Consider the following 52640-nt stretch of genomic DNA (forward strand, 5'->3'; position numbering starts at 1 on the left):
GAAGGCTTGGCGGCTGTTCACGACTCTAATGGACCGGAACAGTCGATGTTCCGGCCAAATACTGTCGTGAACAGGTTAATAGTGTCGTGAACAGGCCATTAGAGTCGTGAACACTGCTCGGCCTGTCCGGCGGCTGTGGCCAGAGGTTGGCCCTCCGGGTCGTCAGCGTTTGGCTCCGGGGCGCGGAGGGCGGCTGAAGGAGGGGAAGCCGTCATCACGGGCGCGCCCTCGGGCGGCGCTGGACGGCCCTTAGCTGTCCTTCGTCGTTCTACACAGCTGCCCGATGGCCAGCCTCCGATCCATGCGCTTCCCATCCATGGAGCGGCCACTCGCGGCCACCGGGAACCGGACTTCAGCGCCCGCGCACGGAGAACGACGAACGGCACCACAACGTCTCAATGTCACCGCCGCGAAGCGCGAGTCCCGGCGCAGAGCAATCCCAGAGACGCAACAAGCGCCAGGCACGCCAAGACACCCAGAGCCCTCCTGTCTTCGCCGGGTCTGGGTTGTGAGTTGACGCAACGCAGGGATGGGGTCGATGCACCGGCACGGGGTCCAGGCAAACCGTCGGCATGGGCTGCAGCGTCACATTGTTTCCGTAATGTCGCCTCTTCCATCACCAGCGCGGCCGACTGTGCAGTGGCGCGGTCCATGCAAAGGCAAATTGCGAGCGCTACGACTAGAACGATCGCCGTGCCCCTCCGGCTCGAGCATGCCGGCGGCATCTGAGCAATGGGCGTCTGACTCCACCCGGCGACCAACCGACACGCCCGCACGCCTGCCATCGCAGGGCGATAGATGGGAACGTCACCCGGGGACTTCATGCCAGGCGTGTTCAGTCTTGCCGCTCGTCAGCCTCGACGCGTGCGCAGCCGAGCTTGGTACTGGGATCGACTCACTTGCCGCTCAACGCCGACACGCATCTGCCCGTCTGCCGGACCAGTCTCGTACAGAACGACTGATGCGTCCTGCACTCGCTTGTCGAACTCGAACAAGAAGTCCAGCAATTCAATGACGCGTGTCTCGAGCAGGGGCGTCGGCGCGCTGTTCGGCCACTGGCGCACGATCCAGTCGCAGATCGACGCGTGATCCAGGCAATCGGCCGTTTCGACCGGCACGTCCGGTGTCAGCCCATTGATCACCAGGCAGACCTTGACCGGCCGCAGTTGTCGAGCCTTTCCGGGCGGGCCGACCGCCAGCTTCGTTTCCACACCCTCCAGGCGCAGGGTCCACTTCGCGCGCAATGCCATCACGCGCTCATTCCGCGCATGCGCATGCTGCGCCGGCGCAATCCCTCGAGCGTGAGCAGCATGGCCACCGAGATGAGGGTCAGCACCACCGCCGCCGCGAGAATGGTCGGGCTGAGCTGTTCGCGCAGCCCCGTCCACATCTGCCGCGGGATGGTGCGCTGCTCGACGCTGCCAAGGAACAGCACCACGACGACCTCGTCGAACGAAGTGGCGAACGCGAACAAGGCGCCCGAGAACACGCCCGGCCAGATGATCGGCAGCGTGACGCGGCGAAATGCCGTGACCGGCGACGCGCCGAGCGAACGCGCGGCGCGGAACAGCCCACGGTCGAAGCCGGCGAGCGTCGCGCCGACGGTAATGACGACGAAGGGCGTGCCGAGTGCGGCGTGCGCGAGGATCAGCCCGCCCAGGCTGTTGGCGATGCCCAGAAGCGAGTAGAAGAAGTACGCGCCGACCGCGACGATCACCACCGGCACGATCATCGGTGAGACAAGCACAGCCGTGATCAGCGCGCGACCCGGCAGCTTGGGGTGCGTCAGCCCGATCGACGCCAGCGTGCCGAGCGCGGTCGCGATCGCGGTCGCGGCCGAGCCGATCACGAAGCTGTTCTTCACCGCGACCTGCCACATCTCGTCGGTGAAGAACTCGTGGAACCAGTGCAGACTGAAGCGACGGATCGGATAGGTGAAGTACGCGTCGGCGTTGAACGCGAGCGGCATCACGACCAGCACCGGCGCCATCAGGAAGAGGAGCGCGGCGACGCACCAGGCGTCGAGCAGCCAGCGGCCGATGCGGCCGGCCGGCCCGACGTACGGCGGCAGCGACGAAACCTTAACCGAGGCGGACATTGCCCACTCCCACGATGCGTTCGTAGACGACGTACAGCACCAGCACGCCGGCCAGCAGTAGGCCGCCGAGCGCCGACGCGAGCCCCCAGTTCAGGCTGCGCGTCAGATGGTCGGCAATGAAGTAACTCATCATTTGATCCGCCGCTCCACCGAGCAGCGCCGGCGTGATGTAGTAGCCCAGCGCGAGGATGAAGACCAGCAGCACGCCCGCGCCGACGCCGGGCATCGACTGCGGCACGTAGACGCGCAGGAACGCCGTCGCCGGGGACGCGCCGAGCGAGCGCGCCGCGCGCACGTAGGCGGGCGGGATCTGCTTCATCACTGAATACAGCGGCAGGATCATGAAAGGCAGCAGGATGTGCGTCATGCCGGCGACGACGCCGAAGCGGTTGAACATCAGCTCGAGCGGTTCGCGGATCAACCCCAACGCCTGCAGAGCCGAGTTGACGACGCCCTCCTTCTGCAGCAGCACGATCCACGCGGTCGTGCGCACGAGCAGCGAGGTCCAGAAAGGCAGCAGCACCAGCACCATCAGCAGGTTGCCGGTCTTGGCCGGCTTGGCCGCGAGCCAGTACGCGAGCGGGTAGCCGATCGCGAGGCACGCGAGCGTCACCAGCACGCTGAGCCAGATCGTGCGGCCGAACACGTCGAGGTACAGCCGGTCGCCCTCGGGCAGGCGCTCGAAGCGATCCTGCGCGTCGCGCCTCAGGTCGAGCGCGGCCAGGTAATAGCCCGCGGTCGGCGTCCTCGCGGTCTGGCGCAGCACGGTCCAGATCCCGGGCTCGTCCCACGCCGGGTCGATCTGCACGAATCGTTGCTTCCACGAGCCGGGTTCGCCCGCGTCGGCGCCGGCCATGCCGCGCACCGTCTTCATGAACAGCGTGCGCAGACCGCTTTGCTCGAAGTTCAGCCGGCTGGCGACGCGGCTCGCGGTCTGCGCCTCGGCCGCCGCCTTCATGTCCTCGGCGAGGGCAGCGAACGCCGGCTCGTCCGGCACCTGCGCCTGCGCCGGGAGCCGATCGAGCAGCCGCGCGGTGCGCGGCAGCACGTCCGAGACCAGCGGGTCGTGGATGCTGTTGACGAGCATCATCCCGATCGGCACCAGGAAGCTCAGCAGGATGAACAGCAGCAGCGGCGCGATCAGCGCGTACGCGCGCAGGCGTGCCCGGCGTTCGGCGCGGCGCAGCCGCTGCTTCAGAGGACTGCGACCGTCGGCGGCGTCGGCGCCGACCGCGCGCGCGAGGCCGGCGGGCGCCGCGAAGGTGACCAGATGTGGGTCCGACATGGTGTTCTCCGGCCGACACGCGTTGGACAAGGCGGCCGCACCGGAAGCTTCGCGGCTGCCGGCGCGGCCGGGGTTCACTTCGCGAGCCAGGCCGCGAAGCGCTGGTTCATCTCGTCACCGTGATCGGCCCACCAGGCGGCATCGGTCTGCAAGTGGCGGCCGTGCTGGCTCGTTCCCGGCAGCCAGGGCTTGACCGAGTCGGCGACCAGCTTCAGCGAGGACTTGCGCATCGGCGCGTAGGGGATGTAGCCGGTCTCGTCGGCGAGCGGCTTGCTCGAGGTGGCGAAGCGCACGAACTCCATCGCCGGTGCGACGTTCTTAGAACCCTTGACCACCGCGAACAGGTTCGGCACCACGACTTGGCCGTCCCAGACGAGCGCGAAGTCGCGCTTGTCCTTGGTGTTCGCGTCGTAGATGCGGCCGTGGTAGACGGTGGTCAGCGCGACCTCGCCGGCGGCGAGCAACTGCGGCGGCTGTGCGCCGGCCGTCCACCAGACGATCTGCGGCTTGATCGTGTCGAGCTTCTTGAATGCCCGGTCGACCCCGGCCGGCGTCGAAAGTACCTTGTAGACGTCCTGCGGCGCGACCCCGTCGGCCATCAGCGCCCACTCGAGGTTGACCGGCGCCTCCTTCTTCATCCCGCGCTTGCCGGGGAACTTCTTCAGGTCGAAGAAGTCGTCGAGCGTCTTGGGTGCGTTGCTCGGGTACTTGGCCTTGTCGTAGGCCACGACGTTGGCGTAGGTGATCGTGCCGACCGCGCACGGCGTGATCGCTCCCGGGACGAAGTCCGATTTCGCCGGCGTGCCGTCCTCGCCCGGCGGCAGCTTGACCGGGTCGATCTTCTCGAACAGACCCTCGTCGCAGCCGCGCAGCGCCTCGGCGAGTTCGACGTCGATCACGTCCCACTTGACGTTGCCGGTCTTGACCTGCGCGCGGACCTCGGCGAGCCCGCCGTTGTAGTCCTCACTCAGCACCTTGACGCCGCTCTTGGCGGCGAACGGCTTGTACATCACCTCCTGCAGGCTCTTGCCGTAGGCGCCGCCGTACGAAGTGATCGTGATCGTCGATTGCGCCTGCACCGCGGTGCCGAAGGCGGCGAGCAATGCCGCGGCGAGCAGTGTGCGAGGGATGCGAGTCTTCATGCGGGTCTCCTGGGGTGGTCGGGCGCCCGGGTCCGGTGCGCCCTGGTGGTGGCGGGGTAGGGAAATCAGGCCGGCGCGCGCAGCGCGTGGCAATCCTGGGCGCGCCAGCCGAGGCGGATCGCGTCGCCTTCTGCGACCGCGCGCTCGCGCGCCGCGTTCGGCAGCTTCATGACGATCGGCTGGTCGCCGAACGCAAGCACGCGCAGCCGCAGGTGGTCGCCGAGGTAGGTGACGTCCTGCACCTGCGCGTCGGCGAGCACGTCGCAGGCGCCCGGGGCGGGATTGAGGAGAACGCGTTCGGGGCGCAGCGACAGCAGCGTCGCTGCGCCGGTGTCGCCAGCCTCGACCGCCTGCGCGCGCACCTGCGAGCCGTCGGCCAGGCGTACGTCGCACCACTGGCCGTCGCGCCGCTGCACCGTGCCGGCGAGCTTGTTGTTCTCGCCGATGAACCCGGCGACGAAGGCGTTGGCCGGGTGCTCGTACAGGCGCCCCGGCGTATCGAGCTGCTGAATCACGCCGGCGTCGAAGACCGCGATGCGGTCGGACATCGTCAGTGCTTCGCCCTGGTCGTGCGTGACGTAGACCACCGTGAGGCCGTGGCGGTGGTGCAGCTGCTTGATCTCGTACTGCATCTGCTCGCGCAGCTGCTTGTCCAGCGCCGACAGGGGTTCGTCCATCAGCACGAGCTTGGGCTCGAAGACGAGCGCGCGCGCGACCGCGACGCGCTGCTGCTGGCCGCCCGACAGCTGTGCGGGGCGCCGCTCGCCGAAGCCCTTGAGGCCCACCATTCCGAGCGCACGTTCGACGCGCGCCGCGATGTCGGCCTTGCGCGTGCGCCGAACGGTCAGCGGGAACGCGACGTTCTCCGCGACGCTCATGTGCGGGAACAGCGCATAGCTCTGGAACACCATGCCGATGTTGCGCGCCTCCGGCGCCAGCCGATTGATCGGCTTGCCGTCGAGGAAGATCTCCCCGTGAGTGGCGGTCTCGAAGCCGGCGAGCATCATCAGCGTGGTCGTCTTGCCCGAGCCCGACGGCCCGAGCATCGTCAGGAACTCGCCCTTGGCGATGTCGAGGTTCAGGTCGCGGACGACGAGATGCTCGCCGTCATAGGTCTTCTGAACGCCCTTGAGCTGGACGATCGGCTGGCTCATGTGCTGTCTCCCGGCCCGCATGTGCGCGGGCGTGTCGTCGAGGTGTCTATTCGTCCTGCAGTTCGCCCCACGCCGTTTCGCGGCTGGCGAGCATCGCAGCCAGCGCCACGCCGGCGGCGGCGACGAGGAGCCAGGCCGGGGCCAGCTTGCTGCCCGTCGCCTGGATCAGCCAGGTCGCGATCAGCGGCGCGGTGCCGCCGAACAGCGCGTTGGCCGAGTTGAAGGTCAGCGCGAAGCCGCTGTAGCGCACCTTGGTCGGAAAGATCTCCGACAGGAAGCACGGCAGCGTGCCGTCGTTCATCGTCAGGAGCGCGCCGAAGGCGATCTGGATTGCGACGATGCCGAGAAAGCCCGCGCCCGCGAGGCCCCGGAACAGCGGCACCGTCAGCAGCACGAACAGCACCGACGCGGCGATCAGCATCGTCCTGCGGCCCAGGCGGTCGGACAGCTTGCCCATCAGGAAGATCAGCCCGATGTACGCCGCCAGCGAGATCGTCGTCGCGAGGAACGACTCCGACTCGCCCATGCCCATCTCGGTCGAGAGGTAGGTCGGCATGTAGCTGAGGATGATGTAGAACGCGACTGCGTTGAGGCAGGTGACGCCGAATGCGATCACGATCGCGCGCCGATGCGTGCCGAGCAGTTCGCGGATCGGCGCCTTCGCGACGTGGTGCGCGCTCTCGAGCTGCTGGAACTTCGGGGTGTCTTCCAGCCGAACGCGGATGTAGCGGCCGATCAGCCCGAAGGGCGCGGCAAGCAGGAACGGCAGCCGCCAGCCCCACGAATGGAGCTGCTCGGGGGTCAGCAGTGCGTGCATCGCGGCGACCAGAAGCGAGCCGAACAGCAGGCCCGCGGCCGTGCTCGCCGGAACGATGCTGGTGTAGAAGCCGCGCCGCCCCGCGGGCGCGTATTCGGCGAGGAAGGCCGACGCACCCGCGTACTCGCCCGAGGCGGAGAAGCCCTGCACGATGCGCACCAGCAGCAGCAACGCCGGTGACCAGAGCCCGACCTGCTCGTAGCTCGGCAGCAGTGCGATCAGGAAGGTCGCCGCCGACATGATGAGGATCGACAGCGAAAGCGCAGTGCGCCGACCGATGCGGTCGCCGAGATGTCCCCAGATGACGCCGCCGATCGGACGCACGATGAACGAGACCGCGAACACGCCGTAGGCGGCGATCAGCCCCGCCGCCGGCGAACTGCGCGGGAAGAAGACGACCGCGATCACGGTCGCGAGGTAGCCGTACGACGCGTAGTCGAACCATTCGACGAAGTTGCCGATGAAGCTCGCGGCTGCGGCCTTGCGCAGCATGCCGGCGGCTGGTGCGCCCGCTCGCGCCGACGATTCGATCGACCGTGTTACGGGCCCAGGGGCGGCGGCGGACCGAGGTCTGCTCGTGTTCATGCTCATGCGGTGTCTCCGTCCGCAATCGGCAGGACGAGGGCCCGTCGCGGGCCCTCGGGCTTAGGGTCGGCTCTCAGGCCTTGATGATGTTGTGCTCGGGCCCGTACGGGAAACCGGTCAGGTTCCGGTTGCCGTCCTGGGTGATCACCAGGATGTCGTGCTCGCGGTAACCGCCTGCGCCGGGCTGGCCTTCGGGCAACATGATCATCGGCTCCATCGACACGACCATGTCGGGTTCGAGCACGGTGTCGATGTCCTCGCGCAGCTCCAGGCCCGCCTCGCGGCCGTAGTAGTGGCTCAGCACGCCGAACGAGTGGCCGTAGCCGAACGTGCGGTACTGAAGCACGTTGTATTCGGCAAAGATCTTGTTCAGCTCGCGCGCAATGTCGCTGCACCGTGCACCAGGCTTGAGCAGCTTCTTGCCCTCGTCGTGCACCTTGCAGTTGATCTCCCACAGCTTCAGATGCGCATCGCTGGCATGGTCGAGAAACAGCGTGCGCTCGAGCGCGGTGTAGTAGCCCGAGATCATCGAGAAGCAGTTCAGGCTCAGGATGTCGCCCTTGCGCACCTTGCGCGTGGTCACCGGGTTGTGCGCGCCGTCGGTGTTGATGCCGCTCTGGAACCAGGTCCAGGTGTCCATCAGTTCGGTGTGCGGGTAGCGCCTGGCGATCTCGCGCACCATCGCCTGGGTCGAGGCCAAGGCGACTTCGTGTTCGGGCACGCCTTCCTTGACCGCGGCCACCAGCGCCGCGCCGCCGATATCGCAAACCTGCGCGCCGTTGGCGATGAAGTCGATCTCCGCGGCGCTCTTGACCATGCGCATCTTCATGCAGGCGGCGGCGATGTCGACGAATTCGACGTTGGGCAATGCCTGCTCGAGCGCCTTGAGCCGCTCGATCGGCAGGTGGTCGAACTCGATGCCGACGCGGCCCTTGTTCGGGATGCATTCGGCCACGGCCTTGAAGTAGTTGCCGCGCTGCCAGTCGGTGTAGGTCAGCGCGTCGTCGGCCACGCCCTTGCGCCAGGGCTGGGCACCGTCGATGTTGGCCGCGATGACGGTGGTCTTGTCGTGCGTGACGGCCAGGCCGTAGAAGCGGCCGAACGAGCAGTACAGGAAGTCGCTGTAGTAGTTGATGTTGTGGTACGAGGTGAACAGCACCGCGTCGATCCCGGCCGCCGCCATGTGGCTGCGCAACTTCGCAATGCGGCCGGCGTACTCGGCCGGGGCGAACGAGTTCCGGACCTTCTCGCCGTTGCGCAGGCGGATCAGGGAGGGCATGTTGTCGATCATCGGTGGGCTCCAGCGTGAAATTCGATGGGGCGAATGATGATCAGTGCGGCATATCGGCGCCATTTGGCTTGCGACATGTAATGTCGCGTTTGCGGCAGCGCCAAGCGCGGGTTTCCCCGCGGTGTTCGGCCGTCGGGGGGCAAAACCTGAAGCTATCCCTTAAGGGTTAACACCGCACTTCGCCAGCGAGTGCGAGTGGCTATGCAGGCTGGCGCGCAGCGCGATCGGCTGCCGGCGTCTTGCCGAACGCTCGTCGATAGCGGGCGATGAAATGGCTCGGCGACGTGAACCCGACCGACTGCGCCACTTCGTCCAGGCCACGGCTGCTGCGCAACATGGCCAAGCGCGCCCGTTCCAGTCGAATCTCAAGATACTTCTGCGCCGGCGACATGCCGAGCTGCCGGAGGAAGAGTCGCTCGAGAGTGCGCCGCGAAATGCCCAGGTAACCGGCGATCTCGTCCGGCTTGAGAGGCTCTTCGACGTTGCTCTCCATCATCTCGAGCGCGTCGATCAGCGGCCCGGGGACATGGCCGAATTGCTGGCGCAGCGGAACGTGCTGCCGCTCGTCGGGACTGCGCTGCTGCGACACCAGCAGGTCGGAGACCTGCGCGGCCAGTTCCCGGCTGCCCGGCGGTCGGCTCAGCAGCAAGGTCATCAGGTCAAGCGGGCTGACGCCGCCACTGCAGGTGAACCGGTCGCGGTCGATCTCGACCAGGTGATTCGTGACGATCAACTGCGGGAAGTGTTCGAGCAGTGCGTCGCGATCTTCCCAGTGGATGGTGCAGCGGTAGCCGTCGAGCAGACCGGCGCGCGCCAGATAGAAACTCCCGGTGTCCACGCCGCCCAGGGCGACACCACGCGCTTCCTGTCGACGAAGCCAGTTCGACACTTCGCCGAAGCCGCGCTTGGGGATCGGGTTGGGCCCGATGACGAATACCGCATCGAGGGGCCCGCTGTCCGCGATCGGCAGGTCCGGGAGCACGCGGATGCCGTCGCTGGACGCAATCGGTTCGAGCGCCACACCGAGGGTGACGTACTCGTAGGCCTTGCGCCCGAGCACGCCGTTGGCCAGTCGCAGCGGATCGACCACTGCAGCGAGCGCGATGAGCGAGAAGTTGGGGACCAGGAGCAATCCATAACGCTGCAACTCGGCTGCAGGCCTCCGAAGATCCTTTGACCGATTCTTCTTCGCCATAGGGATTGGCCTCCGGAGTGACACGCGCGAGTACGGCCTTGCAACACAAGGCGGATGGTGAGGCCCGCAACCGTCGAGGGAAAACCCGGAAAGATCGCTGGCGCAAACAGAACATTGGCTGCCGCAAATGATAAAGCGCCGCCGTCACGTTGCAACGAAGATTCGGCCCGCATCGAAGCTTCCGAACGAGCCAGGAACCACGTCATGTTCAGCTACAGCCAGCAGACGCTCAAGAACGTCGATCCCGATTTGTGGACGGTGATCCAGCAGGAGCACCAGCGCCAGGAGCAGCATATCGAGCTGATCGCCAGCGAGAACTACACCTCGCCCGCGGTGATGGCGGCGCAGGGCTCACAACTCACCAACAAGTATGCCGAGGGCTATCCCGGCCGCCGCTACTACGGTGGTTGCGAGTACGTGGACCTGGCCGAGCAGATGGCGCTGGATCGCGTGAGGAAGCTCTTCGGTGCCGACGTCCACGGCTGGGCCGCTAACGTCCAGCCGCACTCCGGAGCGCAGGCCAACGAGGCGGTGTTCATGGCCTTCATGAAGCCGGGCGACACCTTCATGGGTATGAACCTGGCGGAGGGCGGCCACCTCTCGCACGGCATGGCGCTGAACATGAGCGGCAAGTGGTTCAACGTCGTTCCCTACGGGCTGAACGCGCAGGAGGAGATCGACTACGACGCGCTGGAACGCAAGGCGCACGAGTGCAAGCCCAGGATCATCATCGCCGGCGCATCGGCCTATGCGCTGCGCATCGACTTCGAGCGCTTCGCGAAGGTGGCCAGGGACGTCGGCGCCCTGCTGATGGTGGACATGGCGCACTACGCAGGGCTGATCGCCGCGGGTGAATACCCGAACCCGATCCCGCACGCCGACATCGTCACCAGCACCACGCACAAGAGCCTGCGCGGGCCGCGCGGCGGCATCATCCTGATGCGCCCGGAGCACGAGAAGGCCATCAACAGCGCGATCTTCCCCGGCCTGCAGGGAGGCCCGCTGATGCACGTGATCGCGGCCAAGGCGGTGGCGTTCGGGGAGGCGCTGACGCCCGAGTTCAAGACCTATCAGCAGCAGGTCGTGAAGAACGCCGCCGCGCTGGCCGAGACGCTGGTGCAGCGCGGCCTGCGCATCGTCAGCGGCCGTACCGAAAGCCACGTGATGCTGGTCGATCTGCGCGCCAAGCACATGACCGGCAAGGCCGCCGAGGCGCTGCTGGGCCGTGCCCACATCACCGTCAACAAGAACGCGATCCCCAACGATCCGGAGAAGCCGATGGTCACCAGCGGCGTGCGCCTGGGCTCGCCGGCGATGACGACGCGCGGGTTCAAGGAGGCCGAGGCGAGGCAGGTCGGCAACCTGATCGCCGACCTGCTGGACAAGCCCGAGGACGAGGCCAATGTCGCCGCTGTGCGCGCCAAGGTGGCCGCGATGACGCGCGACTTTCCCGTCTACGGCTGAAGGCCGCAGGACCTCGCCGCCGGGAAGCACGACATGGCCGTCAGCACCTTCGACCTCTTCAAGATCGGCATCGGGCCGAGCAGTTCGCACACGGTGGGCCCGATGCGTGCGGCCCGGATGTTCACACAGGGCCTCGCGCGCGAGGGCTTGCTGGCCGCCACCGCGCGCATACGCTGCGAGCTCTATGGCTCGCTCGGCGCCACCGGCAAGGGTCACGGCAGCGACAAGGCCGTGCTGCTGGGGTTGCTGGGGCACGAGCCGGACACGGTCGACATCGAGGCCATTCCCGGCCTGTTGGAGGCCGTGCGCAGCAGCCAGAGCCTTCAGCTGCCGGGCGGCGTGGCGATCGGCTTCGACGAGAAGATTGACCTCGTCTTCAAGCGCCGCGAGACCCTGCCTTTCCATGCCAACGGGATGCGCTTCACCGCGTTAGACGCCGACGGCGGCGACGTGCAATCGCGAACGTACTACTCGGTCGGCGGTGGGTTCGTGGTCAGCGACGAGTTGGCCGCCGACGGCAGCAAGCAGCGGGCCATCGTCCCGGACTTCACCGCACTGCCGCATCCGTTCCAGAGCGGCGCCGAACTGCTGGAGCTGACACGCGTGCAGCGTTGCTCGATCGCCGAGATCATGCGGCGCAACGAGCGCCACTGGCGCAGCGACGCCGAGATCGACGCCGGCCTGCACCGCATCTGGCGCGTGATGCAGGACTGCGTCGCCCGCGGCTGCCGTACCGATGGCACCTTGCCCGGCGGCTTCAAGGTCAGGCGCCGCGCAGCGCAGTTGATGCACGACCTGACGGCGCAGCCCGAGGCCGCGCTGCGCGATCCGCTTCAGGTGATGGACTGGGTGAACCTCTATGCCTTGGCCGTCAACGAAGAGAACGCCGCCGGCGGTCGCGTCGTCACGGCGCCGACCAACGGCGCCGCCGGCATCGTGCCCGCGGTGCTGCACTACTACACGCGCTTCGTGCCGGGTGCCAGCGACAAGGCCGTCGTCGACTTTCTGCTCACGGCCGCCGCGATCGGCATCCTCTACAAGAAGAACGCGTCGATCTCGGGCGCCGAAGTCGGCTGCCAGGGCGAAGTGGGCGTGGCCTGTTCGATGGCCGCCGGCGCGCTGTGCGCGGTGATGGGCGGCACGCCCGAGCAGGTCGAGAACGCGGCCGAGATTGGGATGGAGCACCACCTGGGGCTGACCTGCGACCCTGTCGGCGGCCTGGTGCAGATCCCCTGCATCGAGCGCAACGCGATCGCCTCGGTCAAGGCGATCAACGCCGCGCGCATGGCGCTGCGCGGCGACGGCACGCATCACGTCAGTCTCGACAAAGTCATCAAGACCATGCGCGAGACCGGCGCCGACATGCAGACCAAGTACAAGGAAACGGCCCGCGGCGGGCTGGCGGTGAACATCGTCGAGTGCTGATGCAAAGGACGACAGGAGACTGACATGCAGAAATTCTCGATCTGGTCGCTGCTGCGCAATTCGATGTCCTACCACGAGGGCTGGCAGAAGCAGTGGCGCTCGCCGGAACCCAAGCGCGAGTACGACGTGGTAGTGGTCGGAGCCGGCGGTCACGGCCTGGCCACGGCCTATTACCTGGCCAAGGAGCACGGCGTGCGCAACGTTGCGGTGGTCGAGCGCGGCTACCTCGGCGGCGGCAACACAGCGCGCAACACCACCATCGTGCGCTCCAACTACCTGTGGGACGAATCGACGGCGCTGTACGAGAAGTCGATGAAGCTGTGGGAGGGGTTGTCGCAGGACCTCAACTACAACGTGATGTTCAGCCAGCGCGGCGTGATGAACCTCGGCCACAGCCTGCAGGAGATGCGCGACATCGAGCGCCGCGTCACCGCGAACCGCCTCAACGGCGTCGACGGCGAAGTCATCTCGCCGGCGCAGATCAAGGAGATGATTCCCTTCATCAACCTGAACACGCGCTACCCGGTGCTCGGCGCGTCGCTGCAGCGGCGCGGCGGCGTGGCGCGCCACGACGCAGTGGCGTGGGGCTTCGCCCGCGGCGCCGACGCGCACGGCGTGGACATCATCCAGAACTGCGAGGTCACCGGGATCCGCCGCGACGGCGGCGCAGTGGTCGGCGTCGAGACGGCCAAGGGCTTCATCAAGGCGAAGAAGGTCGCGATCGTGGCCGCAGGCCACTCCAGCGTGATCGCCGGCATGGCCGGCATCCGCCTGCCGATCGAAAGCCGGCCGCTGCAGGCGCTGGTCTCCGAGCCGCTGAAGCCGATCTTCCCGAACGTGGTGATGAGCAACGCCATCCATGCCTATATCAGCCAGTCCGACAAGGGTGACCTGGTGATCGGTGCCGGCGTCGACCAGTACGCGGGCTACGGCCAGCGCGGCAGCTACCACACGATCGAGCACACGCTGCAGGCCATCGTCGAGATGTTTCCGCTGTTCTCGCGCGTGCGCATGAACCGGCAGTGGGGCGGCATCGTCGACATCGCGCCCGACGCCTGTCCGATCATCGGCCTCACGCCGGTCAAGGGCCTCTACATCAACTGCGGCTGGGGCACGGGCGGCTTCAAGGCCACGCCGGGCTCGGGCTGGGTCATGGCGCACACCGTGGCGCAGGACCGGCCGCATGCGCTCAACGAAGCGCTCTGCCTGGACCGCTTCTACAACGGCCACCTGATCGACGAACACGGCGCGGCCGGCGTCGCTCATTGAGGAGAAGACCATGCTGCAGATCAACTGCCCCTGGTGCGGCACGCGCGCCGAATCCGAATTCACCTGCGGCGGCGAGGGCGGCATCGTCCGGCCCGTGGCCTCCGAGACCCTGACCGACGCGCAGTGGGGCGACTATGTGTTCATGCGCAAGAACCCCAAGGGCGTGCATCACGAGCAGTGGCGCCACTCGAGCGGTTGCGGCCGCTGGTTCAACGCGCTGCGCGACACCGTGAGCTACCGCTTCGAGGCGGTATGGAAGATCGGCGAGCCGCCGCCGCCCGAGGCGGCCGGCCACGTGCGCGGCGGAGGTGTGGCATGAGCGCCCGCCTGCCGACGGGTGGTCGGATCGACCGCAACCGCGTCGTCAACTTCAGCTTCAACGGCCGCGCATTCAAGGGCCTGCAAGGCGACACGCTGGCCTCGGCGCTGCTGGCCAACGGCGTGTCGCTGGTGGCGCGAAGCTGGAAGTACCACCGCCCGCGCGGCGTTCTTTCGGCCGGCGTCGAGGAACCCAACGCCCTGGTGCAGTTGTACGACGGCGCGCGCACGGTGCCCAATGCGCGCATGACCGAGGTCAGTCTGGTCGAGGGTCTGAGCGCACGCTCGATCCACGCCAGCCCGAGCGTCGAGTTCGACGTGAAGGCCGTCAACGGCTGGTTCTCGCGTTTGATTCCGGCCGGCTTCTACTACAAGACTTTCATGGCCTCGCAGGCCGCCTGGCACTTCTTCGAGAAGCACATCCGGGCCTCGAGCGGCCTGGGCGAGTCACCGACCGAAGGCGACCCCGACCGTTACGACAAGCGCTTCTCCCATTGCGACGTGCTGGTCGTCGGCGCAGGCCTGGCTGGCCTGTGCGCCGCGCTCGCCGCCGGCAAGGCCGGGGCACGCGTCATCCTGTGCGACGAGCAGGCCGAGCCCGGCGGCTGGTTGCTCGGCAGCGACGAGGCGGTCGACGGCCTGAGCGCCGCGACCTGGGTCGAGCGTTCGCTCGCGGCCCTGGCCGCGATGCCCGAAGTCACCGTCCTCTCCCGCACCACCGCGTTCGGCTACCAGGATCACGATCTCCTGACGCTGATCGAGCGGCGCGGCGACCACCTCGCGGCCGACAAGGCGCCGGTGTTCCGCGAACGGCTGTGGAAGGTGCGCGCCAAACAGGTGGTGCTGGCCACCGGTGCGCACGAGCGGCCGCTGGTCTACGCCAACAACGATCTGCCCGGCACGATGTTGGCCAGCGCAGTGTCGACCTACGTACGTCGTTATGCGGTGCTGCCCGGGCGAAATGCCGTGGTCTTCACGAACAACGACGCCGGCTACGACGCCGCGCTGGCGCTCCATGGCGCCGGTGCCGCGGTCCAGGTGGTTGACGCGCGCGCTACGCCCCGCGGTTCGCTGAGCGAGAAGGCCAGGGGCGCGGGCATCGGCATCCTGGCCGGCCATGTGGTCACCGAGGCGCGCGGCGGCAAGCGCGTCAAGGGCGTGATCGTGCAAGGCATCGATGCGCAGAACCGGCTCACCGGCGCAGCGCGGATGCTGGCCTGCGATCTGGTGGCGCTTTCGGGCGGCTTCAGCCCCGTCATTCACCTGCATTGCCAGGCCGGCAGCAAGGCGGTGTGGGACGAAGCGCGAGCCGCGTTCGTGCCCGGCAAGCCCGCGCAGTCGGAGCGCTCGGCCGGTTCGTGCTGCGGCGCGCAGACCCTGCAGGAGTGCGCGCGCGATGGCCTCGCCGCAGGCACCGCAGCCGCGCAGGCGGCCGGTTTCGAGCCGGCCGCCATCGCCGCGCCGACGGTGGCCGGGTGCGACCCGGGAGACGTGCGCGCGCTGTGGCTCGTGCCGCATGCACGCAGCGCCAGTCGCGCGCCCAAGCAGTTCGTCGATCTGCAGAACGATGTCGCCGCGTCGGACATCCATCTCGCGATCCGCGAGGGTTTCGAGTCGATCGAGCACGTCAAACGCTACACCGCCATGGGCTTCGGCACCGACCAGGGCAAGACCGGCAACATCAACGGCATGGGCATCGCCGCCCAGGCGCTCGGCAAGACGATTCCGCAGGTTGGCACAACCACCTTCCGCCCGAACTACACGCCAGTCAGCTTCGGCGCGGTCGCCGGCCTCGAACTGGGCGACGCGTTCGATCCGGTGCGCACCACGGCCATGCACGCCTGGCACGTGCAGCAGGGCGCCCTGTTCGAGGACGTGGGGCAGTGGAAGCGTCCGTGGTACTACCCCAAGGCCGGGGAAGACCTGCACGCGGCCGTCAAGCGCGAGGTGCTGTCGGCCCGCAGCGGCGTCGGCACGCTCGACGCGTCGACGCTCGGCAAGATCGACATCCAGGGACCGGATGCATCGACGCTGCTGAACTGGGTCTACAGCAACGCCTGGTCGAAGCTCGAAGTCGGCAAGTGCCGCTACGGACTGATGCTCGACGAGAACGGCATGGTCTTCGACGACGGCGTGACCGTGCGCCTGGGCGAGAACCATTACCTGATGCATACGACCACCGGCGGCGCGGCACGCGTGCTGGCCTGGATGGAGCGCTGGCTGCAGACCGAGTGGCCGCACCTGAAGGTCTACCTAACGACCGTGACCGACCAGTGGGCCACGACCGCGGTGGTCGGCCCGAAGAGCCGCACGCTGCTGCGCAAGATCTGCAGCGACATCGACTTCGACGATGCAGCGTTCCCGTTCATGTCGTACCGCGAGGGCACGGTCGCCGGCGTCAAGGCCCGCGTCATGCGCATCAGCTTCTCGGGCGAGCGCAGCTACGAGGTCAACGTGCCGGCAGCCGACGGCCTGAAGGTGTGGGAAGCCATCCACGCCGCAGGCGCCGAGTTCGACATCACGCCCTACGGCACCGAGACGATGCACGTGCTGCGCGCCGAAAAGGGCTACATCATCGTCGGCCAGGACACCGACGGCTCGGTGACGCCGGTCGACCTCGGCATGGGGGCGATGGTCACCAAGACCAAGGATTGCCTGGGCAAGCGATCGCTCGCGCGCAGCGATACCGCCAAACCCGAACGCAAGCAGTTCGTCGGGCTGCTCTCCGACGATCCGCAGTTTGTGCTGCCCGAGGGCGCACAGATCCTCGTCGGCGAACTGAAAGGCATTCCCGCGCCGATGGCAGGGCACGTGACCTCGAGCTACCTGAGCCCGACGCTCGGCCGCTCGATCGCCCTGGCACTCGTCAAAGGAGGCGCCAGCCGGATCGGCGAACGCGTGCATGTCGCGATGCGCGACGGCCGCACCGTCACCGCCACCCTGGCCAATCCGGTCTTCTTCGACCCCAAAGCGGAGCGTCAAAATGCTTGAAACCCTGCAGCGCGCTGCACCGTCGGGAACCGGCCCGCGATCCGGCTCGGCGGTCCTCGATCGGGCCCTGCTGGCCGGCTGGCGCGAGGGACTGGCCGTCGTCAACCTGCGCGGCGACGCCGCCGACGCCGCATTCCGCGCTGCCGCGTCGCGCGCTCTCGGCTTGGCATTGCCGGTGCAACCCTGCACGAGCACGGCCAATGGCGTTAGCCGAGTGGTCTGGGCCGGTCCCGACGACTGGTTCGTGATCGGGCCCAAGGGCCAGGCCGAAGTCATCGAGTCGCAACTGCGCACCGCGCTGGGCGGCATGCATCATGCGATCACCGACGTGAGCAGCGGCTACACCGTCGTGCAGCTGGGCGGTGCCGCGGTGCGCGACGTTCTGGCACAGGGCTGCCCGCTCGATCTGCATCCGCGCGTCTTCAAGCCCGGCGCTTGCGCCGGCTCGCACTTCTTCAAGGCCTCGATCTGGTTGTGGCAGACCGACGAGGCGCCGACCTACGAGGCACTGGTGCGCCGCAGCTTCATGGGCTACTTCTGGCTCATGCTGGAGCGCAGCACGCAGGAGTGCGGCTTGGTCACGCGGCGCTTCGCGTGAACGCGTCCTGGACCGTCAGGGTCGAGCGGCTGGAGGTCCAGCTGTCGGTGGGCGTCCATGCCGACGAGGTCGCACCGCAACCGGTATGGGTCAGTCTGACTGCCACCGGGATGGCCTCGGCGTCGCCCGGTTCGCTCGATCAGTGCTTCGACTACGAACCGCTGTGCCGCTGGATGTCGGATGAATGGCCGTGCTCGCCTCACACGCCGCTGCTCGAGACGCGCATCAACCAGCTGCAGGCCTTTCTGTTCGGCATGGACGCGCGAGTGCAGACGGTATGGGTCGGCTTGTACAAGCAGCGCATGAGTCGCAATGCCGTGGCAGTTGGCATCGAGCGTCAGACGTCTCGGCACGAGTTCGATGCACAGCAGCGGGCTGCCGCGGCGGACTTGGTCAAACGCTTGCCCGAACCGTCCGTCGCTTGAAGGGAATCGTATGCAGCCAGCCAAGGCCGATCAACCAACGCCGGGCCACTATGCGCTGACCCTCGCTGCCGCAAGCGCGCGCGGACAGGTCGCCGCGGTCGCGGCGCTGCTGGAAGGGCACGGTGCCTACATCGAAGAGTTCGCGGTCTTCGACGACGTGCTGAGCAAGCGCTTCTATGTTCGAACCGTGTTCCGACTCGATGCGGCGGACGCAGGCACGCTGGCGGCGCTGCGCCAGCAGTACGCACAGGTCGTGGCCAGGTTCGAGGACGCACAAGGCGCGGTCCACGATCTGCAGCGCCCAACCCGCGTCCTGATCATGGTGTCCAAAGCCGACCACTGCCTGCGCGACCTGCTCGCGCAGTGGCGGAATCACGATCTGGCGATGGACATCGTCGCCGTCGTGTCCAACCACACCGACCTCGCGCCGCTGGTCACTGCCGAGGGTCTTCCCTTCCATCACCTGCCGGTGAGTGCAGACACCAAGCCGCAACAGGAGGCTGCGTTGCTGCGCTGCATCGAAGAACATGGCGCCGAACTCGTGGTTCTGGCTCGTTACATGCAGGTGCTGTCCGAGGATCTGTGTCGCCGGCTCGCGGGCCGCGTCATCAACATTCACCATTCGTTCCTGCCTGGATTCAAGGGGGCCAAGCCCTATGCGCAAGCGCACGCGCGAGGTGTCAAGCAGATCGGCGCCACGGCCCACTTCGCGACGGTCGAGTTGGACGAAGGGCCCATCATCGAGCAAGCGCTGGAGCGCGTGGATCATGCGTTCAGCCCCGAACAGCTGCTGAGCACCGGACGGCATGTCGAATGCCTGGTGCTTGGCCGGGCGTTGCGCTATGTGCTGGAGCATCGAGTGTTCATCAATGGGCTGCGCACGGTTGTCCTGAGGTGACAGTGCGATCGCGTCACTGCAGGAGCGATGCGCCACGCCGGCCCGGGCGGGTTGCGTCCGGCGACGGTGCATCGTTGGCGGGAGTTTGGCAACGACTGCAGGCGCTGGTTGATTGGGAGCGATCCGATCGCGCCGGCATGCGCGTTGACCTTTCGCCCGAACTCGACTTGCTGTCGCGCATCGGCGACCCGCACGAACAGTTCCGGTCGGTCCATGTCGCCGGCACGAAGGGCAAGGGATCGGTCTGCGCGCTGATCGAGGCAGGCCTACTCCATGCGGGCTGGCGTGCCGGTCGGTATGCCTCGCCGCACATCGAGCATGTGACCGAGCGCGTCAGCCACTTGGGGAGGCCGATTCCGGAGGCCTTGTTGGCGGCGGCACTGGTCCGCGCGCTCGACGCCCGGGATGCGGCATGCCGGGACGGTACTGCTGCGCGCGAGGCCACGTGGTTCGACGTCGTCACGGCCGCGGCTTTCTGGTCGTTTGCCGAGATCGAGCTTGAATGGGTCGTGATCGAAGTCGGCTTGGGCGGCCTGCTCGATTCCACCAACGTGGTGTTGCCGGAACTGGCCATCGTGACCAACGTGGAACTCGAACACACCGAGATCCTGGGCAAGACCGTCGAGGCGATCGCCGTACAGAAGGCAGGCATCATCAAGGCTGGCCGGCCGGTGTTGACGCCCATTCCCTCGTCGCATGCTGCCGGGCGCGTCGTCAGGCAGGCCGCCGAGGCACTTGCTGTTGATCTGACTTGCATCGACCTGAGTCGACGCCTCGGGCTGCAAGCAGCCAACCTCGCCCTTGCGCGCGCCGCACTCCGGCGGCTGGGCGAAGCGGGCGTCGCAAGCCCCGCGCGTGGCACCGTGCTGGGGGCCCGAGACCTTCCGCGTTCCGTGGCGCTGACGGCAAGACTCCCGGGCCGGATGGAGGCGTTCGAGATCGAGCAGTCCAAGGATGCCGTGGGCCGGCGTCGCAGGGGCAAGGTCAAGGTCGTGCTCGATGGTGCCCACGTAGGCTTCGCGATCGCGGCCGTCATCGAGGAGTTGAGGCGCGATCCCGCCTATGCGTCGGACGCGGTGGTCTTGTTGGCGCTGGGATCGGACAAGAACGCCGATGACTTCATCGGCAGGCTCGAGACCGTGGCGTCGCATGTGATCTGTACACAGCTGCCCGGCGACAGACGGTCGTGGCCGGCAGACGAACTTGCTCGCGTCTGCGGGCGCCACGGGCTGGTGTCCGAGAGCATCGGCGATCCAACCGGCGCGTTCCTGAGATGTCGCGAGTTGATCCAGGGGCACTCATGGATTCTCGTGACGGGTTCGCTGCACTTGGTTGGCGCCGTGCGGTCCCGTCTGCGCGATTGGATGCATCTGGAAACCACGATTCACTGCTTCCACTCACGACCGTCCACGGCAGCTGGCGCCGACTGAAAGCAGACCCAAGGTGGTTCCAAGTTCGATCGGCGCGGATATCCCCGATTGAACGCGGGGTGACCGGCCGCTTGTGGTCGAGCCCGGAAGCTCACTAGCAAGGGTCGCGCGTCGGCTCTGGCCGTAAGGCGACACTAGTACTGCTACTGCCAGCGCTGCTGCCTCCGGGTGTCAGTCCCGTTCCCCTCGATCGGCACGTCGCCAAGCCTCGAGAAACTCCACTACCTCGTGGGATGCAGTTGTCGCTGCAACTTCCTCAACGCGCTGGCGGAATGCACCAAGGTCGAGGACCTTCTCCGTACCGTTCATGCGAGCGTGTGTCGTTCGCTTGGCGACGGCGTCACCGAGGCCGGCAAAGCCCAATCCCCGCGACCATCCGTGGGAGGTGAATGCTCTTGCCAACTGCGTGACGCCCTCGTCGGTGGCCTGCAGCGCTGACGTCCAGGCTCGCGCCGCCGCCCCATGGTCGCCGGCGAGTTCGCTCCACGTGAAGAGGAGATAGCATAGGTCGCGGTGTCCGGCGAGAGTGCCATCCTCGGCTGCCATAACGATGCGTTCCAGCAGAAGAGTCCGAAGTCGGCCCGCATCGGCCTCCGTCGTCAGGCAGCTTTCAGGAGGCTCGGGCTGCTTGCCCTCGCGTGGGTAATAGTCCGCCCAAGCCGACGAGCTGAAATCTGCAAGCCACCCGACGGGAGCTGCCTGGCACGCTTGCACGAACACTTCGGAGCGCTCGGCCAGCGACATCCGATCGAGCGTCAGCGCTCGCAGCAACCAATGCAGGCGCAGTTCGTTGCTACCTATGCTGAACGCCCGAGCTGCATCCGCGTCGACATTGATCTCGTCGGAAACAGCGAACAACGCATCGAGTAGCGGCGGGACTGAGTCCTTAGCGATCCGGCCGGCGTGCGTGTTCAGTTCGGTCAAAAGAACGGCGGCCTTCGTTCCGCCGGACTTGCGCGTGACCGTTATCGCGTGACGCATCGTCGCCATCACGAAGTCACGATCTCCCGCTCGCTCGATCAGCTCTTCCAGCTCCGCCCGAGGCAACACCTCATCGCCAACCGCGAAACGGAAGTAGGAGTCAAAGTGCGCCATGGAGCAAACGCGTCGCTCCATTGCCCATTGCTTCGCGAATCCGTCGCCATAGGTCATGTTGGACCAGACGGACTCAAGCGCTGGAAACAACCGCATCAAGACACGACGCAGCCGATCCGCCTGCGCTCCTCCGTCTTCGCCGAAGAGCAAGTCTTCGAGACGCTTTGCAGCGGCCTCGCGTTCGCGCCCGTCACTCCTAGCACCGCGACACATCAGTTCCTTGTTTTGCCGAATGGCGCGATAGGTCGCAGGGTGAAGGAGACGCATCACCTCCAACGCCAGGAAGTCGGCGACGTCAACTTCACCGGTCACGGCGGGCCAAGTCACGGTGAGCGAATTGGCGAAGCGAGCAACATCACGAGGTGTTCTCATGGCCGGCGCGACGCCCTCGTGAAACATGTTCATGAACCGGACCATCTGCTCTTGGTCGGGTGTTCCGCAGATCGCTTCGATGAGGCCCAGCAGATGCTGCTGCACCTCCATCGAAGTGGGTTCCGGCAGCTCGAATGCTGCCTGGACGATCTTCTCAAGATAGTGCGGCCCCTCCGAAGGGTAGCGCTCGCTGACGATCTTTTCAGCCAACTGGCGGTCGTAGACCAACAGGTAGAGCACGTTCGGCAAGCGACCGACGGACTTGACCAGTCTGAAGATCAGCAGGGCTTCGTCAGGCGACAGGCGATCGATATCGTCGATGACGATGAGAAAGCGCTTCTTCTGTTCACCGAGGGCCTTGGACAGCTCTCCATGGAGTTTCTCCACGCTCTCGTCCTGCTGGATCAGGCCACCCAGCCACTCCATGGCCCCACCGGCCGCAGCGCCGATACCACCAGCTCCGGCCGCATCGGCCGCGCCGCCGAGGACCGATCCCGCGCGTAGCAACCGTGCGCCGAGTTTCGGGAGGTGCTTCTTGATCTTGTCGCCAAGGCTTGGGGAGAGTCCTGCATAGAGCTCGCGAAAGAAGGCGAGGGCCAGCGCGTCTTCTCCTCGGAACCACCAACAGGTGAAGTCGATGATCTGCAGATCGCCCGTCTTGATCGCGTCCGACAGGTGGTGTCGGATCAGGTTGACGGCGCTACTCTTACCGGATCCCCACGGTCCATTGAGTGCAATGACCGAGCCTGTCGGTGATTGCATTCTCTGAATGCTCGCAGCGAGCGCGCGAGCAAATGGATCAACTCCAAAGCGATCCTCGTTCGGGGCCGCGATGGGCTGATCATCGTGAGGAAGGGCGCTCATCAGTCCGATCTCCCGCAGTGCATGGCATTTTCTTGGCGCAAGCATCTCATAGAGATCCCCGCCACTTCAGTGGTAGCCCAGACCTGTCGGACCGCCGCGTGGTCACGCCGTAGGATCTCAGGATGAACCAGAAGGCGCTAGCGGAATTGCGAGCGAGCATCGGCGACGAGCTGCTCGGCAAGCTCCTGGGAAGATCAGCCACTTCGTTGCGCGCTTATGCGAGCGGACGCCGAGTCGTTCCGCCCAGCGTTGCCACGCGCGCCGCATGGCTAGAGCGGATTGCTGTCGACTTGGCCGGCGGATACGATTCCAGTGGCGCGCGCGCTTGGTTCGGGCGTGCGAGAGCTGAACTCGGGCACCGGTCGCCGCTGCAGGTGCTTGGCCGCGACTGGCAACCGTTAGACGAAGTAGCGGTGCAGGTGGAGAGACTCGCCGCCACTCTTCGCGGGCCGGTCTAGGTCATCGATCTTTGCGTTGAGCGTCGGGGTGGAACATCGAGTCGATGGCCCGTTCGAACTCTGGCGAACCGATCGGGTCGAGCATCAGGGGCGGGTCATCGTAGGTTCCATCGTCCGTAACCACCGGTCCAAACTCCACCGGGGGCTCCATCTCTGACCGGCGCGCGACGGCGCGGGCCGTGAAGACGTCCAGCAGCTTGCGTGCGGTGGAGGGGCTCGCCAAAAGACGCCGCACGAGGAGCGCCACCGACTGCGGCCCTCCGCGCAGGGACTGCTCTGCCTCCGCGCCCGCCACCTCGCGCAGCGCCTCTGCGAGAACTTCAGGATCGATTTCGTCATCGGGCGGATTCATGGATGCACTCTAGTCCGTTCGTCGCGGGCCGCAACCCCATCCGGCCGATCCGGTTGCGGGCCACCGTGCCGATTTGGTCACATCCCTATCGCGCCTTGCCCCAGACCTACGGCCTGGAACCCTGCACCTCAGCCTTGGGTTTGGCTGCATAAACCCTGATGGCGATCCGCACGAGAGAACTCTCCACCGCGTTCGACGGGTCCCGTGACACGAGAGTGGCGGGCAATATCGACGCCCACCAGGTGCCAGAGCCTGACTGCTCGCACGAGAACAACCCGAATGCGTCGAGGCGCTGGGCGTAACGAAAGCCCTCCGCGGAGAAGAGCCGGTCGATGCGGCGATTGGTCCAAGCGGCCTCTTCGGCCATCTCTGCACCGACATCCGAGGCCAGCACGTCGCGCAACTCCTCGAAGCCCGCAAAGGCGCCCTGGGCGGCGAAATGGCGCTTGACTCGTGCCTGCGCTTCCAGGAACACGGCAATCGGATTGCTGCGCAGCACGGTCAGCGGGTCGTCCGCGTAGCGCTCGAGAGTGCGCCACGATCCGCCCCGGGCCTCGCAGAAGCGCTTGAGTTCGACGGCAGGCCTGACCAGTTGAACGTAGTTCACGTCGGTGAAGTACGCGGGCCACGTCACCATCGACGCATCCGAGGCGAGCTCCGCCTTCCGAACCGAGCCCGAAGCAGCGGTGACGGGCCGGCGCTGCAAGCGATTGATGGCGTCGGCATAGCCCTTGACCGCCGTCTCGATGGCGTCCATCGCCCCGGTGCGCGCCTCGTCGAAGAAGCGCAGCCGCACGAACTCGAACGGCGCCAACGCGGCATATCTTGGCGCTTGCTCAGGAGTGAGCACACCGCCGCCCAAAGCCCCGGCAGCGGCGCAGCCCCCGAGGATCGCAAGCGCGGCACCCGCGGGCACCATCCAGCGCGCCGAAAGGATTCCCTCATTCATCGCCATCGCCTCCATGTGCGAATGAGTGTGTGTATGAATGAGTGTACTTTCTGGAAAGTCGCCGGGTGCGGCTCTCCTACCCCCAAGCCTTCGGTCAACGCGTTCGCGATCTGCGGCTTGCCGCTGGCATGACGCAGGAAGACCTGGCAGAGCGGTGCGGGCTGTTTCGCACCTACATGAGCCGCATCGAAACTGGGCAGGCCAACCCGACGCTGACCATGATCCATGCCCTTGCGGACAGCCTGGGCGTCCCGGTCCAGGCGCTGTTCGGTGCTGAAGTGCCGGCGGCGCGTGCACCGTCACCGAAGGCGCGCGCGAAGCCTTCGCGTGGTCGGGTCAGCCGATAGAACGCCGCGCGCTACGGCGGAGGCCCTCAGGCCCCGAGCTTCAGTTGTTTCAGGTACGGACGAAGCGCCCGCTCCAACCTGTCCATGGCTCGGCTCAGCGCATCGTGCAGCGCGGGCCACTGTTCTTCCGGCGAGCGGTAGCCGCCTGCCGTGTCGGTGTAGCGAATGCGGCAGGCCCGCTTGCCTTCCAGCCGCTGCCAGCTCAGCGGGCCGCCGAAGGCCTTCTCGATCTCGTCCTTGTGCGCGAACAGCTGGTCGAAGATCGACTCGTTCTCGGCTTCGGCATCCTTGCCGCGGTCGATGTACAGCTCCACCGCGCCATCATCCTGCGTCACCACGTAGTTCAGCTGCAGGCCGCGCACCCCGGAGCTGGTGCCGATCCAGCTGTAGTCGCTGGGCGTGATGTGCACATGCAGCTTGTTGTACTTCCTCGAGACCTCGATCAGCTGAGTCCACCAGCGGTTGCGGATGCCGTGGCGCTCTGCGATGTCCTTCTTGGTCTGGCCGATGCTGCTGGCCTCTTCCGAAGGACCGACGATCTTGGTGAACAGTGCTGCCGGCTGCGAGGTGCCGATGCGCACCGCCTCTACCTTGACCATGTAGAACTGCGCGCTGTTGCTCTCATTGAGCCAGGCGATCGCGGCCACATGCTCCGGCCGCGGCTCGGAAACGATCCAGATCGCCGCCTTGGCGCCCATTGCGCTCAGGTAGGTGATCAGTTTGCCAAGGTGGTCGTGGTTGCTCTTCTCGAGTTGGTTCTCGATGATGACCGTGCCGCCACCTTCGTCCTCGGCGACGAGGTCGATGCTGAACGCACCCGCGGCCTGCTCGCGATCGACGTTCACCAGCGTCAGGCCCAGCGCGTCGTTGAGCACCTCGATGTTGTCCTGCAGCCATTGCGTGAAGTCGTAGGCCTCGTGCTCCCAGACTTCGCGCAGCGGCACGCGTTCGAGCTTGCCGATGGGCGGCAGGGTGACGAGGTCGTTCATGCGGCGGTCTCCTTCACGGTCTTGCGGCGACCCGGCTTGCGCGCGAGCACTGCATCGGCCTCGGCCGTGCCACGCAGGCGGGCCAGCAGTGCGCTCGCGGGCTCGTCGTTCGGGTCCTGCGGCACCAGTTCGCCGCGGAAGGCCTTAGCCAGCAGTGCCGGCGTCAGGCGCTCGACTTGGGTACGGGCGGCCTGCCACTTGGCTTCGATGGCATCGGCCAATGCAAAGAGCGACTCGACGCGGCGCACGATTTCTGCCTGCTCATCTCTAGGTGGCACTGGAATGACGAAGTCCCTGCATTGGGACAAGGAGATGTTGACTTGGCCCGCGCTGCCCCGTGTTTCGTGGACTATCGACTGGATGTTCTTGCCGCTGCAAAGCACGCAGTAAAGCCAACCCGTGCTGACGCGGGGGCTGGGCCTAAACAGGGTGATTGCTTGGTTGATGTTCCAAGCCGAGAACTCGTCAGTGACCACTGCAACCTTGCCGAGCGGCGGGCCAACAATATTCATGAGTACATCGCCCGGGAGCGTCACCGACTTCGCCATCGTGCCGGAGTGAACGGCGTGAGCGATGAACTGAGGTCGAAAGGCGAAGTCGATCCTCTGATTCACGATGTTGTAGACCTTCAAGAAGGGCACACCTGAACTCGTGAAGCCTTCCTTTGGCGTTCCCCCGCTCTGGACCTTCGCACAGACATCAGCAGCGCGCTCGAATACCCAAGATTCAAGTCCGCTGCCTCGCCATTCCTCGGTCAGATCGCCGTCGACGGCTGCGTTGAGCACTGCCTGTCGAAAGCGCTTGAGGATGGCCGGAACGCGGCCCAGCCGGTCGCGGCAGGCGTCCACGCGGGCGAGCAGGGCATCGAGCTTGTTGGCAATGCGCTCCTGCTCTGCCCTCGGCGCGAGCGGAATCGGGATATCCCGCATCTTGGGTTGCGAGAGGTTTCGCATCGAGTGGCTCGTGCCGGTGGCCTCGGCCTCAATGTGTAGGCGCGCCGGCTCGGCGCGCAACGCATGCAGAAGGTAGCGCGCTTCGACGGCCTCACTTCGGTAGAGCACTCGGAGAATCTTGTCGGGCAGCATCAGGTTCGGATGATCAGCCTCGACCAGAACCGGCGCTCCGACCAGTTCCGTCGTATTCGCGCGCGAGATCAAGAGATCGCCATTTCTAACCCGTTCATGAGGCATCGGTTTGTCGTGCGGTAACAGCGCCTTGTTCTCCGTCGGAGCAAACTTGCCCCACGACACAGCACTGATCTTCAACACACCGAACTCAGAATCAGCCGCCGGCCGACCTTGAGCTTGAAGATTGCGACCCGCCTGGAATCCGTCAATGAGATCTCCAAGCGTCGTAGCTCCAGCGCACGTTCATACTCATTGGCCTCTCTGACTTTGATGTTCAGCTTCCTGCGCCGGCCCTCAAGCGACGCGATCTTGAAGAAGTTCTGCACTTCGTCGAGGTGCAGACACCCGAGGAAATGCGTGGCGGCAATCCGCCACTTCGCCCCGAGGTACAACGACAGGTACAAGACAACATTCCCGGCCATCACACACACAATCCTGCGACGTCTTCACGAATTGGACGTTACCGGTTTGAGCTTTTCGCTGTCCACGCTGGAGCACAACGCGCGTGTCGGGTCTGAGCGAGCCAAACCGTCGGACGCTCACTGGCAGAGCTTTCCCATACGGACGGACGAAGACAGGTTAACTTTCTTCGATTTGGCTATGCCGGCTGCGGATGGCTCGTGAGAACCGGATGTCTTCGACTCTATTTGCAGACTGATGCGATGGACCTGGAGCGGCCGTACAGGTGTTCACGACATTGAATGGCGCTGTAGTCGAATCGCCACGCCGCAAATCCGCATGAATGCTGATGCGCTGTTCACGACAGTAATTGGCCGGAACAGCCGCCGCCGCCGCCGCTGGCGCCGTCGTTGTCGACGCCCCGCCTGGTGCCGCCGCCATGGCGGCGATCGCCTTCAGCTCGTGGGTTCAGGTTCCAGCGCAGCCGGAAGCAGGACGCGATGCCGGCGGACGAGCGCGCAGAACGGGCACGGGCTGGGGCGGACCTCGTTGAGGCTGAGCAGGTACTGCGAGCCGCACTTCTCGCATGAACGCAGTTCAAGACGTGGCGTCTCGATGCCCCAAGCCCCGTCGAGCAAAGCGGCAACCTCGAAGCAGCGGTCGAACTTGACGAGATTGCCGAAGCCTCGACATGCAGTTCGCATCTTCGTGACGGCGGCGCACATGGCCTCGGCGCGTGGCACGCCGACCTGCTGCGCGTGGCGATACCAAAGCGCGAAGACGGCAAACTGAACGCGATCGGTCACGTGGGTGTTGACCGACCACAGGTGCAGCGCGAGAGGCCTGGTGAGGAATGCCGTCGTGACCGAAGTTCGGTTTGGCGCGGCGCGGAACATCGCGGCGCGTGGATCCTCCGACAAGACAGCGGCCACCTTCGGGCCGGCAGCCAGCGCTTCGAGCGTGCGCAAGAGCTTGGCGCGAGTGATGTCCTTGTCCACAGGCAGCGTCAACTCGACGGGTTCCGCGGCGTGAGCAAGTGGGGCGGCCGAAGCGTGCGAGCCAGCGCGGCCCGCCCAGTCGGCGCGACAGACCGGGCAGCCGTCCGGGCGATGGGTATGTGCCGAGCTCTCGGGCACCAGGTAGTCGCGGCCGCATGCCGGGCAGCGCGTCAGCGCAAGGGTGCGTGACGAGGAAGCCCAGATGCCGTCCAGGTTGGCAATGAGGAAGAAGGCCTCGTCGAAGGAAAAGGGCGTGGAGGGACAGGTCGAACGAAGGTGCCGGAAGGCGGCGATCAAGGCGTCGGCCGGCAGGAAGCCTTCGTCGGTCAGCGTTCGGTAGCGCGAGGCGAAGAGGCTGGCAGCGGCCTGGACCCGCGTCCCCGCGCGAAAGTAGAACTCCTCGCAGTAACTCGGGCGGCCTATGGGCGCAGGGTGCTCCTTGCTGTAGACGGAGCGCAGGATGTACGCGGGTGCAAGCCCGGTGAGATACGCGATGGTCCTTTGGCGAGCCCCCAGGCTCGCGCACTGGCGGGCCGTCTCGAGGGCGCGCAGCCTGGAAGGCCGGACCGACATGGCCATCAAGCAGTCACTTGCGACCGCGACGCGAAGCGGCAACCGCCGGCGCCACTGACGATGGCAGAGAGAGCAGGGTCGACAAGTCCGAGCGCGGCAGGAACAGGGCCTGGTCGCCCATACTCGAGACGAAGCTGATGATCTCGTCGGGCGCGCGACTGGTGATCGCCGAGAGTTCCTGCTTGCCCACCCCGAAGCTGCAGACGGCGCCGCCGAGGTCGAGCATCGCTGCCTCACGCAGCAGAAGCAAGAGATTCAGGTTGGCGCGCTGCGCGTGGCTGAGAGACACCTCGTTTGACATGGCTGCATCCCCGGTCTGCCGTCTTCTGGGCGGGTAGACGCGGGGCGGGTCAGCCGCCGCGTCAAGCCGCGACGGGTGTTCCGTGGCGGCTTGCGTGCAAGATTACCGACTGTTGGCGTGTAGTGTCAAGAAAAGTATATCCCCCATGAACACGGGAACGCACTAGACGCCACTAAACGTAAATACGTTGTTTCGCGTAACGAAACCATTTGGCAGGAGGTTGCCCTCAAGCCAGCCTATCGGCTGAACGGCAAATGGCAACCTGTCAGATCTTGCAGGGTGAGCGCATCCAACCCGCCAACGCGGGGCGGGTTTACCCTTGAACGCTCAGGCGTCGGTTGTGGAGCCGAAGCCGACCTGGAGGGCGTTGAGGATCGTCAACAGGCGCATCGGCTTTTCGAACACGAGCGCCTTGTAAGTTGCGCCCGCCAAGGCAAGTTCATCTTCCTTGGCCATGCCGGTGCTGATCTGCCCGGTGAGGATGATGAGAGGCCCGGTCGCTTGGCGACCGCGGATCTGCGCGAGCAAGTCGCTCGCGGTACTCGAACCGAGCAGCCAGTCCACGATGAAGCCGTCGAAGTGCTCCGCGTCCATCGCAGACATGAGCGCGTGGCCGGTGCTGAAGGCGTGCGCGTCGATGCCTTTCGCGGCAAGGAACTCGACGATGGACTGAGCCGAATCCATGTCGTCGTCGAGCACGGCAACCCGGCGTGGTGCGGGTCGCTCGAAGAGAAGCACCGACAGCTCGTAGCTGGGGCGCTCCGTGGCTTCGGCCGAAGGAACGACGGTCCACTGGTCCGTCAGTTTGTCGTGCAGTACGACGAGCGGACCGATGCGCCCAGGGATAGGCTCACCGACCGGCCAGACGGTGCATGGGAGGACTGCGCCAGCAACGGGAAAGGACGCTGCTCTGCCGGGCTGATGCAGGTAGGCCGCGACGATAGGTATCAGCGGCTCGTGGAAGTGATCCGCCAGCCGCTTGAGCTCTTCGATCGACCACGGAGCCTCGCCAAGCATTCGACGCCGCGCCTGCGCATAGGACATGCGCAAAGCGGTCTCGAGAACGCGGACCCGCTGCCTTTCACCAACGCCATGCCTGTCAAGCATCCCCTCGATGAACGCTGAAATCGCGCTCGGACGCTGGCCGCCGGAGTCTTCGGTTCTCGTAGTCTCCATGCTCACTGAAATGAACGAAGTTCGTCAGAAATTTGCGTGCGGCGTCACAAAGATCTGGCGTCGCGCGAGTATTTCATTCTTGTTGTGCTCACGCGATTCAACTCCCATCTGTAGAACTCTACCACCGTTGCGGGGGCAGAGGTGGGAGCTCGGAACAGGAATCGGTGCGGGCGCAACCGAGCAATTTCAGGCTGCAGAGTGCGCTCAACGTCGTGGCCCCCATACGACGAGCGCGTGAGTCTGTTCTGGCGCGCCCTGCGGCGCAAGTGGAACTTGCACCTCATCCCTACCTACACATCTCAGCGTTGCGAAGGCGCGGGTGCAACGAGCGACGCGGGCAAAAAAAGGGACGTCGGCACGAGGTCGACGTCCTTGAGGAAGGATAACGGCCCCGCACTGGGGCCGTTCGATTCAGGTCAGGCCGCTTCGGCGAGCTCGGTCCATTCCTTCGCGCTCTGCTCGAGCATCTTGCCGCCGATCGCTTCGAGCTCGGTGGAACGGTCGTACTCGCCGACCTCCTGCGCGTACCCGGTGATGGCGTTCACCAGGCCGAAGCCGGTGAGGTCGCCCTCGCTGATCAGCGAACGCAGCACGCCGGCGCGTTCGTGGTCGGCCAGGAGGTAGCGGACGGCCAGCTTCTCCACCGCCTTGACGGGGTCGCCGGTCAGCTTGATGCCCAGGGTCTTGCGCATGCGCTCGGCGATGAGCGAGAACGTGGCTTCCGAAATGGCGGACTGGACCACGTCGCGCACCTTGAGGAAGAACGCCGCGTCATCGGCCTGCAGCGTGTCCTCCTTGAAGATCGTGACCTCCTCGGTGGACGCATCGGTCAGGCGCCCGACGTGCGTCTTGCGCATCGCATGATCCGCGGCGATGAGGCCATTCTTGCACCTCAGGCGAAAGACCAGCGGGCTGACCGACAGCGAGCCCTGGCCCGTCTCCGAATTGGAGATGACGACGCCAGCGTGAACGATGTCCCCGACCTCGGGGTTCAGGTCGAACGTCACGCGATCGGTGACCACCTTCAAGTACATCCTGCTGTCGGTGACCTCGCAGGAATCGACGCGCGCACCCGGCAACTCGCGCAGCATCGGGTAGACGTGCGCCAGCAGGTCGTAGTTGTCGAGGCGGCGGTAGCGGTCCGAGAGGAACGCGCGCGCGCGACCGTCGAGAACGCGCACCATGCGCTGCTCGGGCTGGGCGTGGAGCCAGGTGTCGATGTTGCGGTCGAGCAGCGCGGGCTGATCGGCACGCATGCGCTCGAAGTAGGCGAACGGGATCTTCAGCCTGTCCGCGAGCTGCCGGCGGCAGTTCTCGGTCGTGTTGAAGGTCCGCACGCCTTCGGGCGTCTCGATGTTGAGGACCGAGGTGCCGTTGTCGCTGGTGACGTGGTGCATCAGCGGGGTGGGCACGATCATGTCCTGCTTCGTCGCGATCTGGCGCTCGAGTTCGGTGGCGAGATCGACGAGGGAACGGCCGTACTTCATGGGAAATCTCCAAATGAAATACGGGGACGCACTCACCCCTGCAGCGGGGAAAGCACGTCCCCGCGGGGTGGTTGCTCAGCGTCGCTGAGCTTGGATGCGGCACGAGCGCTGGGCGTCGTGCACTGGGATTGAAGGGCTACCTTTGCTGATGATCAGCGTGGCCTGGCAGCTGCCACATGGGAAACCTCTTTCGCTGGATCCGCTCGGGATCCACTGAAAGAGCGGGGTGGCATTGCTGCCACCCCTCAAAGCCTACGCCGCCCGCTTGTCTTTGGCAAGCGTCGCGAGCCAGATGTCGGCCCAGTCCGTGCCCGCTTGCTTGGGCACGAAGACCTCCACCGAGCGCCGCAGACCGGCCTTCCTCGCTTCACGCACGAGGCGCTGCGCGAGGATGTAGGCCGACGCCTGGCCGGAGTACTCGGCATTGGCGTCGTTGTCCGCGTAGATGCAGACGCGCTCGACGGTGTCGGGGATCCAGAGCTTCTCGAGATTGCCGCAGTTGATCGCGGCCCACGTCGGCTTGCCGGTGCGCAAGCGCACCGCCAGCCCCGTCTCGATGCCCTCGGTGATCGCGAGTTCGTCGGTCGCCTCGTCGAGTCGCACGGCCGCGCCGTTGATGCCAGCGGACAGCAGCTTCTTCGACTGGTCGCCCAGCGCCTTGCGGCCGTCCTTGAGGTACGTGCGGTGCAGGGTGACGGCATGGCCGTCGGGGCCTTGCACGCACGCGATCATCGCGGCGTAGCTGGCGATCAGCTTGGAGCGCTTCTGACCGGGCTGCTTCTCGTAGTAGCCCAGGGCCGGATGAAAGCGCAGCGTCTTCGGGTATGCGCTTTGGTTGATGCCGCGGTTGCGAAGGTAGCGATCGACCTCGTCGCCGATGGTGACCGCCTTGGCCTGCATCCACGTCTGATGGCACAGCTTCTTCATCCGCTCCGGCGAAGGGCCCGAAAGCCCCGGTGCCGGCGCGATGCGCGACGTGCCGATCATCTTCTCGATCTCGTCGAGCAGTTCGCTGAACCGCCCACCCCGCACGGCATGGGCCAGCTTGAGCCCACCCCCAGCACCGCACGAGCGGCAGTGGTAGTTGCCCTCGCCGAACTTGTCCGTGTACTGGAAGCGGTCGGTGCCGCCACAGCCGTCGATCGGACAGGGAAGGTTCTTGCCCTTGAGGATGTCTTCGTCGACGCCCAGGTTCCGAAGAATGGACGTCCAATGCCCGTGCGCGCGGGACTTCACATCCCTCACGCGCGCTTCAAAGTCATTGTTCATGATCTCGTCCGATGAGTCGGCACCCTCGGTGCACGACGCCCACCGTGATGGTGAACGCCATGCGCCTCGGGCGCCGTGGTTGTTGATTCAGCCGCAGCTGCCCACGTAGTTGCACTCGGGGCAGCGCTCGCAGCCGTCGACGCGCTGCAGCGCGCGCGCTCCGCAATCCGGGCACTGGCGGCCGCGGTTCACGAAGCTGGCGGCCGTCGGCCGATCGCGATGCGTTTCGGCGTGATCCGCCTCGACTTCGCTGCCCAGCTGCAGCTCAAGCTGGCGAGACAGCCTGGCGGACATCTCGCGCACGGGCACCTGGTCGCCTTCGGCATCCAGGAAGCCGCGCTTGGCCAGCATCTGCTGCAGCCAGTAGCCGATCGCAGCGACTTCGGAGTCGTGCCAGCGCTTGGCCAGATGGCCGTCGCCGCGTTCGACGACACCACACTGCACCGGGCCCTTGTCCCAGACCACCTCGCGCATGTTCTTCAGTGCCTTCTCGATCGAACCGCCGGAGCGGCCGACCATCGAGAGCATGCGCATGTTCGAGGCGATCCATTGCTGGCCCTCGTCGCGCTGCCCGGCGGGCATGAAGAACTCCACCGGCCTTTCGATGACGACCTGGTGGCCGTTGACGATGCCGACGACGCGCATGAAGTTGATGGTCAGGTAGACCGACTTCTTGCCTTCGCTCGTGTAGTACTCGACCTTCGAGGTCACTCCTTCGAGATCCCCCTCGGGCCGGCTGTCGAACTGCTTGCGCAGCGGATCCTCGTCCTGCGGCTGCGCCGGCGCCGGCGCCGGCGGCTGTTGGCCATCGACGCTGAGCACGGACCCCGTGACTGCGTTGGGCCGGAACGTCGCCAGCCCTTTGATGCCTGCTTTCCAGGCCCAGAGGTACAGGTCCTTGAAATGCTCGTACGGATAGTCCACCGGCACGTTGACCGTCTTGGAGATCGCGGTGTCGATGCAGGGCGCCACGGCCGCGACCATGGCGGCGTGATCCATGGCGCTCATCTCGAGCGCGGTGACGAAGGCCTGCGTCAGCGGTGCCTTCTCGCCCTTGAGGTGGCGATAGAGGCGCCAGGCGTGATCCTCGACAGCGTATTCCTTGGTGCTGCCGTCGGGCATGCGCTTCTTGCGCTTGTAGCTCCAGCTGAAGGCCGGCTCGATCCCGTTGCTCGCGTTGTCAGCGAACGCCAGGCTGATGGTGCCCGTGGGTGCGATCGACAGCAGGTGCGAGTTGCGGATGCCGTGCTGCGCGATCTGCTCGCGCAGATGCAGCGGCAGGCGCGATGCGAACGTGCCTTGCGACAGGTAGCGCTCGGCGTCGAACCGAGGGAAGGCCCCGCGCTCGCGCGCCAGATCCACCGACGCCTCGTAGGCGGCGTCGCGCATGACGTCGGCGATGCGCCGTGCCTGACCGCAACCCTCGGAGGAGTTGTAGCGCAGGCCCAGCATCACGAGCGCGTCGCCCAGGCCGGTAAAGCCCAAACCCACCCGCCGCTTGTCCATCGCCTGCTGACGCTGCTGCTCGAGAGGCCAGACAGTGCAGTCCAACACGTTGTCGAGCATGCGCACGGCGATCTTGGCTACCTTGGTGAACATCGCCTCGTCGAAGCGCGCCGTCAACTCGAACGGGTCGAGCACGAAGCGCGTGAGGTCGATGGAGCCCAGGCAGCAGCAGCCGTACGGCGGCAGCGATTGTTCGCTGCACGGATTGCATGCGTCGATCTTCTCGCAGTACGACAAGTTGTTGTCGCGGTTGATCGTGTCGATGAAGAGCACGCCGGGTTCGGCGTGGTCGTAGGTGGAACGCATGATCTGGTCCCACAGCTCGCGGGCCCGCACGCTGCGGTAGACCCACAGGCCATCCGACTGGCGCTGGTGGGCGCCTTCTTGGACCTGCGCGACGCCCGGCTCGGCGCGGTGGACGAGGTCGACGCCGTCGTCGACCACGACGGCCTGCATGAATGCATCCGTCACGGCGACCGAGATGTTGAAGTTCTTCAGGCCACCGGAGTCCTTCGCGTGGATGAACTCCTCGATGTCCGGGTGGTCGCAGCGCAGGACGCCCATTTGGGCACCGCGGCGCGCTCCGGCGCTCTCGACGGTCTCGCACGAGCGGTCGAAGATCTGCATGTAGCTCACCGGGCCCGACGCATGGCTGCGCGTGCTGCCGACCCACGCACCGCGGGGGCGGATGCGCGAGAAGTCGTAGCCGACGCCACCGCCGCGACGCATGGTCTCGGCCGCTTCGGTCAGCGCGGTGTAGATGCCGGGAAAGCCTTCCTCGACCTGCGCGATGGAGTCGCCCACCGGCTGCACGAAGCAGTTGATGAGCGTCGCCGAGAGGTTGGTCCCCGCGGCGGACTGGATGCGACCGGCCGGAAGGAAGCCTTGCTGGAGAGCCCAGAAAAAGGCATCGCGGTGCTGGTCACGGTCGATGGTTTCGACGGCCGCGAGCGCGCTTGCGACGCGCGCGTTGACGTCGTTGATCGACTGCTCGTCGCCCTTGCAGTACTTCTCGCGCAGGACGTCGATGCTGATCTCTTGCGGCGCCATGGCCGCGGTGGCAAAGGGAAAGTCACTGAGGTTCATGTGAACTCCTCGGGAACGTGTTACCCACGCGGCAAGGCGCAACCAGGCTGCTCGCGACGAGGCGAGGCAACCCGGAAGGCTCGGATGCGCTTTGTGGGCGGGAAGGCGGAGGTCGGCCTGACGAGGCCGGCCGAGTGGCCGCCCGACTGGGGATGGCCCGCGCGAGAAGATCTCGCTTGGGTGAGGGGCCGCTGGGGTCAGCGGCCGCGATTGAAGGGCTAACTTTGCGCCGGAGGGCGCCAGGCCTGTCAGCTGCCTGTTGGGGAAACCGTTCTTTCCGGAGGGGTGGTGTCCCTCTGGAAAGAACCGCTGTTCAGCGACTCTCTCCTGACCACGACCAGCCCGTTGTGGGCTCGATCGAGGTCTGATGCGCGAAGGCTACTCCGGTTCGATGTGTCCGCGCAAGATCCGCGTCACGCTTCGCAGTAGCGTTCTACTTGGTCACCGACGCTGCAGCGCCGGCACGTGGAGCGGATCCTTGATCCGCCACGTGGGCGCGCTCGCGTAGCCGGTGGGCGTGCGGCGGCCGGTGTCCTCGAACAGGCCGGTGGCGAGCAAGGGCTCGATCAACGGCGCGTTCTCGGACCACGACTTCACCGAGAACTCGTCATCGGCGAGCGACGTGCCGTAGGGCACGAGGTTCGTGCTCAAGGTCGCGAGCGGCTCGGGATAGTCGTCGCCGAGGGTGTAGAGCTGCACGTAGATGGCGCCGCCCTTGGGGTAGCGGCCGACGTGGATGCTGGCGCTGCCGTAGGGGGTGGCGGCGGTACCGATGCAGGGCAGGTTCATCGACATGAACTTTCTCCGTGATGTTGGGTGGTGATCCGGCCGCGGTCAAACCTGCTCGGCCAGGTAGTCGTAGGCCGCGGGATCGGGATCGCGCTCGCTGAGCTCGTCGTCGCTGGTCCAGAGACCATCGCCGTCGTAGCGCATGAACTCGCCGCTCATGTGCGGCGCCCCGGGTTCCACATAGCCGTTGATCGTCATGCCGCAGTACCACTTGCCGACGGTCGGCTCGCGCTGCTGCGGTTGTGCGCCCGACGGGTCGGACGCGAGAAGGATGTTGTGCTTGGACACGCTGGTCTCCTTTGCGCGCATCGGCGCCGACCTGGAGCAGCCGGCCCCTTTCAGGGCCTGTTGCTGCGGCCAGGTCGGCGTGCTGCGCTATTGCGGGAGCGGCTCGGTGTAGAGCAGGCCGCACGCCATCGCATTGCCGATGGCGTGGCTGGCCAACTCGGGCGCCGTGGCCAGCATCTGGTGCTGCACGATGCTGTCGAGGCGCGCAATGTGGAAGCCGGCGATGTCCGCGTGCACCTGGTAGGCGGGGCGGTCGGCGCCGGCGACCACGAAGGCGCGGCCGGCGGTGCCGGTGAGGATTTCGCTCTCCTTCACGAGGAGTTCGAGCTCGTCGACCGTGCGCACGGGCAGCAGGTGCTGCATGGGCAGGTCGCGGATGGAACTGGTCTGAGCTTTCACGGAAGTCTCCTAGTCGTCAGAGACGACGCACTGCAGCAGGCGGCTCTGGCCGGTGACGCGGCCGGGGCTCGCGTGCTGCGAGGGTTGGAACGAGGTGAGGACCGCGACGCCGGACTTGGGGCTGGTGTGGCCGCCGCGTCCTTCGTCGAGGTAGCACAGGAGATGAATCGGCGGGAAGACCGCTTCTTCGCTGGCCACGGTGATGGCGCTGGCCGTCGGCTCGGGATCGAAGCCTTCGGGCGGCTCGTCGAGCTTGCCCGCGATGCCCCACAGCACGAAGAGGACCAGGACCAACCATCCCGGCTTGGTCAGATCAGCGTCCATGCGGCCTCCTGCTGGTCCTGCGAGGTGTCACCCGCCACGCCGAACAAGTCCGGCTGGGCGGCGGCCGAGCGCATTGCTGCTTCGCGGCGGCGGATCTGCTCGTTGAACCACTGAGGGTTCGCGGAGAGCTGCTCCGCAGCGAAATGGGGATCGCTGAAGAACAGGTCCTGGGCCCAGCGCGGATAGCGGGCGATGGTCTCGCGCAGCCAGCGGCGCGCGTTCACGAAGATCCAGCTGCGCAGCTCGTCGACGTCCACCAGCCCGAAGTAGGCGGTGGGCGACAGCGGGCTCGTGCCCACGACGCGCACGCACGAGGCGAACGAGAAGGGAGCCTGATCGTTGGCGGGACTGGTCAGGGCCCAGTCGAGCGTATCGATCTTCTCCTCGAGCGGCGTCTCGGGGTCGGCGAGCTTCTTCAGCTCGCTCAACAGCACCCAGTGCAGCTGCACGATCGCGGCTTCGCTCCACTCGGGAGCTTGGACTTCGGCCAGCATCTTCTTGACCGCGTCCTGCGCCTGCGGCGGCAGCTGGTGAAGCTGCAGCGTGTGGACGCTCTCGGCGGAGCCGGGGATGCTGGGGGGCTCATCGAGGTCGAACAGCGACCCTGCGAGTTGAGCGTTAGCGACACTCATGTTGAGCATTGCTGCCTCCAAAGGGACGCGAGGCAATGCCAATCCCCGGGCGGGGCAGCGATTGCCCCGCGGGGTTGAGTGAGGTACCGGTCATGAACCGGCGTCTAGGACTGGCTTTGAGGCGGCTTGAGCCGCTGGATCGGTGTGCCAGCTACCGATCGGGGAAAACCTTTCGGCGCACGACGAAGGAGGTCGCGCCTCGAAAGGCAGATCGGCGGATGTGGGTGTGCCCTGGAAGGGCGGCGCGCCGGGATGGCGCTCTAGAGGGCTTGCCTGATTTGGTCGTGCACAGGCCAGCTACTGCACAGGCAAACCATATCCGGCCGCGCCGCGGTTGTCAACGAAGGACGCAAACCGCGCCGATTCCGGGCTCGACCGGAACTTTCGGGGGGTCGTAGCACCCGCCTTTCCGTTGGCGCGATTCGTTGCGGGTCTGGATCATCGGCCAAGCGTCATTCGCGTTTGGAGACCGGAGCACGACCATGACTCACACCCGCTTGGCAGTCATCGACCAGGGAGAGGCCAACGAGCGCATCCTGAACAAGGAGGAATACCGCGCCGACTTCCGCAAGGTCGAGGGCGCCTCGCTGAAGCGCAAAACGCAGCTGGCGAGCCCGGAAGCCAAGCGCATGTTCGCCCGGTGCTTCTACTCGTTCCAGGCGTCGATGTACTTCATCACCCAGCTCGGCCGCACGAAGCTGGACCACTCCGTGGTCGAGCGGATCGAAGAGGACGTGAAGGCCGCGCTCGAAGCGGGCACGCAGGAGATCAACGAGGCCATCGATCACGCCGAGACGCTGCTAAAGCACCACCAGATCGAGACCATCGCGTCGTACGACACCAAGCCGCTCGTCGAGGAAATCGGTATCACCTCGTCATTCGGGCGCCGCTACTTCGACATGATGCACAAGCTGGACATCATCATGCCGATGATGGAGACGCTGGCGATCGAAGAGGTCATCACCGAGCGCGAGCACGAGATGCGGCGCTCTCGCTACAAGCGCATCGTGCTGGCCATCTCGACCAAGGCGCGCAACTTCTGGACGGGCGTGCGCCGGCGCATGAACGAGGCCGACGCGAAGCTCCTGGCAGAAGCCGCCAAGGGCAAGGGCACGGGGCGGCCCGCGGCTGCAGCGAAGGCTGCCGACGCCACGGACGGACAGGCCGGCGAAACGGCCGCCGTGCCGCAGGCCGCGGAGGCGGCCGCCGAGGCCGTCGAGACCGTGGCGCCTACCGTCGACGCGACGGCTGCGCCGGCAGAAGCGCCAGAACCCGCAGCCGTCGCCGCGGCGGCCTAAGCGGGATCCGCCGGCTGGCCGTCCATGCGGCCGTCGGCCACCAGGCGCAGGAGGCACTGTCGAAGGCGCGCCTCGCCATCGGGCTCTGCAAGGGCGACCATGGGGCTCTTGCCGTCGAGATCGGGACGGGGCTCGGCGATCCAGAGCGACAGAGGGCCGACGCGACTGTGCAGGTCCTCGGGGCCAAGCAGATAGCCGAGCTCGAGCAGCAAGCGCCTGACCGTCACGATGGCCACCAAATCCTTCATCGCGCTGCACGCCGCCTGACGTGCGCAAGCGGGGCCGCGGCGCTCAAGCGGCCTCCTCGTAGCCTTCGAGAACGCCGCGGTAGCGGTCCATCTCCTCGAGGTTGGCGATGCCCATCCAGCGCGCCACGTCCTCCACGCTGCGCTTGCGGCGCAGCTGACGCAGCGCGAACGTGTGGCGCAGCCTGAACGCTCCGCCCGAGCCCGAATCGGGATCGTCCACGCCCGAGCTCTCCATGACCTGCTTGATCGCCTCGTAGTGGGCCATCTTGCCCCACTGCTGACCGCTGCGGCCGGGGAAGAGGAAGGGGCCGATCGAGCCGCCCTTGCCGTCGGGATGCGGCGTGGTGCGCAGGCCTGCATCGGCGCGCGCGGTCAGCCAGTGGCGCAGCACCTGGCCGGCCCACGGGGCGATGGGGGTCTCTCGGGCTGGGCGGTTGCCGTTGCCGGGAACCTTGAGCTTCCAGGGAACGCCCTTCCAACGCCCTCCGGCGACGACGGGCGCGGTAAGCGGCAGCTCGCGCAGATCGCCGGGCGTCAGACCCGCGCCGAGGTGCATGGCCGCGGCGGTGAGATTGCGCAGCTCCTGCCAACTAGAGACCAAGCGCCGCTCTCCGGCGCCGGGCCGCACCGCGCTGACGTAGGTGACCAGGCGGCGGGCTTGATCGGCATCGAGGTAGTCGAGCGCAGGACGCTCGCTGATGTTGGCCCGGCGGATGTCGTCGCTGTGCTTGATGTACTCGGCGGCCGATTCGTTCTTCGGTTGCTGCGTGTCGAACGCATGCCGGGTGAGCACGCGGTCAACCAGGCTGAGCAGCCGCCACGTGTAGCGGGGGCTGAGCTCGATGTTCTTCTTCGCCCGACGAAACTCGAGGAAATGCTCCAGGTCTTGCTCGGTGAGGGCTTCGAGCGTGACCTGGGGAGATTGCCCGACGCACCACTCGGTGAAGGCGCCCCACATGTCCGCGTAGACCTGCAGCGTCGAGTCGCGCTGGAGCCGATCGGCGGCGACAGCGGCGGACTTCCACGACTCGAACGCGCGGTCGAACGAATGGAGGACGCTCGGGCTGCCGTCGGCAGCAGCGAAGAGGTCAGGCGTATAGGGCATCTATGAATCTTACTAACGCCCAACGGCTAGTCAAACCCCTCGGGCCTGCGGCCCGACAATTCCGTAGGCTGAAGAAGAAGCTGGCGCCTGGGCGTTAGTCTGGTTCGTGGCTGGCGGCGGCCCACCGGGACGGGGATGCGAGCTTTCGGGGGCGGCTGTGGCGCGCCGCGGAGAAGGAGCAGCGACCGCGCGGTGTGCGACTGCCCTCGACGCGACGGACGACGTCGACGAGGAGGTGGCGATAGGGTGGATTCCTCGGCCACGAGGGACTCGATGGCGAGATGCTGCCGGGCGAACTGGGCCGGATCTTGGCGATCTCCTCGCTGGCTTGCCATCGAAGCGACGGCGGCGCCAGGCGAAGCGGAAGAAGCGGCGCAAGCCAGAACGGCGCAAGCCAGGCTAGCGAGGCAAGGTCGGAGGGCCTTCAGGAAACTGAGGCAGCTGATCGGTGATGGTGAACCAGGCCGCCTTCGATCCGACGAACACGTGGCCCATCGGGCGCGCAGTCGGTGGCTCATCCAGCGTACCCAGGCGTACGTGCACAAACCCGGTTTCAGGCTTGCGCGTGAAGAGGTTCGAGCCGCACTTGCTGCAGAAGTAGAGCAGCGTGTTCGGCCCCTTCTGATAGCTCGACAACACGTCCTCGCCCTGCGTCACTCGAAAGGCTTCGCCGGAGCAACCACCCAACGCGGCGAACGCCGAGCCGGAGGTCCGTCGACATTCGGAACAGTGGCAGTAGCCGGCATAGACAAAGCGATCTTCGACTTCGTAGCGAACGCGGCCGCAAAGGCAGCCGCCATGCAGAATGCTCAAAGGTTTCCCCTTCCAGGTCTGTTTTTCTAGGCGCGGCGGGATCTCCCGCGGCATGCAGCATCAAGGCATGCCTGATCGACCCAGACAATTCTTGAGCGGTGGGTGACACGCGAGCATCCCGAGGGTCACCTCGTCAGGAGATCGCAGCGCGCGAGCCAAGTCTATGATTGGAACGGAGGGATGTACATGTCCGATTGGTCGCACGAAATCGCGAATCAGGCCACGCCGAGAAGCATGGGCTTTGCTTTCGAGTCGCGCACCAGCACGGAGCAAGGCGGACTGACCATCGATGAGCATGCGCGCATCAATGCGTGCGAACGCGCGATCGCCGAAATGCTGCTTGACCAGGCTCTGGGGCGAGCGCTGATCGTGGGCCGAATGGGATGCGTGTACTTTCTGGCGCCCGTCGCGCACGAGGCCGTTGCGCTGATGGCCACGGAGTGCGTCGCCGGTGTGCCTCTCATCGATGGCGCGCGCGAGGCCTGGCTTGTGCCCTACGAAGGTTCCTCGAGGCTGACCGAGATCCGGGAGGCATTGGCCGAGGCGATCGCTGAACCCCGGTTCGTGGCGATCGATTGGAGCAAAGCGGTACATCCGGGCTGGCTGGCCTTGTGAGGGCGCGATGCTCGACGAAGCCGGCAACGAAGTGACCACGGTGAACGAGGCCGACGAGTGGAAGGGCCTGCCCGAAGGTTCGACCATCGATTCGATGTTGATGGGGAATGCCATCGCGTCGGCCGCCGCCAACGTTCCTCTGCTGCTGGCCTCGGTGTTGTTCGTGGTCGTGATTGCTGCCGAGGCAGACCTGTTCCTGCAGGCGGCGATCTTCGGCGCGATGGGCTTCACACTGGCGGTATGGCGTTGGGCGATCGGCAAGCGCTTCAAGAGGCCAGAGCCCCTGCGCGAAGAAGAGCAAACGCGCGCCCGTCGCGCGATCGAGGCGAACGCAGCGCTCGCCGGCGCAATGTGGGCGTACGGCTGCTTTGCCATCTACCCCGAGCTGAACGGGGTGTGGAAGATCTCCTACCCGATGCTGGTGGCGGGTTCGTCGGGTGTTGGAGCGTTCTTCGCCTCCTTGGTCGGTCGCGCCTACCTCTTCATGATGGTGCCGCAGATGGCCGCACTCGCGACGGCGCACGTCGTGTTCAGCGACATGCGCTCTTACTGGCTTGCCGTGCTCATCCTGGGTTACGGCTACACGATGAATCGCGCGGCCATGCGGTCGCGCGCGAGCGCGACGAAGCTTGCCCAGGCGCTGCTCGAGCGCGACCGTCTGCGCGCCGATCACGCCCGGCTAACGGAACTGGAACTGCGCGAGGCCACGGTCGCCGCGGAGATGGAGAAGGCCGAGGCCTCCGCGACACGCGAGCTGTTCGTTGCCAAGGCGTCGCACGAGTTCAGGACGCCATTGCAGACCGTTGTAGCGCTGGCCGACCTGTTGACGCTGAAGACCGCTACCGAACCAAACTCGGCGTTGCATGGGCTGGTCGTGCGTCTTGGCCGCGCGGCCGACCAGCTCATGCACCAGGCGAACGATCTCGCGTCTTTCGTGCGCTCGGAACACACAGGCCGGTACGAGATCAAGGCGGACGCCGTCAACCTGGCCGAGGTGGTGGAGTCGTCAGTCGCCGAACTGCGCGAACTCGCGACTCGAAAGGGGCTGAAGGTGCAGCTTTCCGCCTCCACGGTGACCATCTATGCCGATGCGATGCGCCTGCAGCAGATCATCACGAACCTGGTCAGCAACGCCATCAAGTACACGCGCGAAGGGACCGTCAGCGTAGTTGCGGCGGCGCGCACCAACGGCGACGCTGCGCTACTGGAGGTCACGGTAGCCGACACCGGCATCGGGATCGCCAAGGACGCATTGCCGAAGGTGTTTGATCCCTGGTTCCGTGGCACCAAGGAAGGGCGCGGCCTCGGCCTGGGGCTGTCCATCGTGCGCACGCTGGTTGACCAGCTACTGGGCAGGGTGGAGATCGAGTCCGAGCCTGGCAAAGGCACGACGGTGACCGTCACCTTGCCTGTGAAGATCGTCGAACACCCGGAAGTTGGCGTCGTGATCGATGCCAGCAAGCTCCGAGGTCTGAAGGTTCTGATGGTCGACGACGAAGAGGTTGTGCGTACAACCGTGTGCGAGTTGCTGCGCGCCGGCGGTCTCGCATGCACCGAAGCAGACGGCGCTCAGGCCGCGATGAAGCAGCTCGACAACGAGGCATTCGACGTGGCACTCGTCGATCTTCAGATGCCCGATGTGGATGGCTACCAACTCGCCCGTCAACTGCGCGCGAGCGATCGACATCGTCAGATGCGCATCCTTGCCATGAGCGCCTACGACATCTCCGAGGAAGGCACCGCACTGTTCGACGCCTTTGTTGCCAAGCCGGCGACGCTCGCCACGCTGGAAAAGGCCATCGGAGGAGCCGTGCGGCGCGGGCCTTCGACCACGCACGCTCAGCCCGCGGCAGCGCGGCCGGAGACTATCGGCTCCACGAACTCGAAGTAGGCGGACGTCGCTGCGTCGCAGTTCGCCTGCGCGACTGGCTCGGGAACGCCGAGGGCGGCATACAACCGGTCGGCATCGCTGAGCAGCCTTGCCATCGTCGCAGAGAGTGCATCGCGCGTCAGTGCGGGTCCGGCGCCCAATGGCTCATCGTCGGCGAGCAGCATCAGCAGCAGGCCGATGGATTCGTGGTCTTTCTCGATGAAGTGGAGCCAGTACGGCCAGCGGCCGGCAAGGGACTTGAAGAATGCGCGGCATCGCGGGTTGAGCGCCGGCGTCGGCTCGTCGAAGCCCGTGATGGTGATGCGCAGAGAATCTCGATAGCGGGAGACGCTGGCGGCGGACGAACTCAGCGACTCGAGCCACTCGAGCACGAGCTCTACCCGACCGACGTCGATCAACTCCTTCGTGAGCACCAGGCTGAGCCCCGAGCGGCCAAGAGCTGGCCGCGAGGAATTGTTCGGCTCGGGTCGGGGTGAGTGGGACACGGTCGAAGTGCTGTAGTCCGAAGGCTTGCGAATGTCGTGCAATTGCGCGGCTGATACTGTGAGGATTTTCACGGAATCGCTGCCCGCGCGCTGCACCTGCAAGAGTTTGCAGGAGGGAGTTCCCTCACTACGTGCGTTAGCGTGTGCGTACAAACTCTGCATCCATACACTGGGCCGCGGATCGGAACCTTGGGCGAAAAGCGGAGCATGCGCACAGAGCAGCTTTCCTTCGATCTTCGAGTTGCAGGCACCGAGGAAGAGTTGGCCGACGCGCGCGAAGTGAGAGCGTCGGCATACGGTCACCACGTTCCCGAGCTGCTGGAAAGCATGCGACGCCCGGACCCAGCGGACCGCTTGCCGGGCACCGTGGTCTTGCTCGCCCGCGACTGCGATACCGGACTGCCGATCGGAACCGCACGAATCACTACCAACGCTCACAGGCCTCTGCAGCTCGAGCGCGGCTACGAGCTGCCGCTGGCGCTGAAAGGTTGGCACCTCGCGGAGATCACACGCCTGGCGGTGGCGCCGTCCGGCGACGACAAGCTTGTGAAGCGCGCGTTGATGAAGGCCTGCTATCTCGTGTGCCTGTCGATGCAGGTGCACAAGATGGTCATCGGCGCACGAAGCGCCGCGCTGATCCGCGGCTACCGTAGCATTGGCTTCGAGTGCCTGACGGCCGAGACCGGCCCGGTGGAACTGGCCCACGCCGGCGGGTTGCCGCACCACATCCTGGCCTTCGACGTCACTTCGGCCGAGCGCGTGTGGCATAGCATCAGCCACCCGCTCTACGCCTGGATGGTGCGCACCTTCCACCCGAACATCAACGTGTCCCCGATCCCGATCTATGAGCCCACCGGGGCATCATCCAGGTCGCCGAACACACTGTGACCTTGCCCCTGAAGCCCGTAGCTCTTAGCGCCCTTGTCACGCGGCCCTATTGAACTGTGCCGCGACCCAGCGTTCCTCGTACTGCCTTGGGCTCAGGTAGCCCAGCGTGGAATGTAGTCGCCGGTGGTTGTAGAAGGCCAGCCAGTCGATCACTTCGTCCATGGCCTGCCGCCGGGTGGCGAATTTGCGCCCGTGCAGTCTGCCGACCTTCAGCCTTCCCCACAGGCTCTCCGTGGGCGCGTTATCCCAGCAGTCGCCCTTGCGGCTCATTGACGAGCGCATCCCGTACCTGGCCAGCGCTTTCTGGAATTCCTCACCGCAGTACTGGCTGCCACGATCGGTATGCACGATCAGCCCGGGCGGTGGCCGGCGGCGGAACCACGCCATGCGCAGCGCGTCCGTCACCAGGCTGGCACGCATGTGGGGCTGCATGCTCCAGCCCACCACCATGCGGCTGTGCAGGTCGATGAAGGCCGCCAGGTACAGCCAGCCTTCGTCGGTGGCGATGCAGGTGATGTCGCTGGTCCACTTCTGATTGGGAGCACCGGCCGCGAAGTCCCGCTGCAGCAGGTCCGGCGCGATCGGCAGCTTGTGCTTGCTGTCGGTGGTGACGACGAACTTGCGGCGGCCCCGTGCCTTGATGCCGTGCTGCTGCATCAGGCGCCGAACGCGCTCCTTGCCCACGCGGTGGCCTCGGGCACAGAGCTCCTTGGTCATGCGCGGCCAGCCGTACTCCTGGCCGACCTCGGCGTGGATGGCGCGGATGTGCGCCAGCAGGGCTTGGTCGCTCACACGCCCCGAGCCCGGTTGACTGGGCTGACGTTGCTGCCGCCGACGATCGTGCTCGAAGTACCCGCTGACGCTCACGCCCAGCACCTCGCAGCTCAGGCTCACCGGCCAGCTGCCCTTCATCGTCCGGATCCAGGCGTACTTTGCAGAACATCCTGCGCAAAGTACGCCGCCGCTTTTTTTGCGATGTCGCGCTCCATCTTCACGCGCGCCAGCTCCGCCCTCAGCCTGGCCAGCTCCATCTGCTCGGGCGTCACCGGCCGCTCACCGGCGCCACCCAGTTGCCCGCGCTCGCTGGCCCGAACCCAATTGCTCAGGCTGGCCTTCGGGATGCCCAGCACCTTGGCCGTCATCCCCACCGACTGCCCCGTCTTGACCAGCCTGACAGCCTCCAGCTTGAATTCCTGCGTGTACTGACCACGCACCTGCTTGTTGCTCATCTCGTAGCTCCTGTCTCTGATTCCATCATCAGTCAAGAACTACGTTTTTCGGGGGCAAGGTCACTGGGAATCTTGGACTCCCTGCGCCGGCGAAGCGCCGAGCCGGTGGCCGGATCGGCGCCTACTGCGTGACGGGTCGCGGCCGCGGCCAGCTCGGCCATCGAGAAGGGCTTGTTGAAGACGTCGTCCATGCCAGCCTGGATGCACTCCGAGCGCTCCTGACGGGTGGCGCGACCCGTCACCGCCACGATCCGAACCGGCTTGGCGCCCGAACGCTTTTCCCACGCCCGGACCTTGCGCGTGGCCTCCAGGCCGTCGAGCTGAGGTAGATCGCAGTCCATGAGCACGAGCAGCGGCCGCACGGATGGCATCGTCAAGCGCTTGACCGCGACATCGCCATCAGCGACGACGTCGACCACCCAGCCGGCGCGCTCCAGCGATGCAGTGGCCACCAGCGCGCTTGCCTCGTCATCTTCGACCACCAACGCCAGCGGGGCGGATCCGAGGGCCTCGGGTGTCGTGTTCAAGGCGACCTGGGGTTGCGACTCCTGCTGCGCTGCGGGTGCGATCGGCAGCGGCAGGATGCAGCGGAAGGTGGCGCCACGGCCGAGCTCGCTTTCACAGGTCAGGCTGCCCTGCATGAAGGCCACCAGGTCGCGCGCGATGGCCAGACCGAGGCCGGCGCCTTCGCGAGCCTTGTCCGGGTCGGCAGCGCCTTGCTCGAAAGGTCGGAAGAGTCGCTCCTGGTCGGCCTTCGAGATGCCTGGCCCTGTGTCGGAGACCACGAACGAGACGTCGCCCTCCCCGGAGGCGGCGACCGTGAGGCTCACAGAGCCGCCGCGCGGGGTGAACTTGATCGCGTTGCCAACCAGGTTGTCAAGGACCTGGCGGACACGGCCGCTGTCGCCGATCACACGAAACGATGCCGGGAAGGCCAGGCGCGTGTGGAGGTGAATGCCCGCGTGCTGAGCACGTGCGAGGTAGAGGGTCACCAGTTGGTCGAGTTCATCCGAGAGATCGAAGGCCTTGGGGTCCAGCCGCAGGGTGCCGGCCTCGATCTTCGACATGTCCAGCAGATCGCTGACGAGCGTGAGCAGATGCTTGCCGCTGGAGACGATGAGTTCGAGCTTGCGCCGCAGCGCCGGTTCGGCAATGTGGTGATCGAGCAAGCTGGCCAGGCTGATGATGCCGTGGAGGGGACTTCGCACCTCGTGGCTGATCGTCGCGATGAAACGCGACTTGTGCTCGCTGTGGGCCTTGAGAACAGAAACAGCCTTGGCTCGTTCATCGGCAATCTGCTGGGCGAGGGCACGAAGGCGGAAGACCTCGAGCAGTCGGCGCTCCGCGCGCTTGGCGGTGCTGAGCATCAGCAGCAGCACGAGCGCAAGCCCTGCGGCCGAGTAGATGCCGAAGTCCGCGCCGCGGCCCAGCATGCCGATGCTGGTGAAGACCATCATCGGGACGACATAAGACGACGTGGCCTTGAAGCTGACCTGCAGGCCGAATGTCGCGACGCACGCGATGCAGCACAGGCTCGCTGCGACGACTGCGGCTTCGACCATCGGCCCCTGCGTGAACCACATGCCGCCAAGGCCCCAGACGAAGCCGTCGACGGCGAGCATGGTGTTGGTGAGCAGGGCCCAGCGGCGCGTGTCGCCGGCGCCGCGGCGACGGAACACGATGACCTGCGCGATGCGTGGTGCGGCAATGCCCAACTTCAGCAAAAGCCACACGACGAGCAGGCCGGACGGCACGATCCCGTAGAGGTGAGCGGCAAGAAAAATCGCGAAGCCGGTGGACAGTAGCGTCCCTGCGAACATGTGCTCGAAGAGCATGCGCAACTGCTCGCTCTGCGCAGACTCGGCCGGCAGCGCTTCCGCGGTTTCGTTGTCTTCGCGAGGAAGCTGGGTGGACTTGGTCATCGCGACTCCTGCTTTGCTCATGCGACTCATGAGGTCGTGTCGGTCCACGATGGCCGACGCAGCCGGGCCTCGCGCAGCTCTCGGTCGTGATACGCACGCCTTCTATCGTCGCCGGCTTCGCGGCCGATGGACCAGCGCATCCCGCGCTCGGTCAAAGCGCATCTGGCCTTCGCAGCGACGTCATCAACAGATCCGGACGCTTCGATCGCGAGAGCGGCCATGTGCAGCTGCGCGACCACATGACGAAGGGCCTGACCAACCTCGGCGACGACCAGTGGGCCGTCTTCGGGCTGCATGGTGTGAAAGCAAGTCGATGCGGCCAGCCACTGCGTGACGGCGCGGCGCTCGGTGCTTCGGTCACTCAGCTCGATGCCGCCGATGAGCGAGTGACCCACGTCGATCGCGAGTTCCAGCCGGGCACCTACGCAGCGTGCAGCGAAGATGCCCGCGACCTGGTCGCCAGCCACATGCAGTTCGTCGGTGACCAGGTAGAGCGGCTCACGAAGCGCCGGCAGATAGCTGAGCTCGGTGACAACCGTGGGTACGGCGGGATCGACCACGACCAGGTTCGGACGACGAGCCCACGCACGCAGCAGATGCGCCGCTGGCGCATTGCCGGCAGCAGTCCAACGACAGGGGCGAGTCCAGAGGTGATCCACGAGTGCTGAACGAGGCGAACGCCGATGCGGCAAGGCTATCGGGGCATTGCCACAACGCACAGTGCGGCCACAGTGCGGAAGTCGCACGAGCGTGAACTTGTTCGGTGCGGAATCGCACGGATGGGCTGGGTAGGTGGTCGCGCGTGGCGCGACATCAAGGTGACCGTTTGTGGGACCTCGCAACCCTTGCGAGGGGCCGTGGACAACCGCAAGTGCCTGATTCATCTAGGAGAGCGCGGATCGCGTGACGCCCGGAGAGGCGGTTCCAGCGGCGATTCAACGCGCAAGATCCCATAAGCAGTCACCATCCCGCGCATGCAGCGGATGGCAGTTCCTGAGCGCCTTCGCCGACGGGCGAGCTCAGTTCTTCTCCGCGAGCATCTTCTGCGCGAAGTCGAGCAGTTCGGCGGCACTCGGTTCACCCCACGTGTCGCCCACGAGCCAGCGCCGAAAGGCGGTCTCGGCTGCCCTCGACGACTTCTTCTTGAGCCGCAGTGGTGGAAGCGCCTGCTCGTTGTAGCGATCGATGAGCTGCGTCTGGTCCGGCGGATCGAGCTCATGGAAGTAGCGCTCGGCGTCCGCCAACTGAGACTGCAGGTAGGCTTCCTTGACATCGACCTTCGGCGCGGTGGCCTTGCGCTTAGGCGCCTCGCCGGCGTCCTCGGTAGCGGCATAGCCGTGCTGCAGAGCATGGCGGAAGTACGCCGCTGGTTTCTCGAGCTTCTCGGCTCGCTTGTCCTGCATGCGACGCTTCGTGTACTCGATGGCGGCCTTCACGTCTTGGAGCGGGGTGTCGCGAACGACCCTGCGCGCTTCGGACTGCAGCAGGCCGATGCGCACGAGTTCGCCGATGGCCTCAAGGGACCTCGCATCCTCGACCACTTCTTCGGCAACCATCTTCTTGTGGACCTCGAAGCGCAGGGAAGTGACGCGCTTGCCGATCTTGGATTCGACCAACTCGATCGTCAGGTTGGATTCGGAATTGACCTCGGCGATCGCGGGCTTGAGCACCTTCGCTTTGAAGTACTTGTACTCCTGGTAGGTCCGAGCCTCGGCCGTCTCGCCCAGCACCATGTCGCGGAACTGCTCCCATTGAACCTCGGTGGTGCGGCTGATCTTCTCGAAGCGAACACAGAACTCCCAGATGGCCAGCGAGGATGCGCGCCGGAAGCGCCGCACGACGTTCATGTCGATGACGGCGTAGATCTCCGGCTTGACGATGAGCTCGCGCAACTGCGAGCTGATCTGGTAGCGGATCACGTCGGCGTGGATCTCGACTTCGGGGAACATCACCGAGGCCTTCCAGGGACGCTTGTTCGTTGGGGACATGACGTCCCACTCGAACACGATGCGCATCAGGGCTTCGGCCGACTCCTTCAGGTACTGACGGTTGTTCGAGTCGAACCCGACGTCTTCTGCGAGATCCTTGATGCCCAGGACCCACCAGCCGTTGGCATCGGCGCTGTTTTCGATGGCATGCTTGGCCCAGGCGTTTCCGAGCTTGCGCTGCAGAAGGCTCAGCGGCTGCTTGGGCTTGCTGTGCAGAACCTGGACAGCCTTGCGGAATGCATCCGGCGTCTCCTTGCTCGCGAAGAGGGAGATCTGTCCTTCAGGTGACTGGGTTGCCCGCCTTCTTGCCATAGGTTACTCGCGTCGCGATAGATAGTAACCTATGGCTGCCTACGTCCTTCACGGCTGGCCGTCGGCCGAACGCGAGGTGGTGGCCGAAAGCAACAGGCTCGGAGCAGATCATGGATGGCCTGCGCGTCGAGCAGGCAGTGGGATCGTGATCGGCGCGTCGTGTCGTCTTCAGGCCATTCGACTTCAGTCGAAGCGACGCCCTGTTGTGTCTTCTTTGAAGAACACTTCGATCCTTTAAGTACCTTTAGGGCCCCGGAAATCAAGCACTGGCGCGGGTTTGCGGGCGATGAGGTGGAACCTTGTGGGATGTCAGGTGCCCGTTCATGGGCGCTCAGGTGTGTGGATCTGGGAGCAAGGTGACGCCTCGTGGGAGTGAAGGTTACTGGACTTGGGACGAAGGTGACTACCTATGGGATGGAAGCTCTGTGGATAACTTGCGGAGCGCTGCGAAGGTAGACCAGGCCAGCGTCAGGTGCCCATCTATGGGACAGCGTCTTGGTGACCATTCATGGGACGTTGTCACCGATACGGCCGTGGAAACCTGTGGCGACGCCCGCGATTCAGCGGGCTTTCGTGCCGAGGTGTCGGAGCGAGAACGGCCGACCGTTCAGGTGACTGTCTATGGGATGCGTCTAAGGTGACCATCTGTGGGATAGAACCCGGCCGAGAAGCCTGATTCGAGCGGCTCGCCTGAGCCAAGGTGACTGTCTATGGGACGAAATCAGGCTTGAGCTCCCAGAAACGGTAACCTGAGCGCCGGCATTCCCGTTTGACCGGGGCATCGAGAGGTGATAACGCGATGCCCTGCCGAACAAGGTATCGGCGGGGCAGGTCAGCCCTAAACTGCCGCTGGTGAGCAAGCCGCCAAGACCCGCACCCAAGCCCCGGCAGCGCGACGCCCGCAAGAAGGTTGACGATCGCTGGCTGGACCTGGCGCGGGAGGTGGCACGCAACCCCGACAGCCCGACGTCGTTGCGGATCATGTCGGCCGTGAACAGCGCAATGCGCCCCGGAGCCGAGGCGGCAAGCCAGGTGGTCGAGGCGCTGGTGCAGCAGATCAACGGACCTGGCGAGCTCGCGGACGCCGCGATCGCAGCAGCCGTGCAGCACTGGGAGTCGGTCTGCAAGACCGAGCTCGGGCCGGACTTGCTGGCTTCGATGCGCGAGGAGGCAGCAGCGCTGGCCCAGCGCCGGCGACGCCAGCCGCCGCCCATGGAGTTGATCGTCGCCGGCGTCGGCGAGCCTGTGGACATGGGCTATGACCTGAGCCTGCACCTGAACGGGCTGCGAGGCACTTGGCACAGGCTGTGGGCCGCGATTGCGCTCGGGACCATGATGGGCGCCGGCGATGAGTACGACGAGACCGTCACGGCCGTTCGATCGCAGTTCGAGCAGCTGCTCGGGCGCAGTCTGTCACCTGACGAGTGGCTGAGGCTTTCGCAGCACGCCCAGGCGCACGGCGAGGCCATGCAGAGCCAGTTCGGTGAAGAGGGCCAGGCGGGGCCGCCAGAGGGCGCAGGGAGCTAACCAAGCGCCTCGATCGTCGACGCATGAGAACTCCCGCGCCGGCCCTGGCTGCTTGCCGCTGGCCCATGTCAAACGAGGTGGCCCGACGAGACTCAGTAAGCAATGGGATGGACGCCCCCACCTGACGACGGCATCGAAGTGCCACAGTGGATGT

Annotated in this window: 49 protein-coding genes; 16 read left to right on the forward strand and 33 right to left on the reverse strand. The window is 65.9% G+C overall.

The window, feature by feature from the left end; translation table 11 throughout:
• Positions 1-851: 851 nt before the first annotated feature.
• From D9C15_RS27875 to D9C15_RS27910, 8 genes are all read right to left on the reverse strand, one after another.
• Positions 852-1250 (reverse strand): hypothetical protein, encoded by a 399-nt coding sequence (locus D9C15_RS27875; RefSeq protein WP_128002311.1) that lies wholly within the window; start codon positions 1248-1250, stop codon positions 852-854.
• On the reverse strand, positions 1250-2098 hold the full coding sequence (locus D9C15_RS27880) for an ABC transporter permease (RefSeq protein WP_128002313.1): 849 nt from the start codon (positions 2096-2098) through the stop codon (positions 1250-1252). Before D9C15_RS27880 ends, D9C15_RS27875 begins: the two co-directional genes overlap by 1 nt.
• Positions 2082-3383 carry an ABC transporter permease gene (locus D9C15_RS27885; protein WP_128002315.1) on the reverse strand — a complete coding sequence of 434 codons (1302 nt, stop codon included), beginning with the start codon at positions 3381-3383 and terminating at the stop codon, positions 2082-2084. The genes D9C15_RS27880 and D9C15_RS27885 overlap by 17 nt, the downstream gene beginning before the upstream one ends.
• 74 nt (positions 3384-3457) lie before the next feature.
• Positions 3458-4525: an ABC transporter substrate-binding protein gene (locus D9C15_RS27890; RefSeq protein ID WP_128002317.1), complete on the reverse strand. Its 1068-nt coding sequence runs from the start codon at positions 4523-4525 to the stop codon at positions 3458-3460.
• Positions 4526-4590: 65 nt separating this feature from the next.
• The gene (locus tag D9C15_RS27895) at positions 4591-5679 is read right to left on the reverse strand and encodes an ABC transporter ATP-binding protein (protein ID WP_128002319.1); all 1089 of its coding nucleotides are present in this window, start codon (positions 5677-5679) and stop codon (positions 4591-4593) included.
• A gap of 46 nt (positions 5680-5725) precedes the next feature.
• Positions 5726-6988, reverse strand: a complete 1263-nt coding sequence (locus D9C15_RS27900; protein ID WP_240668623.1) for an MFS transporter — start codon at positions 6986-6988, stop codon at positions 5726-5728.
• A gap of 166 nt (positions 6989-7154) precedes the next feature.
• Complete coding sequence (locus tag D9C15_RS27905; RefSeq protein WP_205854927.1) at positions 7155-8360, reverse strand: M24 family metallopeptidase; 1206 nt, start codon at positions 8358-8360, stop codon at positions 7155-7157.
• A 211-nt stretch (positions 8361-8571) separates the two neighbouring features.
• Complete coding sequence (locus tag D9C15_RS27910; protein ID WP_128002325.1) at positions 8572-9567, reverse strand: GlxA family transcriptional regulator; 996 nt, start codon at positions 9565-9567, stop codon at positions 8572-8574.
• 204 nt (positions 9568-9771) lie between these two features.
• Between D9C15_RS27910 and glyA the strand changes: the two genes are divergently transcribed.
• From glyA to D9C15_RS27955, 9 genes are all read left to right on the forward strand, one after another.
• Positions 9772-11031 (forward strand): serine hydroxymethyltransferase, encoded by a 1260-nt coding sequence (glyA, locus tag D9C15_RS27915; RefSeq protein WP_128002407.1) that lies wholly within the window; start codon positions 9772-9774, stop codon positions 11029-11031.
• Positions 11032-11064: 33 nt separating this feature from the next.
• Complete coding sequence (locus tag D9C15_RS27920) at positions 11065-12456, forward strand: L-serine ammonia-lyase (RefSeq protein WP_128002327.1); 1392 nt, start codon at positions 11065-11067, stop codon at positions 12454-12456.
• Positions 12457-12480: 24 nt separating this feature from the next.
• On the forward strand, positions 12481-13725 hold the full coding sequence (locus D9C15_RS27925; RefSeq protein ID WP_128002329.1) for a sarcosine oxidase subunit beta family protein: 1245 nt from the start codon (positions 12481-12483) through the stop codon (positions 13723-13725).
• A 10-nt stretch (positions 13726-13735) separates the two neighbouring features.
• Entirely contained in the window at positions 13736-14044 is a 309-nt protein-coding gene (locus D9C15_RS27930) for a sarcosine oxidase subunit delta (protein WP_128002331.1), read from the forward strand.
• The gene (locus tag D9C15_RS27935; RefSeq protein ID WP_128002333.1) at positions 14041-17034 is read left to right on the forward strand and encodes a sarcosine oxidase subunit alpha family protein; all 2994 of its coding nucleotides are present in this window, start codon (positions 14041-14043) and stop codon (positions 17032-17034) included. Before D9C15_RS27930 ends, D9C15_RS27935 begins: the two co-directional genes overlap by 4 nt.
• Entirely contained in the window at positions 17027-17632 is a 606-nt protein-coding gene (locus D9C15_RS27940; RefSeq protein WP_164886881.1) for a sarcosine oxidase subunit gamma, read from the forward strand. Before D9C15_RS27935 ends, D9C15_RS27940 begins: the two co-directional genes overlap by 8 nt.
• A complete protein-coding gene (locus D9C15_RS27945; RefSeq protein ID WP_128002337.1) occupies positions 17629-18057 on the forward strand; it encodes a dihydroneopterin aldolase in 429 nt (142 codons plus the stop codon). Before D9C15_RS27940 ends, D9C15_RS27945 begins: the two co-directional genes overlap by 4 nt.
• A 10-nt stretch (positions 18058-18067) precedes the next feature.
• Positions 18068-18955 carry a formyltetrahydrofolate deformylase gene (locus D9C15_RS27950; RefSeq protein WP_128002339.1) on the forward strand — a complete coding sequence of 296 codons (888 nt, stop codon included), beginning with the start codon at positions 18068-18070 and terminating at the stop codon, positions 18953-18955.
• A gap of 137 nt (positions 18956-19092) precedes the next feature.
• On the forward strand, positions 19093-20385 hold the full coding sequence (locus D9C15_RS27955; protein WP_164886882.1) for a bifunctional folylpolyglutamate synthase/dihydrofolate synthase: 1293 nt from the start codon (positions 19093-19095) through the stop codon (positions 20383-20385).
• Positions 20386-20556: 171 nt separating this feature from the next.
• Here D9C15_RS27955 and D9C15_RS27960 read toward each other — a convergent pair whose 3' ends face one another.
• Positions 20557-22716 (reverse strand): KAP family P-loop NTPase fold protein, encoded by a 2160-nt coding sequence (locus D9C15_RS27960; RefSeq protein WP_128002343.1) that lies wholly within the window; start codon positions 22714-22716, stop codon positions 20557-20559.
• Positions 22717-22838: 122 nt separating this feature from the next.
• Here D9C15_RS27960 and D9C15_RS27965 point away from each other — a divergent pair, with 122 nt between their 5' ends.
• Positions 22839-23174, forward strand: coding sequence for a hypothetical protein (locus D9C15_RS27965; protein WP_128002345.1), 336 nt, complete (start codon positions 22839-22841; stop codon positions 23172-23174).
• Position 23175: 1 nt separating this feature from the next.
• Here the strand turns inward: D9C15_RS27965 and D9C15_RS27970 are convergent, their stop codons facing one another.
• Complete coding sequence (locus D9C15_RS27970; RefSeq protein ID WP_128002347.1) at positions 23176-23526, reverse strand: hypothetical protein; 351 nt, start codon at positions 23524-23526, stop codon at positions 23176-23178.
• A gap of 106 nt (positions 23527-23632) precedes the next feature.
• Positions 23633-24475 carry a hypothetical protein gene (locus tag D9C15_RS27975; RefSeq protein ID WP_128002349.1) on the reverse strand — a complete coding sequence of 281 codons (843 nt, stop codon included), beginning with the start codon at positions 24473-24475 and terminating at the stop codon, positions 23633-23635.
• A gap of 41 nt (positions 24476-24516) precedes the next feature.
• Here D9C15_RS27975 and D9C15_RS27980 point away from each other — a divergent pair, with 41 nt between their 5' ends.
• Positions 24517-24822 carry a helix-turn-helix domain-containing protein gene (locus tag D9C15_RS27980; RefSeq protein WP_205854928.1) on the forward strand — a complete coding sequence of 102 codons (306 nt, stop codon included), beginning with the start codon at positions 24517-24519 and terminating at the stop codon, positions 24820-24822.
• 26 nt (positions 24823-24848) lie between these two features.
• Here D9C15_RS27980 and D9C15_RS27985 read toward each other — a convergent pair whose 3' ends face one another.
• From D9C15_RS27985 to D9C15_RS28050, 14 genes are all read right to left on the reverse strand, one after another.
• On the reverse strand, positions 24849-25811 hold the full coding sequence (locus D9C15_RS27985) for a DUF4268 domain-containing protein (RefSeq protein ID WP_128002351.1): 963 nt from the start codon (positions 25809-25811) through the stop codon (positions 24849-24851).
• Entirely contained in the window at positions 25808-27076 is a 1269-nt protein-coding gene (locus D9C15_RS27990) for a restriction endonuclease subunit S (protein ID WP_128002353.1), read from the reverse strand. Before D9C15_RS27990 ends, D9C15_RS27985 begins: the two co-directional genes overlap by 4 nt.
• The gene (locus tag D9C15_RS27995) at positions 27073-27360 is read right to left on the reverse strand and encodes a hypothetical protein (protein ID WP_128002355.1); all 288 of its coding nucleotides are present in this window, start codon (positions 27358-27360) and stop codon (positions 27073-27075) included. The genes D9C15_RS27990 and D9C15_RS27995 overlap by 4 nt, the downstream gene beginning before the upstream one ends.
• A gap of 432 nt (positions 27361-27792) precedes the next feature.
• Positions 27793-28914 (reverse strand): FlhC family transcriptional regulator, encoded by a 1122-nt coding sequence (locus D9C15_RS28000; RefSeq protein WP_128002356.1) that lies wholly within the window; start codon positions 28912-28914, stop codon positions 27793-27795.
• A gap of 7 nt (positions 28915-28921) precedes the next feature.
• Positions 28922-29209: a hypothetical protein gene (locus tag D9C15_RS28005; RefSeq protein ID WP_128002358.1), complete on the reverse strand. Its 288-nt coding sequence runs from the start codon at positions 29207-29209 to the stop codon at positions 28922-28924.
• Between the two features lie 327 nt (positions 29210-29536).
• Positions 29537-30385: a helix-turn-helix domain-containing protein gene (locus tag D9C15_RS28010; RefSeq protein WP_128002360.1), complete on the reverse strand. Its 849-nt coding sequence runs from the start codon at positions 30383-30385 to the stop codon at positions 29537-29539.
• Positions 30386-30801: 416 nt separating this feature from the next.
• A complete protein-coding gene (locus D9C15_RS28015; RefSeq protein WP_128002362.1) occupies positions 30802-31872 on the reverse strand; it encodes a DUF932 domain-containing protein in 1071 nt (356 codons plus the stop codon).
• Positions 31873-32124: 252 nt separating this feature from the next.
• Positions 32125-33141: a DUF7146 domain-containing protein gene (locus D9C15_RS28020; protein ID WP_240668624.1), complete on the reverse strand. Its 1017-nt coding sequence runs from the start codon at positions 33139-33141 to the stop codon at positions 32125-32127.
• 87 nt (positions 33142-33228) lie between these two features.
• Positions 33229-35733 carry an adenosylcobalamin-dependent ribonucleoside-diphosphate reductase gene (locus D9C15_RS28025; RefSeq protein ID WP_375138824.1) on the reverse strand — a complete coding sequence of 835 codons (2505 nt, stop codon included), beginning with the start codon at positions 35731-35733 and terminating at the stop codon, positions 33229-33231.
• A 441-nt stretch (positions 35734-36174) separates the two neighbouring features.
• Positions 36175-36528: a hypothetical protein gene (locus D9C15_RS28030; RefSeq protein ID WP_128002366.1), complete on the reverse strand. Its 354-nt coding sequence runs from the start codon at positions 36526-36528 to the stop codon at positions 36175-36177.
• A gap of 39 nt (positions 36529-36567) precedes the next feature.
• Positions 36568-36810 (reverse strand): hypothetical protein, encoded by a 243-nt coding sequence (locus D9C15_RS28035; protein ID WP_128002368.1) that lies wholly within the window; start codon positions 36808-36810, stop codon positions 36568-36570.
• Between the two features lie 87 nt (positions 36811-36897).
• Positions 36898-37209: a hypothetical protein gene (locus D9C15_RS28040; RefSeq protein ID WP_128002370.1), complete on the reverse strand. Its 312-nt coding sequence runs from the start codon at positions 37207-37209 to the stop codon at positions 36898-36900.
• A gap of 9 nt (positions 37210-37218) precedes the next feature.
• Positions 37219-37533, reverse strand: a complete 315-nt coding sequence (locus tag D9C15_RS28045) for a hypothetical protein (RefSeq protein WP_128002372.1) — start codon at positions 37531-37533, stop codon at positions 37219-37221.
• The gene (locus D9C15_RS28050; protein ID WP_128002374.1) at positions 37518-38165 is read right to left on the reverse strand and encodes a hypothetical protein; all 648 of its coding nucleotides are present in this window, start codon (positions 38163-38165) and stop codon (positions 37518-37520) included. The genes D9C15_RS28045 and D9C15_RS28050 overlap by 16 nt, the downstream gene beginning before the upstream one ends.
• 482 nt (positions 38166-38647) lie before the next feature.
• Here D9C15_RS28050 and D9C15_RS28055 point away from each other — a divergent pair, with 482 nt between their 5' ends.
• Positions 38648-39463 (forward strand): DUF1845 domain-containing protein, encoded by an 816-nt coding sequence (locus D9C15_RS28055; RefSeq protein WP_128002376.1) that lies wholly within the window; start codon positions 38648-38650, stop codon positions 39461-39463.
• Here D9C15_RS28055 and D9C15_RS28060 read toward each other — a convergent pair.
• The 3 genes from D9C15_RS28060 to D9C15_RS28070 form a co-directional block, all read right to left on the reverse strand.
• Positions 39460-39699: a hypothetical protein gene (locus D9C15_RS28060; protein WP_128002378.1), complete on the reverse strand. Its 240-nt coding sequence runs from the start codon at positions 39697-39699 to the stop codon at positions 39460-39462. The genes D9C15_RS28055 and D9C15_RS28060 overlap by 4 nt on opposite strands.
• Before the next feature lie 55 nt (positions 39700-39754).
• Positions 39755-40816: a tyrosine-type recombinase/integrase gene (locus D9C15_RS28065; RefSeq protein WP_128002380.1), complete on the reverse strand. Its 1062-nt coding sequence runs from the start codon at positions 40814-40816 to the stop codon at positions 39755-39757.
• Between the two features lie 399 nt (positions 40817-41215).
• A complete protein-coding gene (locus D9C15_RS28070) occupies positions 41216-41683 on the reverse strand; it encodes a GFA family protein (RefSeq protein WP_205854929.1) in 468 nt (155 codons plus the stop codon).
• A 132-nt stretch (positions 41684-41815) separates the two neighbouring features.
• Here D9C15_RS28070 and D9C15_RS28075 point away from each other — a divergent pair, with 132 nt between their 5' ends.
• Positions 41816-42244, forward strand: a complete 429-nt coding sequence (locus D9C15_RS28075) for a hypothetical protein (protein ID WP_128002382.1) — start codon at positions 41816-41818, stop codon at positions 42242-42244.
• A 7-nt stretch (positions 42245-42251) separates the two neighbouring features.
• Positions 42252-44135: an ATP-binding response regulator gene (locus D9C15_RS28080; protein ID WP_128002384.1), complete on the forward strand. Its 1884-nt coding sequence runs from the start codon at positions 42252-42254 to the stop codon at positions 44133-44135.
• Here D9C15_RS28080 and D9C15_RS28085 read toward each other — a convergent pair.
• Positions 44084-44692: a hypothetical protein gene (locus D9C15_RS28085; RefSeq protein ID WP_128002386.1), complete on the reverse strand. Its 609-nt coding sequence runs from the start codon at positions 44690-44692 to the stop codon at positions 44084-44086. The genes D9C15_RS28080 and D9C15_RS28085 overlap by 52 nt on opposite strands.
• Before the next feature lie 135 nt (positions 44693-44827).
• Here D9C15_RS28085 and D9C15_RS28090 point away from each other — a divergent pair, with 135 nt between their 5' ends.
• Complete coding sequence (locus D9C15_RS28090; RefSeq protein ID WP_128002388.1) at positions 44828-45508, forward strand: N-acyl amino acid synthase FeeM domain-containing protein; 681 nt, start codon at positions 44828-44830, stop codon at positions 45506-45508.
• A 36-nt stretch (positions 45509-45544) separates the two neighbouring features.
• Here the strand turns inward: D9C15_RS28090 and D9C15_RS28095 are convergent.
• The 4 genes from D9C15_RS28095 to D9C15_RS28110 form a co-directional block, all read right to left on the reverse strand.
• Positions 45545-46737 (reverse strand): IS3 family transposase gene (locus tag D9C15_RS28095; RefSeq protein ID WP_128002391.1). Its coding sequence is split into 2 segments (ribosomal slippage): positions 45545-46482 and positions 46482-46737, totalling 1194 coding nucleotides; the frame shifts between segments, so codons are not numbered across the junction.
• Positions 46738-46769: 32 nt separating this feature from the next.
• Positions 46770-48659: a hybrid sensor histidine kinase/response regulator gene (locus tag D9C15_RS28100; protein WP_164886886.1), complete on the reverse strand. Its 1890-nt coding sequence runs from the start codon at positions 48657-48659 to the stop codon at positions 46770-46772.
• A gap of 26 nt (positions 48660-48685) precedes the next feature.
• Positions 48686-49219, reverse strand: a complete 534-nt coding sequence (locus D9C15_RS28105; RefSeq protein WP_128002395.1) for a hypothetical protein — start codon at positions 49217-49219, stop codon at positions 48686-48688.
• Between the two features lie 459 nt (positions 49220-49678).
• Positions 49679-50959, reverse strand: a complete 1281-nt coding sequence (locus D9C15_RS28110) for a replication initiation protein (RefSeq protein WP_128002397.1) — start codon at positions 50957-50959, stop codon at positions 49679-49681.
• 852 nt (positions 50960-51811) lie between these two features.
• On the opposite strand from D9C15_RS28110, the gene D9C15_RS28115 reads away from it, so the two are divergent.
• Positions 51812-52486: a hypothetical protein gene (locus D9C15_RS28115; RefSeq protein ID WP_128002399.1), complete on the forward strand. Its 675-nt coding sequence runs from the start codon at positions 51812-51814 to the stop codon at positions 52484-52486.
• Positions 52487-52640 lie beyond the last annotated feature (154 nt).

The sequence above is a fragment of the Piscinibacter defluvii genome (assembly GCF_004011805.1).
Classification (GTDB): domain Bacteria; phylum Pseudomonadota; class Gammaproteobacteria; order Burkholderiales; family Burkholderiaceae_C; genus Piscinibacter; species Piscinibacter defluvii.

Bases quoted from the DNA above. Each gene is read 5' to 3' on its own strand.
- D9C15_RS27975 (WP_128002349.1), bottom strand. From the start codon at position 24,475: ATGAATGAGGGAATCCTTTCGGCGCGCTGGATGGTGCCCGCGGGTGCC.
- D9C15_RS28005 (WP_128002358.1), bottom strand. From the start codon at position 29,209: ATGTCAAACGAGGTGTCTCTCAGCCACGCGCAGCGCGCCAACCTGAAT.
- D9C15_RS28015 (WP_128002362.1), bottom strand. From the start codon at position 31,872: ATGAAGTACGGCCGTTCCCTCGTCGATCTCGCCACCGAACTCGAGCGC.
- D9C15_RS27925 (WP_128002329.1), top strand. From the start codon at position 12,481: ATGCAGAAATTCTCGATCTGGTCGCTGCTGCGCAATTCGATGTCCTAC.
- D9C15_RS27900 (WP_240668623.1), bottom strand. From the start codon at position 6,988: ATGCTGCGCAAGGCCGCAGCCGCGAGCTTCATCGGCAACTTCGTCGAA.
- D9C15_RS28075 (WP_128002382.1), top strand. From the start codon at position 41,816: ATGTCCGATTGGTCGCACGAAATCGCGAATCAGGCCACGCCGAGAAGC.
- D9C15_RS27880 (WP_128002313.1), bottom strand. From the start codon at position 2,098: ATGTCCGCCTCGGTTAAGGTTTCGTCGCTGCCGCCGTACGTCGGGCCG.
- D9C15_RS27995 (WP_128002355.1), bottom strand. From the start codon at position 27,360: ATGGCCGGGAATGTTGTCTTGTACCTGTCGTTGTACCTCGGGGCGAAG.
- D9C15_RS27985 (WP_128002351.1), bottom strand. From the start codon at position 25,811: ATGAACGACCTCGTCACCCTGCCGCCCATCGGCAAGCTCGAACGCGTG.
- D9C15_RS27875 (WP_128002311.1), bottom strand. From the start codon at position 1,250: ATGGCATTGCGCGCGAAGTGGACCCTGCGCCTGGAGGGTGTGGAAACG.
- D9C15_RS27895 (WP_128002319.1), bottom strand. From the start codon at position 5,679: ATGAGCCAGCCGATCGTCCAGCTCAAGGGCGTTCAGAAGACCTATGAC.
- D9C15_RS27935 (WP_128002333.1), top strand. From the start codon at position 14,041: ATGAGCGCCCGCCTGCCGACGGGTGGTCGGATCGACCGCAACCGCGTC.
- D9C15_RS27890 (WP_128002317.1), bottom strand. From the start codon at position 4,525: ATGAAGACTCGCATCCCTCGCACACTGCTCGCCGCGGCATTGCTCGCC.
- D9C15_RS27965 (WP_128002345.1), top strand. From the start codon at position 22,839: ATGAACCAGAAGGCGCTAGCGGAATTGCGAGCGAGCATCGGCGACGAG.
- D9C15_RS27955 (WP_164886882.1), top strand. From the start codon at position 19,093: ATGCGCGTTGACCTTTCGCCCGAACTCGACTTGCTGTCGCGCATCGGC.
- D9C15_RS28090 (WP_128002388.1), top strand. From the start codon at position 44,828: ATGCGCACAGAGCAGCTTTCCTTCGATCTTCGAGTTGCAGGCACCGAG.
- D9C15_RS27940 (WP_164886881.1), top strand. From the start codon at position 17,027: ATGCTTGAAACCCTGCAGCGCGCTGCACCGTCGGGAACCGGCCCGCGA.
- D9C15_RS28050 (WP_128002374.1), bottom strand. From the start codon at position 38,165: ATGAGTGTCGCTAACGCTCAACTCGCAGGGTCGCTGTTCGACCTCGAT.
- D9C15_RS27960 (WP_128002343.1), bottom strand. From the start codon at position 22,716: ATGAGCGCCCTTCCTCACGATGATCAGCCCATCGCGGCCCCGAACGAG.
- D9C15_RS27930 (WP_128002331.1), top strand. From the start codon at position 13,736: ATGCTGCAGATCAACTGCCCCTGGTGCGGCACGCGCGCCGAATCCGAA.
- D9C15_RS27970 (WP_128002347.1), bottom strand. From the start codon at position 23,526: ATGAATCCGCCCGATGACGAAATCGATCCTGAAGTTCTCGCAGAGGCG.
- D9C15_RS28020 (WP_240668624.1), bottom strand. From the start codon at position 33,141: ATGAACAATGACTTTGAAGCGCGCGTGAGGGATGTGAAGTCCCGCGCG.
- glyA (WP_128002407.1), top strand. From the start codon at position 9,772: ATGTTCAGCTACAGCCAGCAGACGCTCAAGAACGTCGATCCCGATTTG.
- D9C15_RS28010 (WP_128002360.1), bottom strand. From the start codon at position 30,385: ATGGAGACTACGAGAACCGAAGACTCCGGCGGCCAGCGTCCGAGCGCG.
- D9C15_RS28110 (WP_128002397.1), bottom strand. From the start codon at position 50,959: ATGGCAAGAAGGCGGGCAACCCAGTCACCTGAAGGACAGATCTCCCTC.
- D9C15_RS28000 (WP_128002356.1), bottom strand. From the start codon at position 28,914: ATGGCCATGTCGGTCCGGCCTTCCAGGCTGCGCGCCCTCGAGACGGCC.
- D9C15_RS28080 (WP_128002384.1), top strand. From the start codon at position 42,252: ATGCTCGACGAAGCCGGCAACGAAGTGACCACGGTGAACGAGGCCGAC.
- D9C15_RS27885 (WP_128002315.1), bottom strand. From the start codon at position 3,383: ATGTCGGACCCACATCTGGTCACCTTCGCGGCGCCCGCCGGCCTCGCG.
- D9C15_RS28030 (WP_128002366.1), bottom strand. From the start codon at position 36,528: ATGTCGATGAACCTGCCCTGCATCGGTACCGCCGCCACCCCCTACGGC.
- D9C15_RS28100 (WP_164886886.1), bottom strand. From the start codon at position 48,659: ATGACCAAGTCCACCCAGCTTCCTCGCGAAGACAACGAAACCGCGGAA.
- D9C15_RS27905 (WP_205854927.1), bottom strand. From the start codon at position 8,360: ATGCCCTCCCTGATCCGCCTGCGCAACGGCGAGAAGGTCCGGAACTCG.
- D9C15_RS28055 (WP_128002376.1), top strand. From the start codon at position 38,648: ATGACTCACACCCGCTTGGCAGTCATCGACCAGGGAGAGGCCAACGAG.
- D9C15_RS28045 (WP_128002372.1), bottom strand. From the start codon at position 37,533: ATGGACGCTGATCTGACCAAGCCGGGATGGTTGGTCCTGGTCCTCTTC.
- D9C15_RS28065 (WP_128002380.1), bottom strand. From the start codon at position 40,816: ATGCCCTATACGCCTGACCTCTTCGCTGCTGCCGACGGCAGCCCGAGC.
- D9C15_RS27910 (WP_128002325.1), bottom strand. From the start codon at position 9,567: ATGGCGAAGAAGAATCGGTCAAAGGATCTTCGGAGGCCTGCAGCCGAG.
- D9C15_RS27950 (WP_128002339.1), top strand. From the start codon at position 18,068: ATGCAGCCAGCCAAGGCCGATCAACCAACGCCGGGCCACTATGCGCTG.
- D9C15_RS27920 (WP_128002327.1), top strand. From the start codon at position 11,065: ATGGCCGTCAGCACCTTCGACCTCTTCAAGATCGGCATCGGGCCGAGC.
- D9C15_RS28025 (WP_375138824.1), bottom strand. From the start codon at position 35,733: ATGAACCTCAGTGACTTTCCCTTTGCCACCGCGGCCATGGCGCCGCAA.
- D9C15_RS28070 (WP_205854929.1), bottom strand. From the start codon at position 41,683: ATGCCGCGGGAGATCCCGCCGCGCCTAGAAAAACAGACCTGGAAGGGG.